The sequence below is a fragment of the Dechloromonas aromatica RCB genome, from assembly GCF_000012425.1.
In genome coordinates this window covers 3407341-3465011 of record NC_007298.1, presented here as the reverse complement: position 1 = coordinate 3465011, position 57671 = coordinate 3407341, and the positions used below count along the sequence as shown (strand labels likewise).

The following is a 57671-nucleotide window of genomic DNA, read 5'->3' as shown; positions in this document are numbered from 1 at the left end:
GCCGGCAACTCGACCTGGATCTTGAAAATCTGCTGGTAGCGGTTTTCGGGATCGACGATATTGTTCTGCGACAGGCGGATATGCTCGGTCGGAATGTTGCGCGTGTCGCAGTACAACTTCACGAAGTAAGCCGCACACAAGGCCGACGAAGCCAGAAAGTAATCGAACGGCCCCGGCGCCGAGCCATCGCCCTTGTAGCGGATGGGCTGGTCGGCGATGACCGTGAAGTCATCGAACTTGGCCTCAAGACGCAGCTTGTCGAGAAAATTGACCTTGATTTCCATGCGGGAATTCCAAAAATAGCGTTCAAAACGGATTGGCCACCATTATCCGGTTTTCCCGGGTGTAAAACCGTGTTTCTCGGCAGTTCGAGGGTACGGCGGATGGTGACGCTTGGCGGACTGTGTCTTTCACCCGGAGATATTGATGCGTACGCGCCACCCCTGATTGACAGGCAGTCATCGCTGTCAGGATAATCAAAACATCTGCAGGAGAGAGAGTCGTGGATTTACACACTCCGCCGAAGGCGCAAACTCCCATAATCGCTCAGGCATACCGAACTGCAGAAATGATTCGCCGGCTGGAGAGAAGTTGAGAGCGTCTTGGCGCTCGGCAACTCACCGAAGGGGCAGGCTCTTGTTGAGCCGAAACTCTCAGGTAAAAGGACAGGGGGAGAGGCGTCACGGAAGCACTCAATTCGAGTCTTCCGATTTTTGACGGAGTCTCTCCTGATGTTCGATAGTCTCGCCCACGTTTTTCAGCCTCTCGCTATCAAGCAATTCAACTTGTTACTGGTCATTTATCTGGTTGCCATCACCGCCGAAGCGATGTCCGGTGCCCTGGCAGCAGGACGTCGCAACATGGATTTCTTCGGGGTGGCCGTGATCGCCTTTGTCACCGCTCTGGGAGGCGGAACCATCAGGGATGTCGTTCTTGGCAATTACCCGATTGGTTGGACGCAGCATCCCGAATACGTGTATCTGGTGACCCTGGCTGGTTTGGCCACGACCTTGCTTGCCAAGTTCATGCACCACCTGAAAAACGTCTTTCTGATGCTGGATGCACTCGGGTTGGTCGCCTTCTCGCTGATTGGTTGCAATGTGGCCCTGCAACTTGAATACCCGACGGTAGTAGTCATCATGGCCGGCATGCTGACGGGGATATGCGGAGGCGTTTTGCGCGATGTGCTGTGCAACCAGGTGCCCGTCGTATTTTGCCGGGAGCTTTATGCCAGCGTGTCACTCTTTGTTTGCGCCCTATTTCTCGCGTTGAGGTCGCTGGACTTGGATGCCAACCTCAATACGATGATGTGCTTCATTCTCGGCTTCGGATTTCGCATGCTGGCGCTACGTTTGAGCTGGAAGCTTCCGACCTTCTCCTATCAGCAGCGATGGGATTAGTGCTGAGCGCGCTATTTTTAATCACTCGACGGCTACTCATGTTTACCAGCAGCCATTTTTGATTGCGGGACCTGACAGTCCGCAATGATCGATTGATTGTCCGTCCGGATGAATCTGCGTCCATGAAAAAGGGAGCTGCTAGCTCCCTTTTTGTCCTGAAATAACAGCAGCAGGAATCAGGCGAAGTTGGCTTCGACGAAGGACCAGTTGACCAGCGAGGCCAGGAAGGTTTCGACAAACTTCGGACGCATGTTGCGGTAGTCGATGTAGTAGGCGTGTTCCCAGACGTCGACGCAGAGCAGGGCCTTGTCGCCGGTGGTCAGCGGGGTGCCGGCGGCGCCCATGTTGACGATGTCGAGGGAGCCGTCGGCCTTCTTGACCAGCCAGGTCCAGCCGGAACCGAAGTTGCCGACCGCAGAGGTCTGGAAGGCAGTCTTGAAGGCATCCAGCGAGCCCCACTTGGCATTGATGGCAGCAGCCAGCGTGCCAGCCGGAGCGCCGCCGCCGTTCGGCTTCATGCAGTTCCAGAAGAAGCTGTGGTTCCAGACCTGGGCTGCGTTGTTATAAACGCCACCAGCCGGTGCCTTCTTGACGATGGCTTCGAGGTCGAGGTTTTCGTACTCGGTACCCTTGATCAGGTTGTTCAGGTTGGTGACATAAGCCTGATGGTGCTTGCTGTAGTGGTAATCGAAGGTCTCGGCCGACATGTGCGGGGCGAGGGCATCCTTGGCGTACGGCAGCTGGGGCAGTTGATGTTCCATGTATATTCTCCGTTGTATTTAAGGGGTGAAACGAAAATTCTAGTCAGCTTCGGGCATCGCCACAACCTGATTGACGGTCGCGGTCGCCGTGCCTTGAGCAAAGCTGAGTTTGAGGGCGTCGCCGGGCGTTAGTGCTGAGGCATTGCGGATGGCTCGGCCATCAGGGCCAATCGCCAGCGCATAACCCCGGGTCAGTACCGCATGCGGATCCAGTTGCTTGAGACTGCTGGACAGCGAATTAAGTTTCCCGGAATGTTGAGAAAGTGCCCATTGGGTCTGTTTGCCCAGTCGATGGCGCAAGTGTTCCAATGTTCTGGCCAGCAACTCAGGGCGCGGCCGTGCCGTCGCCTGGCGCTGGCCGAGGGTGGTCAGCTGCAGACGGGCGTGATCCATCTGGCGGAGCAGGGCGCGTTGCAGGCGCTGGCTGAGCGCCTCGTTTTCCTGCTGGCGCAGGCGAATCCGTTCAGCCGGGTGAACCAGCCGGCTACCCAGCCAGTCAATACGCTGTTGCTGATCGGCCAGCCCACGCTCCACCCGTCGCTGGAGTTGGCCTTCAAGTTGGCTGAGGCGGGTGAGCAGGCTATCGCGGTCGGGACTGACCAGCTCGGCGGCAGCCGTTGGTGTCGGGGCGCGCAAATCGGCAGCGAAATCAGCAATCGTAAAGTCGGTTTCGTGACCAACGCCGGCAATCACTGGAATGGCTGAAGCGCGAATGGCGCGGGCAACACACTCTTCGTTGAAAGCCCACAGATCTTCGATGCTGCCGCCGCCACGGCACAGGATGATCGTATCGCAGTCGCTGGCACTGGCCTGGCCGAGGGCTTCGGCTATTTTTTGACTGGCGCCTTCGCCCTGGACGAGGCTGGGGAAGATGGTGATCCGCAGGTGGGGCGCCCGTCGATGCAGGGTGGTCAATACATCGCGCAACGCGGCGGCCTGCAGGCTGCTGACAATCGCAATGTGCCGGGGAAACGGGGCAATCGGGCGTTTGCTTTCGGGGGCGAACAGGCCCTCTGCTTCGAGCTGTGCCTTCAGGCGCAGGAAGCGCTCGAAAAGATCGCCCTGGCCGGCCCGGCGGACGGCTTCGATGTTGAGCTGGAATTCGCCGCGCGGTTCGTAAAAAGAAACCAGCGCCCGTGCTTCAATCTTCTGGCCATTTTCCAGGCGCCAGCCCAGCAACTGGGCTCTACTCCGCCATATCACGCAGCGGACTTGGGCGCTGCTGTCCTTCAGCGAAAAATAGACGTGTCCGGACGAGGCATAGGTCAGGTTGGAAATCTCGCCACCGACCCAGGTCAGTGGAAAAGCCGATTCCAGACAGTCCCTTACCAGGCGGTTGAGACTGGCGACGCTGAGGACTGTGTTACTGACAGGTGAGGTGGGCGCTGGCATGGTCGGATTGTAACCTGCAGCCGAAAAGATATGTCCCTTGTTGACAGGGTGAAATTTTCTTAAGTATATGATTTTAAAAGGCGCAAACTAAGTGCCTTGTATTTTGGCAGAGCAGGAAAAGTCCTTTGAGGGGTAGGGTTTAGCATCGTTAATGACAACTGATTCACAGACTTATCCACAGCTTTTGGGGATAAGCCGCGGCAAGGGCGCTATTTCGTCGCTTGCTCTGTGGCGGAGGGCAGGGCAAAATTGCGGGCTAAATTTCCACCAAGGAATCTGACAAGTGATTGAAATCGTAAAGGCGGCCGGTTGGCCCATCTGGCCCTTGTTACTGGCTTCGATTATTTCCGTGGCGCTGATTATTGAGCGCGTGGTTGCCTTGCGCCGCTCCAAAGTGGTGCCGCACGGTCTGCTGCAGCGTGCGGTTGGCGAGTTCAAGCGTGGCGCCAATAACGACAAGCTACTGGAAGAGCTCGAAGGCCACTCACCGCTCGGTCGTGTCCTTTCTGCCGGTTTGCGCAACGTCAATTCGACCCGCGAGATCATGAAGGAGTCGATCGAGGAAGCCGGTTCCGCAGTTTCCCATGAGCTGAATCGTTATCTGACGACACTCGGTACCATCGCCTCGATCAGCCCGCTGATGGGTCTGTTCGGCACCGTGGTCGGGATGATCGAGATTTTCGGTTCGCAGTCGCCGAGCGGCGCTAACCCGATGCAACTGGCCCACGGTATTTCCGTTGCGCTGTACAACACCGGCTTCGGTCTGGTCATCGCCATTCCCAGCCTGATTGCCTGGCGGCATTTCCGGGCGCTGGCCGACGGCTTTGTGGTCGAGATGGAGCAGCAAGCCGTTCGCCTCGTCGAGTACATGCACGGCGACCGGAAGTAAGTCATGAATTTTCAGCGCGGCCGTAGCCGGGAAGAGCCGGAAATCAACCTGATCCCGATGATCGACGTGTTACTGGTCATCATCATCTTCCTGATGCTGACCACCACTTACGCCAAGTTCTCCGGGCTGGAAATCAACCTGCCGACGGCCGATGCCAGCAAGCAGGCCGAGCAGCCGAACGAGGTCGATGTCGCCGTGACCGCCAGTGGTCAGGTCCTGGTCAATAAATCGCCTTTGGCCACCACCGACGTCAAGAGCATCGCTGATGGCTTGCGCCGGGCTGCCGGTAGCCGTGAGGATCCGCTGATCGTCATCAATGCCGACGCCAAGGCCACGCATCAAAGCGTGGTCGACGTGATGCAGGCGGCGCAGACGGCCGGTTATCCACATATTTCCTTCGCCACCCAGAATCGCTGATGCTGGCGCGCTGGCTACAGCGACAGTGGTTCGATCAACGCCGGCGTCAGCCGGCGTTGTGGCTTTTGCTGCCGCTTGCCTGGCTGTATGCCGGCTTGAGTGCGCTCAATCGCCTGTTGGCCAAACCCAAACACTTGCCGGTGCCGGTCATCGTGGTGGGCAACATCATCGTCGGTGGGGCGGGCAAGACACCGCTGACCCTGTGGCTGGCTCGTCAGTTGCGCGATCGTGGCTGGCGACCGGGCATTGTCAGCCGTGGCTATGGCCGTTCCGGGGATGAGGTCAGGACGGTTTCCGCACAATCGCGACCGGAGGAAGTTGGCGACGAGCCCTTGTTGCTCGCCCGGCGCAGCGGGGTTCCCGTCTGGGTTGGACGCCATCGGGCAGTTGCCGGCGAGGCCTTGCTGGCTGCCCACCCGGAAGTGAATGTCTTGCTCTGCGACGACGGTTTGCAGCATTACGCCCTGGCGCGGGACGTCGAACTTGTCGTCTTTGATGTCCGTGGTGCCGGCAATGGCTGGCGGCTGCCGGTCGGGCCATTGCGTGAGCCGGTGTCGCGGCTGGCGAGCGCCGATGCAGTCATTTGCAACGGCCAGCCGGAAACCCTCCTGCCGACTGCGACGCCGAGCTTTGAGATGAGTCTCAAGCCCGGCTTGTTCTATCGCGTCGATGTTGCTGGCCAGTCAGCTTCTGCCGAGAGTCTGCGTGACCGGGGGCGGCTTTATGCGCTGGCCGGTATTGGCAATCCGGAGCGCTTCTTCCGGACGCTGGAATCCTTGGGGTTGTCGTGCGAAACCCGTCCGTTTCCGGATCATCATCGCTATGTTGCGGCCGATCTGGCATTTGCCAAAGACGGCATCCTGCTGATGACCGAGAAGGATGCAGTAAAATGTGCAGGAATGACGGCGGGTGAAACCTGGGTTTTGCCTGTCCAGGCCGAGCTTTCGCCGGCCCTGATTGATTTAATCGTGGAGAAACTTCGTGGACGCCAGGTTGCTTGATATTCTCGTCTGCCCGATTTGCAAGGGCAATCTCGAACACCGCAAGGCTGAGAAGGAGCTGGTCTGCAAGCCTTGCAAGCTGGCTTTCCCGATCCGTGACGATATTCCCATCATGCTCGAGGATGAAGCGCGCCAGCTGACGGCGGACGGGCAGTAATGTCCGGTCTGGCTTTCAAGGTCGTCATTCCGGCGCGTTACGCATCGACCCGTTTGCCGGCCAAGCCGTTGCTCGATCTCGGCGGTAAGCCGATGGTTGTCCGGGTGGCTGAGCGGGCGCGACTGTCGGGGGCGGACGAAATCTGGGTGGCGACTGATCACCTGGAGGTTCGTGCCGCAGCAGAAGCGCACGAAGTTGCCGCCCTGATGACGCGCAGCGACCACGCCACGGGGACCGACCGTCTGGCTGAAGTGGTCGAGCAGCGTGGCTGGGCCGGTGACACCATCATCGTCAATGTGCAGGGCGACGAGCCGCTGATCGAGCCGGAAGTGATCATCCAGACGGCGCGCCAGCTGGCGGCCAGCGGTGCCGATATCGCGACGGTGGCCCACCCGATTACCGATGCGGCGGATTTTTTCAATCCGAACGTCGTCAAGGTGGTTTGCCGGGCGGATGGCGATGCGGCCTACTTTTCCCGGGCGCCGATTCCCTATGCCCGCGATCATTTTGCCAAAGAGGACGGCGGCGAAACCCTGCCGGCCAACTTCCCGGCTTATCGCCACGTTGGCTTGTATGCCTATCGGGCCAGTTTTTTGAAGGCCTATGCCGGATTGATGCCGGCACCCACCGAGCATTTTGAGTCGCTGGAACAACTGCGTGCGTTGTGGCATGGCTACCGGATCAGCGTGACGCTGATCGACGCTGCCCCGGCGCCCGGCGTCGATACGCCCGAAGACGCAGAGCGGATGCGCAAACTGTTTGACCGTGCCAATAATTGCGAGTAATTTTCCGCTTCTAGAGAGCGGCCAGCATTGAAGCCGATAACAAGAATTTCTTAGACAAAACCGAGGGACTTTTCATGAAATTGATTCTGTTGGGCGCACCTGGCGCCGGCAAGGGAACGCAAGCCACTTTCATTTCCAAGCAGTTTGGCATTCCGCAGATTTCCACCGGCGACATGTTGCGTGCCCAGGTCAAGGCTGGCACCGCGCTGGGTCTCGAAGCCAAGAAGCACATGGATGCAGGCGGCCTGGTGCCGGATGCCGTGATCATCGGTATGGTCAAGGATCGCCTGACCCAGGACGATTGCAAGAACGGTTACCTGTTCGACGGCTTCCCGCGCACCATTCCCCAGGCTCAGGCGATGAAGGATGCTGGTGTGCCGATCGAGTTCGTCCTCGAAATCGACGTGCCGGACAGCGACATCGTCGAGCGCATGGCTGGTCGCCGTGCCCACCTGGCTTCGGGGCGCACCTATCACGTCAAGTTCAACCCGCCGAAGGTTGAAGGCATCGACGACGTGACCGGCGAACCGCTCGTGCAACGTGACGACGATAAGGAAGAAACCGTCAAAAAACGTCTGGAAATCTACCATTCGCAAACCAAGCCGCTGGTCGATTTCTACGGCAAGTGGGCGGCCGAAGGCGATGCCAAGGCCCCCAAGGTGCGCAAGGTGGCCGGCGTCGGTAGCGTCGACAACATCACCAAGAGCGTTTTTGAAGCGCTGAAATAAGGAGCTAAAGATGGCGGCGAAAAATGCCTTCTACGCGCAGTCGGGGGGCGTAACCGCCGTCATCAACGCCACGGCGTGCGGCCTGATCCAGGAAGCACGCCGGCATCCCGAGAAAATCGGGAAAGTCTACGCCGGGCGCGATGGCATCATCGGGGCGCTGACGGAAGACCTGATTGATACCAGCCTCGAATCCGACGAGGACATCGCCCGCCTGCGGCACACGCCGGGCGGCGCATTCGGATCCTGTCGATACAAGCTGAAAAGCCTGGAGCAGCATCGGGCGCAATACGAACGCCTGATCGAGGTCTTCAAGGCGCATGACATCGGCTATTTCTTCTACAACGGCGGCAACGACTCCATGGATACCGCCTGGAAGGTGTCGCAGATCGCCGAGAAAATGGGTTACCCGGTCGTCTGCGTCGGCGTACCGAAAACGGTCGATAACGACCTGCCGCATACCGACTGTTGCCCCGGCTTCGGTTCGGTCGCCAAGTACGTGGCGACTTCGATTCGCGAGGCCGGCTACGATGTGGCCTCGATGGCACGAACCTCGACCAAGATTTTTGTCCTGGAAGTCATGGGCCGCCATGCCGGCTGGATCACTGCCGCTTGCGGCCTGGCGTCCGAAAATGCCGGCGAACCGCCGCATATCCTGCTCTTCCCGGAGGTGCCGTTCGATCCGGAGCGTTTCCTGGTTCGCGTCGATGAGTGCGTCAAGCAATACGGTTACTGCACCGTTGCGGTTTCGGAAGGCTTGTCCGATGCGGCCGGCAATCTGATCGCCGAGTCCGGGACCAAGGATGCTTTCGGGCACTCGCAACTGGGTGGCGTCGGCCAGATGGTGGCCCAATTGATCAAGGACAAACTGGGTTACAAGTATCACTGGGCGCTGGCCGATTACCTGCAGCGCTCGGCCCGTCATCTGGCCTCGAAAACCGATCTGGATCAGGCGCATGCCCTGGGTGTTGCCGCCGTTGATCTGGCCTTGCAGGGCAAGAATGCGGTGATGGCAACGATCGAGCGTCTGGCCGATGCGCCGTATCGCTGGCAAATCGGCGATGCGCCGCTGGCCGAGATCGCCAACGTCGAGCGCAAGATGCCGCCCGAGTTCATCTCGCCGGATGGCTTCCATATCACCGATGCGTGTCGGACCTACCTGCAGCCATTGATTGATGGCGAGGAGCCGCCGCCGTATCGCAACGGTCTGCCGGATTACATCCGCTTGAAGAATATTTCCGTCGCCAAAAAGCTGGAGATTTTCACCATTTGATTTCGTTGTTAACCAAGGAGGGGGAGTAATGAGTACAGCGTTGTTGCTGGCGCTTGGTTGCGCCGTGTTGGCAGTCCTGTATGGCTGGATTTCCAGTCGTCAGATCCTCGCGTTGCCCGCTGGCAACGAGCGTATGCAGGAGATCGCCAAAGCCATCCAGCAGGGGGCGGAAGCGTATCTCAGCCGCCAGTACAAGACCATCGCGATGGTCGGCGTCATTCTCTTCCTGGTGATCGGGCTCATTCCCAAGCTCGGTTGGCTGACGGCTTTCGGCTTCCTGATTGGTGCCGTGCTGTCCGGCGCGGCAGGCTTCATCGGCATGAATGTCTCCGTGCGCGCCAATGTCCGGACGGCTGAAGCTGCCCGCAGTGGCATCGCTGCGGCGCTGGATGTGGCTTTCAAGGGGGGCGCCATTACCGGTATGCTGGTGGTTGGCCTTGGCCTGCTCGGCGTGGCCGGCTACTTTGCTTTCCTGAAGTCGACCGCTGCGCCGGGGGCTGACCTGCACCACATCATCGAGCCGCTGGTTGGTCTGGCCTTTGGTTCCTCGCTGATCTCCATTTTTGCCCGACTCGGTGGCGGTATCTTCACCAAGGGCGCCGACGTCGGTGCCGACCTGGTCGGTAAGGTCGAAGCCGGCATTCCTGAGGACGACCCGCGCAATCCGGCCGTTATCGCCGATAACGTCGGCGACAACGTCGGTGACTGCGCCGGTATGGCGGCCGACCTGTTCGAAACCTATGCAGTGACCGTGGTTGCCACGATGGTGCTGGCCGCGCTGACCATCAAGTCTGTCCCTGGTCTGGGTGAAAACCTGGTGCTCTATCCGCTGGCCTTGGGCGGCGTCTCAATCATCGCTTCCATCGTCGGCTGCTATTTCGTCAAGGCGACCGAAGGCGGCAAGATCATGGCGGCCCTCTATCGCGGCTTGATTGTTGCCGGGGTGCTGGCGCTGGCAGCCTATTACCCGATTACCTCATGGTTGATCGGGGCTGGTGCCACGCTGCCCGATGGCACTACGATCAATACCATGACGATGTTCGGCTGCTCGGTCGTCGGTCTGGTGCTGACCGCTGCGTTGGTCTGGATTACCGAGTACTACACCGGCACCGACTACGCACCTGTGAAGCATGTGGCTTCGTCCTGCCAGACTGGTCACGCGACCAACATCATCGCCGGTATCGGCGTCTCGATGAAGGCTTGTGCCTGGCCGGTACTCTCTGTCTGCGCCGCAATCTATGCGGCCTTCGCGATGGGTGGTCTGTTCGGTATCGCCATTGCCGCAACGTCCATGCTGTCGATGGCGGGTATCGTCGTGGCGCTTGATGCCTACGGTCCGATCACCGACAACGCCGGTGGTATCGCCGAAATGGCCGAATTGCCGAAGGAAGTGCGCAACGTGACCGATCCGCTCGATGCAGTTGGCAACACGACCAAGGCCGTGACCAAGGGCTATGCCATCGGTTCCGCCGGTCTGGCTGCGCTGGTGCTGTTCGCCGATTACACGCACGGTCTGGAGGCTGCATCCGGCAAGGTCTTCACCTTCGATCTGTCGAACCATCTGGTGATCATCGGCCTCTTCATTGGTGGCCTGATTCCTTACCTGTTCGGTGCGATGGCGATGGAGGCAGTGGGTCGTTCGGCCAGCGCCGTGGTCATGGAAGTGCGCCGCCAGTTCAAGGAAATCCCCGGCATCATGGAAGGGACGGCCAAGCCGGACTATTCCCGTGCCGTCGATATGCTGACCGTTGCGGCCATCAAGGAAATGATGATTCCGTCCATCCTGCCGGTGGCCGTGCCGATCGTTGTTGGTCTCGTGCTTGGACCTCAGGCGCTGGGTGGTCTGCTGGTTGGTACTATCGTCACCGGTTTGTTCGTCGCCATTTCGATGACCACCGGCGGTGGTGCGTGGGATAACGCCAAGAAGTACATCGAGGACGGTCATTTTGGTGGCAAGGGATCGGAAGCCCACAAGGCAGCCGTGACCGGGGATACCGTCGGCGATCCGTATAAGGATACGGCTGGTCCGGCCGTTAATCCGCTGATCAAGATCATCAATCTGGTGGCCCTGCTGATCGTTCCGCTGATCGCTTGATCGGCCGGGCGCTTTCCTGAAAAAGGCGGTCTCGGCCGCCTTTTTACATTTCTTTGAACTGCAATTATCAAGCCAAGCTAGAATCGCCAAAAATCAGGGAGTGGCATGAGCGAAGTTTCGAGTGGGTCTGTGGGCGTCGGTGTCTCCGGGGTGCGGGAAGATATCCTGCATCATGACCCTCTGTTGGATTGCCTGGTCGAACTGACGCGCATTCACGGGCGGCCGAGTACCCGGGCGGCGCTGATTTCGGGATTGCCCCTGGAGAAAGGCGTCTTGTCGCCTTCTCTCTTTGCGCGTTCGGCCAGTCGTGCCGGGCTTTCGGCAAAGGTTGTCCGGCGCTCGCTGGATCGTATTGATGACGCGCTTCTGCCGGCGGTTTTGCTGCTGAAAAACGAGGAGGCCTGCGTTCTTCTCGGGTGGGATGCTTCCGGGCAGATGGCCCGCTTGCTGTTTCCCGAGACGGGCCAAGGGACGGTCCTGTTGTCGCGAGAGATGTTGGCCGACCGCTATCTGGGCATCGCCATATTTGCCCGGCCGCATTTCAGATTTGACAGTCGTACGCCTCAGGTCGGCGACGTCAAACTTCGTCACTGGTTCTGGGGTGCGCTGGCCGATCAGTGGCCAGTCTATCGTGATGTTCTCGGCGCAGCCATGCTGATCAATCTGGTGGCCCTGGCCATGCCGCTCTTCACGATGAATGTGTATGACCGGGTGGTTCCCAATCGGGCATTTGAAACGCTCTGGGTGCTGTCGCTCGGAATCATGCTGGTCATCGGGATCGATATGGTCCTGCGCTCCTTGCGCGGCTATTTCATCGACCTGGCCAGCGCACGGATCGATATGCAGCTTTCCGCCAAGATCATGGAGCGCGTGCTTGGTGTCCGGATGGAGGCCAGGCCGGCTGCCGTCGGTGCCTTTTCATCCAATTTGCGTTCTTTCGAGTCGGTACGGGATTTCATTACCTCGGCTTCGGTTACCGCCTTCATCGATCTGCCTTTCGCCTTGTTGTTCGTGCTGGTGATTGCGATCATTGCTTGGCAGTTGATCATTCCCGTATTGCTGGCCATCGTGTTCGTGGTTATCTACGCCTACGTGCTGCAGCACAAGATGCATGCCTTGTCGGAGACGACTTACCGGGCGTCCGCCCAGCGGAACGCCACGCTGATCGAAAGTCTGACGGCGCTGGAAACGATCAAGACCCAAGGCGCCGAAGGTGTGATGCAGGCGAAGTGGGAAAAGACGGTGGCCTTCGTGGCCAGGGTCAATAACCAGATGCGTTTCCTTTCGGCGGCCGCCACCAATGGCGCCATGGAGATTCAACAAATTGTTAACGTCGTTGTCGTCATTGCCGGCGTCTATCTGATTGGTGATGGCAAGCTGAGCATGGGCGGCCTGATTGCCTGCACGATGCTCACTTCGCGGGCCGTGGCGCCACTGGGGCAGATGGTTGGCTTGCTGATGCAGTATCACAATGCCAAAGTGGCGCTGACCTCGCTTGAGCAGATCATGAAAAACCCGGTCGAAAGGCCGGCCGACGCCAACTTTGTTCATCGCCCGGAGCTGAAGGGGGAAATCGAGTTTCGCGATGTCGAGTTCAGCTATCCTAATTCCCAGATTGCCGCGTTGCGAGGCCTCAGTTGCCGGATCAACGCCGGCGACAAGGTGGTCGTCATCGGTCGTGTCGGGTCTGGCAAGACGACCTTGCAGAAGCTGCTGCTGGGCTTGTATCAGCCGACCGCTGGGGCGGTCAGTATCGATGGCGTCGACCTTCGCCAACTGGACCCGGCTGACCTGCGGCGCAACATCGGCTACGTTGCCCAGGATTTGACGTTGTTCTATGGCACCTTGCGCGAAAACATTGCCATCGGGGCGCCCTATGCCGACGACGCCGCCATCGTGGCCGCTGCCGAGGCCGGTGGCTTGACCGAATTCGTCAATCGTCATCCGGATGGTTTCGACATGATGATCGGCGAGCGGGGCGACTCGCTTTCCGGTGGTCAGCGGCAGGGTGTGGCGATTGCCCGGGCTTTCCTGATGGACCCGCCGATTTTGCTGCTCGACGAGCCGACCAGCGCGATGGATTTCTCCTCAGAGCAGCAGTTCAAGGAGCGACTCCGGCTGATGGCGGCTCACAAGACCGTCGTGATCGTTACCCATCGCAACAGCCTGCTCGATCTGGCGACGCGTGTGATGGTCGTTGATGATGGCCGCATCGTTGCCGATGGTCCGCGTGATCAGGTCATTCAGGCGCTGCAGAGTGGTCGTGTCGGGAGAGCATCATGAGTCGCCTTAAAACAGCGCTTCATGCCACCCATGCCTGGTTGGAAAGTGTGGCCCTGCGCGCGGCGCCGCATGTCGAAAAGGTTCTCGGGAGATTGCCGAACCGGGAAGAGGTCGAAGTGGTTGATTTCGCGACGGATGCCGATCTGGCGATGCTGCGTCAGGAGCCGTTGCGCGCACGCGTCCTTTTGCGCTCGATCAGCGTCGTATTCATCATGTTTGTGCTTTGGGCCGCCATTGCCCAGCTCGACGAGGTGACCCGGGGTGAAGGCCGGGTGATTCCGTCGCGCCAGATCCAGATTCTTCAGAGCATCGACGGCGGGCTGGTTTCAGAAATTCTGGTCAAGGAAGGCGAGGTCGTTCAGCCCAACCAGTTGCTGATCAAGATCGATGAAACGCGTTTCGTCTCCTCGGTGAAGGAAAATCAGGCTCAGTATCTGGGTTTGGTTGCCAAAGCGGCTCGCCTGCGGGCGATTTCTGAAGGCAAGCCGTTTGTGCCGCCGCCGGAAGTGCTCAAGGCTGATCCTTCGATCGTCCAGCAGGAACGTCAGTTTTACGAGGCGAGAAACGACGAGCTGAATGCCACGGTGTCCATAGCCCGCCAGCAACTCGCCCAGCGCCAGCAGGAACTCAACGAAGCCCAGGCCAAGAGATCGCAGGCTTCACAAGGCTATGACCTGACCTCCAGGGAACTGGCGGTGACCAAGCCCTTGATCAACTCCGGAGCCGTCTCCGAGGTCGAGTTGCTGCGTCTTGAGCGCGACGTTTCGCGCTACCGCGGTGAGCGTGACATGGCCTCGGCCCAGATTTCCAGGGTTCAGGCCTCGATTCATGAAGCCCAGCGCAAGATCGAGGAGGTCGAGCTGACCTTCCGCAACGATGCCAGCAAGGAACTTTCCGAAACAATGGCCAAGCTGAACAGCCTGGCAGAAGGCAGCGTCGCGCTGTCAGATCGGGTCAAGCAGTCGTCGATTCGTTCGCCGGTCAAGGGCACGGTCAAGCGCCTGCTGGTCAATACCGTCGGTGGCGTCGTTCAGCCGGGCAAGGACATGATCGAAATCGTTCCATTGGAAGACACGCTATTGCTGGAAGCCAGGGTGTTGCCGCGCGATATCGCCTTCCTGCGGCCCGGGCAGCCGGCCATGGTCAAGTTCACAGCCTACGATTTCTCCATTTATGGCGGGCTGGATGGAACGCTCGAACACATCGGCGCCGACAGCGTCATTGACGAAAAGGGCAATGCCTTCTATACCGTGCGGGTTCGGACCAACAAACCCGGTTTTGGCAATGCCAACCTGCCGATTATTCCTGGCATGGTGGCAGAGGTCGATATTCTGACGGGCAAGAAGAGTGTCCTGGCCTATCTGATCAAGCCAGTCCTCAGGGCCAAGAGCGTGGCTTTGACGGAACGCTGATGAATCATTACTTTGTTGATCGCGAAGCGGTGCCTTTGCCGAGCTGGCTGGCCGCTTTTCCTCAAGCCCGGACAATGCGCCGGGAAGACGTTTTTGGCTTTCCTGCTGGTGAGTCCGCAATTCTTTGGTATCGATGCCGGTCCAGTGAATCTGTGGCGTCGGTATTGCGCTTTCCTTGTCTTGAAACCGGGCAGCGTGTGGTTCTGTTGGCCGATGAACCCGACGAGTCGGTCGTTGAGGAGGCCTTGGCCCTGGGGGCGTCGGGCTGCTGCAATACCAATGCAGCGCCCGAAGTTCTGCGTCAGGTTGCGCTGGTTGTCGAGAACGGGGGCTTGTGGGTTGGCCAGTCCTTGTTGCTGCGTTTGGTCGGTGGGGCATCGCGGGCTCTGGCGACGAAATCCGAAAGGCCGCCGCGGGTGGACTGGGCGATGCTGCTCTCCGAGCGGGAGGTCCAGGTAGCGCGACTGGTTGCCGGTGGCGCCAGCAACCGCGAGGTTGCCGAGCAGCTTTCGATTACCGAGCGGACGGTCAAGGCCCATATGTCGGCCATCTTCGAGAAGCTCGGTCTGCGTGATCGGTTGCAACTCTCACTACATATCAATGGCGTGAATTTTTAACTCGCCAGCGTGGGTTTATTCACGCTTTTTTACAACAACTGTACTTTGGTTCAATAGCTTGCCGGTATTGATACATTTACACTTTTAGCATTGCTAATAGTGTCTGGAGTATCACCATGGCTCAAGCCCAAGTCGTCGCTAAAATTTCCGAACTGTCTGGCCAGGCGTTTGCGCGAGATAGTGCAGGAAACACGCGCCGTCTCAAGCTTGGCGACGTGATTCGCGAAGGCGAGAGCGTGGTGGCAGCTGATGGTGCCAAGGTCGTGCTGGTCTTGGCTGATGGCCGCGAGATGACCGTCCGTCCGGGCGAAACGGCCAGGATTGATGCTGAAGTAGCGGCAGCGGTCATGCCGGATGCCTCCGACAGTGCAGTCGTCAATGATCAAAACAGCTTTCAGAAAATCGCCAAGGCCCTGCAGTCGGGTAGCGATCTCGATGCCCTGCTCGAAGAAGATGCGCCGGCAGCGGGCTTGGCCGGCCAAGGCGGCAACGAAGGGCATACCTTTGTCGAACTCCTGCGTATTGTTGAAACAGTCGATCCGTTGGCGTATCAGTTTGGTACCAATCGTGGCAGTCCGACTGAGACCATCGAAGGTGCGCCAGTCACGGTGACCGTCGCTAGCGAGCCGGAGCAGGTGCTCTTTGCTCGCGATGATGCGAATGCGGTGAGCGAGCGCGTCGATAGCACCGCTGCCAGCACCATCAGTGGGAATGTCGTGGCTGCGGGTGCTGCAAGCGATGTTGCTGATTCTGGTTTGCCTGGTGCCGTGCTTACGGTGACCCAGATAGCTTTTGGTACAACGGTCGCAGCTCCGGGGACGGTGATTGCCCTGGCGCACGGTACGCTCACCATTGCTGCCGACGGCAGCTATACATACACCGTCAATAACGCTGATCCAGTCGTCAATGCCCTTAATGTCGGCAATCAACTGACTGAGCTGGTGACCTACACAATTACCGATGGCCAGGGGCATACCGCCCAGGCGACGCTGACGCTGACCATCAATGGTGTGAACGACAGCCCGACCGCTACTGTTGGCGCGGCGATAGCCTCTGCGGAAGATACTTCGATCGTTGTTCCGCTTTCCGGAACCGATCCAGATAGCCCGATCGCATTCGTGACGGTTACTACCTTGCCGACGGACGGTTCCCTGCTTAAGGCTGACGGTACGCCAGTCGTTGCCGGTGAGCAAATCGCCGTCGATCCCGCTACGCATCAGGCGCTACTGACTTTTGTGCCCAATGCGAATTTCAATGGAATGGTTTCCTTCCAGTTCACGGTGACCGACACCGGTGGCCTGAGTTCGGCGCCGGCAACCCAGCAAATCACCATCAACCCGATCAACGATGCCCCGATTGCTGTCGTTGCCCCGGTCTCGGGTGACGAAGACAGCACGATTGCGGTCCCGCTGAGCGGGACCGATGTCGATGGCAGCATTCAGTACGTCACCGTCACGGCCTTGCCGCCGGCGGCCCAAGGCATCCTGACCCTGGCCGACGGCACTACCGCCGTCGTTGCCGGCGACCACCTGAGCCCGGCCCAAGCCGCCGGCCTGCTCTTCAAGCCGGTCGCTGACTACAACGGCACGGTCGACATTGCCTTCACCGTCACCGACAACGCCAACGCCACCTCGGTCCCGGCCACCCAGCAAATCACGATCAATCCGGTCGCCGACATTGCGAACAACACCGTCAGCACCGACGAAGACACCGCGATCACCGTCAATGTGCTGGGCAACGACACCTTCGAAGGCAGCCCGAACGTCACCGGCGTTGGCCCGGCGGCCCACGGCAGCGTCGTGATCAATCCCGACAACACCGTCACCTACACCCCGTCGGCCAACTACAACGGCAGCGACAGCTTCACCTACACCGTCACCAGCCCGACCGGCATCACCGAAACGGCGACGGTCAATGTCACCATCAACCCGATCAACGATGCCCCGATTGCTGTCGTTGCCCCGGTCTCGGGTGACGAAGACAGCACGATTGCGGTCCCGCTGAGCGGGACCGATGTCGATGGCAGCCTCCAGTACGTCACCGTGACGGCCTTGCCGCCGGCGGCGCAAGGCATCCTGACCCTGGCCGACGGCACCACCCCGGTCGTTGCCGGCGACCACCTGAGCCCGGCCCAAGCCGCCGGCCTGCTCTTCAAGCCGGTCGCTGACTACAACGGCACGGTCGACATTGCCTTCACCGTCACCGACAACGCCAACGCCACCTCGGTCCCGGCCACCCAGCAAATCACGATCAATCCGGTCGCCGACATTGCGAACAACACCGTCAGCACCGACGAAGACACCGCGATCACCGTCAATGTGCTGGGCAACGACACCTTCGAAGGCAGCCCGAACGTCACCGGCGTTGGCCCGGCGGCCCACGGCAGCGTCGTGATCAATCCCGACAACACCGTCACCTACACCCCGTCGGCCAACTACAACGGCAGCGACAGCTTCACCTACACCGTCACCAGCCCGACCGGCATCACCGAAACGGCGACGGTCAATGTCACCATCAACCCGATCAACGATGCCCCGATTGCTGTCGTTGCCCCGGTCTCGGGTGACGAAGACAGCACGATTGCGGTCCCGCTGAGCGGGACCGATGTCGATGGCAGCCTCCAGTACGTCACCGTGACGGCCTTGCCGCCGGCGGCGCAAGGCATCCTGACCCTGGCCGACGGCACCACCCCGGTCGTTGCCGGCGACCACCTGAGCCCGGCCCAAGCCGCCGGCCTGCTCTTCAAGCCGGTCGCTGACTACAACGGCACGGTCGACATTGCCTTCACCGTCACCGACAACGCCAACGCCACCTCGGTCCCGGCCACCCAGCAAATCACGATCAATCCGGTCGCCGACATTGCGAACAACACCGTCAGCACCGACGAAGACACCGCGATCACCGTCAATGTGCTGGGCAACGACACCTTCGAAGGCAGCCCGAACGTCACCGGCGTTGGCCCGGCGGCCCACGGCAGCGTCGTGATCAATCCCGACAACACCGTCACCTACACCCCGTCGGCCAACTACAACGGCAGCGACAGCTTCACCTACACCGTCACCAGCCCGACCGGCATCACCGAAACGGCGACGGTCAATGTCACCATCAACCCGGTCAACCATATCCCGGTAATTGCTGGCAACAGCACCGGCACGGCGGTTGAAGCCGGCGGCGTGGCCAACGCCCTCGTTGGCAGCCCGAACGCCTCGGGCACGCTGACCATCACCGACGCGGACCAGAACCAATCCAGCTTCCAGACCCCGGCCAGCCTGTCGGGCACCTACGGCAACTTCAGCTTCGACGCCGCCACCGGCGCCTGGACCTACGCTTTGGACAACGCCAAGGCGGCGACCCAAGGGCTGACCGCCGGTCAAGTCGTGCACGACACCCTGACCGTGACCAGCCTGGACGGCACGGCCAGCCGAGCCCTCGACATCACCATCACCGGCGCCAATGACAACGCCGCGATCACCGGCACGGCGACCGGCAACCTGACCGAAGACACCAACGTCACGGCCGGCAACCTGACCGCCAGCGGCACGCTGACGGTGGCCGACGTCGACAGCGGCGAAGCCGTGTTCCAGACCCCGGCCAGCCTGGCCGGCACCTACGGCACCTTCACCTTCAATCCGACGACCGGTGCCTGGACCTACGCCGCCAACAACAGCCAGGCCGCGATCCAGTCGCTCGGTGCCGGGGATAGCCTGACCGACAGCCTGACCGTGGTCAGCCAGGACGGCACGGCCAGCCAGGCCATCACGGTGACCATCCACGGCACCAACGACGTACCGACCATCGGCAGCGGTGCCGGCAACAGCACCGGCACGGCGGTTGAAGCCGGCGGCGTGGCCAACGCCCTCGTTGGCAGCCCGAACGCCTCGGGCACGCTGACCATCACCGACGCGGACCAGAACCAATCCAGCTTCCAGACCCCGGCCAGCCTGTCGGGCACCTACGGCAACTTCAGCTTCGACGCCGCCACCGGCGCCTGGACCTACGCTTTGGACAACGCCAAGGCGGCGACCCAAGGGCTGACCGCCGGTCAAGTCGTGCACGACACCCTGACCGTGACCAGCCTGGACGGCACGGCCAGCCGAGCCCTCGACATCACCATCACCGGCGCCAATGACAACGCCGCGATCACCGGCACGGCGACCGGCAACCTGACCGAAGACACCAACGTCACGGCCGGCAACCTGACCGCCAGCGGCACGCTGACGGTGGCCGACGTCGACAGCGGCGAAGCCGTGTTCCAGACCCCGGCCAGCCTGGCCGGCACCTACGGCACCTTCACCTTCGACCCGACGACCGGTGCCTGGACCTACGCCGCCAACAACAGCCAGGCCGCGATCCAGTCGCTCGGTGCCGGGGATAGCCTGACCGACAGCCTGACCGTGGTCAGCCAGGACGGCACGGCCAGCCAGGCCATCACGGTGACCATCCACGGCACCAACGACGTACCGACCATCGGCAGCGGTGCCGGCAACAGCACCGGCACGGCGGTTGAAGCCGGCGGCGTGGCCAACGCCCTCGTTGGCAGCCCGAACGCCTCGGGCACGCTGAGCATCACCGACGCGGACCAGAACCAATCCAGCTTCCAGACCCCGGCCAGCCTGTCGGGCACCTACGGCAACTTCAGCTTCGACGCCGCCACCGGCGCCTGGACCTACGCTTTGGACAACGCCAAGGCGGCGACCCAAGGGCTGACCGCCGGTCAAGTCGTGCACGACACCCTGACCGTGACCAGCCTGGACGGCACGGCCAGCCGAGCCCTCGACATCACCATCACCGGCGCCAATGACAACGCCGCGATCACCGGCACGGCGACCGGCAACCTGACCGAAGACACCAACGTCACGGCCGGCAACCTGACCGCCAGCGGCACGCTGACGGTGGCCGACGTCGACAGCGGCGAAGCCGTGTTCCAGACCCCGGCCAGCCTGGCCGGCACCTACGGCACCTTCACCTTCAATCCGACGACCGGTGCCTGGACCTACGCCGCCAACAACAGCCAGGCCGCGATCCAGTCGCTCGGTGCCGGGGATAGCCTGACCGACAGCCTGACCGTGGTCAGCCAGGACGGCACGGCCAGCCAGGCCATCACGGTGACCATCCACGGCACCAACGACGTACCGACCATCGGCAGCGGTGCCGGCAACAGCACCGGCACGGCGGTTGAAGCCGGCGGCGTGGCCAACGCCCTCGTTGGCAGCCCGAACGCCTCGGGCACGCTGAGCATCACCGACGCGGACCAGAACCAATCCAGCTTCCAGACCCCGGCCAGCCTGTCGGGCACCTACGGCAACTTCAGCTTCGACGCCGCCACCGGCGCCTGGACCTACGCTTTGGACAACGCCAAGGCGGCGACCCAAGGGCTGACCGCCGGTCAAGTCGTGCACGACACCCTGACCGTGACCAGCCTGGACGGCACGGCCAGCCGAGCCCTCGACATCACCATCACCGGCGCCAATGACAACGCCGCGATCACCGGCACGGCGACCGGCAACCTGACCGAAGACACCAACGTCACGGCCGGCAACCTGACCGCCAGCGGCACGCTGACGGTGGCCGACGTCGACAGCGGCGAAGCCGTGTTCCAGACCCCGGCCAGCCTGGCCGGCACCTACGGCACCTTCACCTTCAATCCGACGACCGGTGCCTGGACCTACGCCGCCAACAACAGCCAGGCCGCGATCCAGTCGCTCGGTGCCGGGGATAGCCTGACCGACAGCCTGACCGTGGTCAGCCAGGACGGCACGGCCAGCCAGGCCATCACGGTGACCATCCACGGCACCAACGACGTACCGACCATCGGCAGCGGTGCCGGCAACAGCACCGGCACGGCGGTTGAAGCCGGCGGCGTGGCCAACGCCCTCGTTGGCAGCCCGAACGCCTCGGGCACGCTGAGCATCACCGACGCGGACCAGAACCAATCCAGCTTCCAGACCCCGGCCAGCCTGTCGGGCACCTACGGCAACTTCAGCTTCGACGCCGCCACCGGCGCCTGGACCTACGCTTTGGACAACGCCAAGGCGGCGACCCAAGGGCTGACCGCCGGTCAAGTCGTGCACGACACCCTGACCGTGACCAGCCTGGACGGCACGGCCAGCCGAGCCCTCGACATCACCATCACCGGCGCCAATGACAACGCCGCGATCACCGGCACGGCGACCGGCAACCTGACCGAAGACACCAACGTCACGGCCGGCAACCTGACCGCCAGCGGCACGCTGACGGTGGCCGACGTCGACAGCGGCGAAGCCGTGTTCCAGACCCCGGCCAGCCTGGCCGGCACCTACGGCACCTTCACCTTCAATCCGACGACCGGTGCCTGGACCTACGCCGCCAACAACAGCCAGGCCGCGATCCAGTCGCTCGGTGCCGGGCAGAGCCTGACCGACAGCCTGACCGTGGTCAGCCAGGACGGCACGGCCAGCCAGGCCATCACGGTGACCATCCACGGCACCAACGACGTACCGACCATCGGCAGCGGTGCCGGCAACAGCACCGGCACGGCGGTTGAAGCCGGCGGCGTGGCCAACGCCCTCGTTGGCAGCCCGAACGCCTCGGGCACGCTGAGCATCACCGACGCGGACCAGAACCAATCCAGCTTCCAGACCCCGGCCAGCCTGTCGGGCACCTACGGCAACTTCAGCTTCGACGCCGCCACCGGCGCCTGGACCTACGCTTTGGACAACGCCAAGGCGGCGACCCAAGGGCTGACCGCCGGTCAAGTCGTGCACGACACCCTGACCGTGACCAGCCTGGACGGCACGGCCAGCCGAGCCCTCGACATCACCATCACCGGCGCCAATGACAACGCCGCGATCACCGGCACGGCGACCGGCAACCTGACCGAAGACACCAACGTCACGGCCGGCAACCTGACCGCCAGCGGCACGCTGACGGTGGCCGACGTCGACAGCGGCGAAGCCGTGTTCCAGACCCCGGCCAGCCTGGCCGGCACCTACGGCACCTTCACCTTCGACCCGACGACCGGTGCCTGGACCTACGCCGCCAACAACAGCCAGGCCGCGATCCAGTCGCTCGGTGCCGGGGATAGCCTGACCGACAGCCTGACCGTGGTCAGCCAGGACGGCACGGCCAGCCAGGCCATCACGGTGACCATCCACGGCACCAACGACGTACCGACCATCGGCAGCGGTGCCGGCAACAGCACCGGCACGGCGGTTGAAGCCGGCGGCGTGGCCAACGCCCTCGTTGGCAGCCCGAACGCCTCGGGCACGCTGAGCATCACCGACGCGGACCAGAACCAATCCAGCTTCCAGACCCCGGCCAGCCTGTCGGGCACCTACGGCAACTTCAGCTTCGACGCCGCCACCGGCGCCTGGACCTACGCTTTGGACAACGCCAAGGCGGCGACCCAAGGGCTGACCGCCGGTCAAGTCGTGCACGACACCCTGACCGTGACCAGCCTGGACGGCACGGCCAGCCGAGCCCTCGACATCACCATCACCGGCGCCAATGACAACGCCGCGATCACCGGCACGGCGACCGGCAACCTGACCGAAGACACCAACGTCACGGCCGGCAACCTGACCGCCAGCGGCACGCTGACGGTGGCCGACGTCGACAGCGGCGAAGCCGTGTTCCAGACCCCGGCCAGCCTGGCCGGCACCTACGGCACCTTCACCTTCAATCCGACGACCGGTGCCTGGACCTACGCCGCCAACAACAGCCAGGCCGCGATCCAGTCGCTCGGTGCCGGGGATAGCCTGACCGACAGCCTGACCGTGGTCAGCCAGGACGGCACGGCCAGCCAGGCCATCACGGTGACCATCCACGGCACCAACGACGTACCGACCATCGGCAGCGGTGCCGGCAACAGCACCGGCACGGCGGTTGAAGCCGGCGGCGTGGCCAACGCCCTCGTTGGCAGCCCGAACGCCTCGGGCACGCTGACCATCACCGACGCGGACCAGAACCAATCCAGCTTCCAGACCCCGGCCAGCCTGTCGGGCACCTACGGCAACTTCAGCTTCGACGCCGCCACCGGCGCCTGGACCTACGCTTTGGACAACGCCAAGGCGGCGACCCAAGGGCTGACCGCCGGTCAAGTCGTGCACGACACCCTGACCGTGACCAGCCTGGACGGCACGGCCAGCCGAGCCCTCGACATCACCATCACCGGCGCCAATGACAACGCCGCGATCACCGGCACGGCGACCGGCAACCTGACCGAAGACACCAACGTCACGGCCGGCAACCTGACCGCCAGCGGCACGCTGACGGTGGCCGACGTCGACAGCGGCGAAGCCGTGTTCCAGACCCCGGCCAGCCTGGCCGGCACCTACGGCACCTTCACCTTCAATCCGACGACCGGTGCCTGGACCTACGCCGCCAACAACAGCCAGGCCGCGATCCAGTCGCTCGGTGCCGGGGATAGCCTGACCGACAGCCTGACCGTGGTCAGCCAGGACGGCACGGCCAGCCAGGCCATCACGGTGACCATCCACGGCACCAACGACGTACCGACCATCGGCAGCGGTGCCGGCAACAGCACCGGCACGGCGGTTGAAGCCGGCGGCGTGGCCAACGCCCTCGTTGGCAGCCCGAACGCCTCGGGCACGCTGAGCATCACCGACGCGGACCAGAACCAATCCAGCTTCCAGACCCCGGCCAGCCTGTCGGGCACCTACGGCAACTTCAGCTTCGACGCCGCCACCGGCGCCTGGACCTACGCTTTGGACAACGCCAAGGCGGCGACCCAAGGGCTGACCGCCGGTCAAGTCGTGCACGACACCCTGACCGTGACCAGCCTGGACGGCACGGCCAGCCGAGCCCTCGACATCACCATCACCGGCGCCAATGACAACGCCGCGATCACCGGCACGGCGACCGGCAACCTGACCGAAGACACCAACGTCACGGCCGGCAACCTGACCGCCAGCGGCACGCTGACGGTGGCCGACGTCGACAGCGGCGAAGCCGTGTTCCAGACCCCGGCCAGCCTGGCCGGCACCTACGGCACCTTCACCTTCGACCCGACGACCGGTGCCTGGACCTACGCCGCCAACAACAGCCAGGCCGCGATCCAGTCGCTCGGTGCCGGGCAGAGCCTGACCGACAGCCTGACCGTGGTCAGCCAGGACGGCACGGCCAGCCAGGCCATCACGGTGACCATCCACGGCACCAACGACGTACCGACCATCGGCAGCGGTGCCGGCAACAGCACCGGCACGGCGGTTGAAGCCGGCGGCGTGGCCAACGCCCTCGTTGGCAGCCCGAACGCCTCGGGCACGCTGAGCATCACCGACGCGGACCAGAACCAATCCAGCTTCCAGACCCCGGCCAGCCTGTCGGGCACCTACGGCAACTTCAGCTTCGACGCCGCCACCGGCGCCTGGACCTACGCTTTGGACAACGCCAAGGCGGCGACCCAAGGGCTGACCGCCGGTCAAGTCGTGCACGACACCCTGACCGTGACCAGCCTGGACGGCACGGCCAGCCGAGCCCTCGACATCACCATCACCGGCGCCAATGACAACGCCGCGATCACCGGCACGGCGACCGGCAACCTGACCGAAGACACCAACGTCACGGCCGGCAACCTGACCGCCAGCGGCACGCTGACGGTGGCCGACGTCGACAGCGGCGAAGCCGTGTTCCAGACCCCGGCCAGCCTGGCCGGCACCTACGGCACCTTCACCTTCAATCCGACGACCGGTGCCTGGACCTACGCCGCCAACAACAGCCAGGCCGCGATCCAGTCGCTCGGTGCCGGGGATAGCCTGACCGACAGCCTGACCGTGGTCAGCCAGGACGGCACGGCCAGCCAGGCCATCACGGTGACCATCCACGGCACCAACGACGTACCGACCATCGGCAGCGGTGCCGGCAACAGCACCGGCACGGCGGTTGAAGCCGGCGGCGTGGCCAACGCCCTCGTTGGCAGCCCGAACGCCTCGGGCACGCTGAGCATCACCGACGCGGACCAGAACCAATCCAGCTTCCAGACCCCGGCCAGCCTGTCGGGCACCTACGGCAACTTCAGCTTCGACGCCGCCACCGGCGCCTGGACCTACGCTTTGGACAACGCCAAGGCGGCGACCCAAGGGCTGACCGCCGGTCAAGTCGTGCACGACACCCTGACCGTGACCAGCCTGGACGGCACGGCCAGCCGAGCCCTCGACATCACCATCACCGGCGCCAATGACAACGCCGCGATCACCGGCACGGCGACCGGCAACCTGACCGAAGACACCAACGTCACGGCCGGCAACCTGACCGCCAGCGGCACGCTGACGGTGGCCGACGTCGACAGCGGCGAAGCCGTGTTCCAGACCCCGGCCAGCCTGGCCGGCACCTACGGCACCTTCACCTTCAATCCGACGACCGGTGCCTGGACCTACGCCGCCAACAACAGCCAGGCCGCGATCCAGTCGCTCGGTGCCGGGCAGAGCCTGACCGACAGCCTGACCGTGGTCAGCCAGGACGGCACGGCCAGCCAGGCCATCACGGTGACCATCCACGGCACCAACGACGTACCGGTTGCCAATAATGCCAGCGCGACGGGGAATGAAGACACGCTGATTCCGATTACCCTGACGGGAACTGATATCGATGGAACGGTAGCCAGTTTCACGCTTTCCTCCCTGCCGGCTAATGGCCGCCTGTATCTGGATGCAGCCATGACGCAACTGGCTCCAACGGGAACGGCGCTTACGGCAAGCGGCAATGCGCTGACCTTGTACTTCAAGCCGAATGCCGACTGGAACAGCCATATCGTCAATACCACGGCCAGTTTGCCGACATTCAACTACACGGCGACCGACAACTCCGGTGGTGTGTCCAATGTGGCCACCGCAACGATTGACGTGCTGGCCGTCAATGATGGTGCCCCGGTTGCGGTGAATGATTCGTTCAATGCCTTGCTGGGTACTCCGATCATCATCAGCAAGGCTGCGTTGCTCGGCAATGACACGTTGCCTGACCACGCCACGATTGTGTCCGTTGGCTCTCCTTCCAGCGGGGCGCTGGTTGATAACGGTGACGGAACCTATACCTATACGCCGAGCGCGACCGGGACGGCAAGTTTTACCTATTTGTTGCGGGATGATGACTCCCAAACCAGTACCGGTACGGTCTCAATCAATACCTACAACAGCCGGGATGACCTGGCCACAGTTAATGAGTCGGCGTTGGCAACTGGTTCAGGTGGTGGCTCGACGGTAGCGACCGGTAACCTGATGACCAACGACGTGACCAATACCAGCATTACCAGCGTAACGTTCAATGGTGTGACCTACACGGCTTCCGGGGGAGTAATTACCGTTCCGGATACTGCTGCCGGGGCGCATGGCACCTTGGTGGTCACGGCTGCAACGGGAGCCTATACCTACACCCTGACCCATGCCGCCACCAATGGTGCCGCGAATTCGGCGACCGACACGTCGCTGGTCGATAGCTACAGCTATGCCGGCAATAGCGTCTCGGCCAACCTGAAGGTGACGATCGTCGATGACAAGCCGGTGGTGGTCAATCAGGTGGTGGAAGTACCGCAGAGCGTCCTGCCGAAATACACGATTGCCGTGGTGCTGGATATTTCCGGCAGTATGGCTGCAGCTGTCTCGGCCGATGGTCTGACAACGCGTCTGGACATGGCCAAGGCTGCCTTGGCCTCTCTGATCAGCGAGTACTACACCCAAGCCTCCGATGTCGTCGTCAAGTTCATCGATTTCAGTAGCGGTGCCACCCTGATTGGCTCTTATACGACGGAAGGGACTGCAATCTCCGCGCTGACTTCACCGACGATCGTGGCCGGGGGAGCTACCAACTATCAGGCGGCGCTCGATCTGGTCCGTAGCGCCAGTGGCCTCGGGACGACAGCGGATGCGTCGCGTCAGAACATCGTCTACTTCCTGTCGGATGGCGTGCCGACCACAGGGACGACGGCGACCGGCCTGAGCAATTTCCAGACTTACCTCGCGGCGAATCCGTCGGTCCAGTCCTATGCGGTGGGGATCGGGACCGGCATCGTTGATTTCACCAGCCTGAATGCCATTCACAATGTTGATGCGCTGGGCGATGGCGTCAAGGATCCGGCCATTGTTGTTCCGGATCTCAGCCAGCTTTCCAGCACGCTGTTGTCGACCGTGCCGAACGCCTTTGGCGGCAATATCATGGCCTCGGCCAACATGCGGGGTCTCGTGTTTGGTGCGGATGGCGGCTATATCAGTTCGATCAGTCTGATGCTGGATAGTGACGGAAATGGTACGGCCGACCAGAAGGTGACCTTCACCTACAATCACCTGACCGACACGATTACCCAGAATAGTACGTTCCTGACCGGCTTCCCGCTTTCCGGCCACCTGTTGTCGCTGAGCAGTACTTCCGGGTTCATCTACGGTGATTTGCGTTTCGACTTCTCCACCGGTGATTACAAGTACTATACCAAGGGGCTGGCTACGCTGGGAACGCAATTCGACATCGGCTTTACCGCCAGCGACAACGATCAGGATGTGGCCTCTGCGGTGCAGACAATCTCCATCATCGATGGCAAGCCGATTGCCCGTAACGACACTGATACACTCTTTGCCAAGGATACTTTCCTCGAAGGCAATGTCGTCACCGGACTCGGAACGGATGGCGGCGTTGGCGCAGCGCAGATCACCTCCTTCACGACGCAAGGGGGAGGGGTGGATACGATCGTCGATAACGCCAAGGTAACGGCGGTCGATTTCGATGGCTTACACATTGTGCTCGGTACCTGGGCCGGCGGCGTTTATACCGCAGCCAACAGCAGCGGCAGTGGTACTGGCTACTCCTATAACGTCGTCAATGGCACATTGACCTGGACGGCGACCAGTGGTGGACAGAAACTGGTCTTCGACGACAGTGGTTATTACAAATACACGCCACCGACGGCGGATATTCCGACCAATGTTCTGGGTGCGCCGGTCACGGTCAACATGACCAGTGCTGCAAATGTGACGACCGGCGGCCTGACCGTGACGGCCGAAAACTGGACAAGCACCACGGTTTCCCTGACCAGTGCAGCTAATGCGGCAACTGGTAACCATCTGACGGTTTCCGGTCTGACGGCAAGCGGGCTGGTCGCCGGTGCTCCGGTTTACAACGCCACTAACGGTGTCGGCGTTAACACTGGCGGCGAAACGGCGGCCAATCAGGCCAGCATCAATGGCAAAGAGACCTTGATTCTCGATTTCTCTGCGGCGACGCATCCGAACGGCGTTTCGAATATCAGCCTGACGATTGCCGGAGCCAGCAGCCTGGCAAATACTGCAGGTGGTACGCCATCGCTGACCTACACGCTGTACGATGCCAGCGGCAACCTTTTGGGCAGCCTGACCAGTGGTCTGGAAAATACGGTGACGATGTTGCCCTATTCCGGTGTGGCTTCGATTCATGTCACCGGTAGCGCTACGGCAACGGCCATGGTGCACGATGTCAGCTTCTACGATACGCCCTCCGCCTCGACCGTCACCTATAACGCCAATGGCGTTAATGTCACTGGCGGAACCTCGACTAATACCTACCTGGATCACCTGGAGGCGCTCACCATCAGCTTCAACCATGCGACCTATGCCAACGGTGTTCAGGATGTCAGCATCAACGTCAACGCTGGCCGGAGCAACCTCGCCAGCTCGGGTAGTGATTCGTATGCCTTGACCTATACGGTTTATGGCATTGATGGTCACCTGCTGGGGCAGTTCAGCAGCGTTACCGAAGGCACCGTCAATCTCAATACCGATAACGGTAACGGCGGCGTGCTGGCGACCGCGAGAACCTTCAGCAACATTGGCTCGGTGGTCGTGACGGCCAGTGATTCCTTTGCTGGCATTACCATTGCCGATATCACCGGGGTTACCTTCACGCCGGACCTGCTCAACAGTTCGGCTACTGCCGTTGCCCCGGAACATGTGACCTACACCCTGACCGACAGCAACGGTGACCAATCCAGCGCTGGCCTGACGCTCAACGTGATGGCCAACACCATCGTCGGCACGTCGGGTGACGACGGCAGTCTGGTCGGTACATCTGCCAACGACTATATGGATGGCTTGGCCGGCAACGATACCCTGAGCGGCGGCGCCGGGCATGACATCCTGCAGGGCGGCTTGGGCAACGACATCCTGAGCGGTGATAGCGGTGATGACGTGCTGGATGGCGGTGACGGCAGCGACACCTTGTCTGGCGGCACTGGTAACGACTACCTCAAGGGGAGTGCCGGCAATGACACCCTGGATGGTGGTGACGGCAACGACGTCTTGGTGGGCGGGGCTGGCAACGATATGTTGACCGGTGGCCTCGGGGCCGACACCTTCCGCTGGGAGCTGGGCGATGCCGGTGCGAAGGGTAATCCGGCAGTGGATACGGTGATGGATTTCGACATTGCTACAAATTCCAGCCTGATGACCCCGACGGCCGACATGCTCGACCTGAGAGATTTGCTGATCGGCGAAAACCACAGCACCGGCATCACCGGGAACCTGACCAATTTCCTGCATTTTGAATTGTCAGGTGGCGATACCAAGGTTCACGTCAGCACGACGGGTGCTTTTGCTGCCGGCTTCCAGAACTCGCTTGACGACCAAGTGATCGTCATGAAGGGGGTTGATCTGGTGACTGCGTTTAACGGCAACGATCAACAGATCATTCTGGATCTGCTGTCCAAGAACAAGCTGAATGTCGATTGATCGGTCAGTGTCATGAAAAAAGGGGGCCTTGGCCCCCTTTTTTATTTCCGCAAATTTGGCTGATTTTTACTCAGCCCTCGTGTTTTCTCAACTTGGCTGCACTGGGAATATGGATCTTTCGCCCTTCGACCACGATCAGGCCGAGTTCGGTCAATTCATGCAAAATGCGTGAAAAATGCTCCTGGGTCAGATTCAGACGGGAGGCGATGATGCCCTTGTTGGTCGGCAGGGTCACGGCAACATTGGTGCCATCCTGATCAGCTTCGGGTAATTCGCGCAGCAGGTAGCCGATGATGCGCTGCTTACCGGAATGCAGCGAATAGGATTCGACATCATTCATCAGTTGGTGCAGGCGCATGGCCATGCCGGCCAGCATCTTGCGGCAGAGATTGTGGTCGCGCTGCAGTTCCTCGAAAACGGCAGCCTTGGAGATGTGCAACAGCAGCGAGTCGCTGAGCGCCTGGGCGAAGACGATGTAGGGCTTTTCCATGAACATCACGGCTTCGCCAAAGCTTTGTCCCTGGCTGACGATCTCGACCACTTTCTCGCTGCCCTGTGAGGAAGTGAAGGCCAGCTTCATCTGCCCGTAAACCAGCAAATGAAATCCGTTGCATGGGTCGCCCTTGTGAAAAAGGATTTCCCCCTTGGCCGCGTGCATTTCGCGTGTTCCTCGGGCGATGCGGGAAATCTCTTCCGGGGCCAGTCCGTTGAACAACGGAATGTGGGTCAGTAGTGCTTCTACGTTAACTGGAGTGTTGCCGTGCATATTCGTTGAGGCCTAAGCGAGGACGGCCGATGTTGGCACTCGGATAGTTCCGATGCAATACGACTTTATGACTACTTACTGTCGAGTCAGCTGTACGTAAAGGAGGGGCAGGCGCCGCGGTAACTCCTCCGGTTTGCGGATTACGCAGAAACCGGCCGGACCAAAAAGATAGGGCAGGTAGGCTCCGGCTTCGTGGTCAATCGTGACGCAAAATGGCGTCAGGCCGAGCCGGCGGGCTTCGTGCACGGCCATTCGGGTATCCTCGATGCCATAGCGGGAATCGTATTGATCGAGATCGTTCGGCTTGCCGTCGGTGATGATCAGCAGCAGTTTGTGCCCGGCCGCCTGTTCGGCCAGAATTTTGGCCGATTGGCGGATGGCCGCGCCCATACGTGTGTAGTAACCGGGCTTGATGGCCAGGATGCGGCCACGAGCGGCAGCGTCGTAGCGCCCGGAAAAATCCTTGAGCAGGTGAAAGCGGATGTTCTGGCGGCGCAGCGACGAAAAGCCGTAGATGCCGAAGCGGTCGCCGGTGGCGGTCAGTGCCTCCGAGAAGAGCAGCAGCGAATCGCGAATGACGTCGATGATGCGGTGCGAATCGGAAATCGGGGCATCGGTGGACATCGACAGATCGGCCAGCAGCAGGCAGGCCAGATCGCGCTCGCAGCGTGCCTGGGCAAGATAGCCGCCAGTTTCCGGCGTGTGGCCCGAAGCCCGGTCGGCATGATTGCGGACGCAGGAATCGACATCGAGTTCAGGGCCATCGGGTTGCGCCTTCAGCCAGCGGCGCTGTGGCGCCAGGGCAGCGAACTGGCCGCGCAATTTCTTGGCCGTGGCGGCCAGTTCGGGCGGCAGGGCAGCGGGCTCGGCATCGCTGGCAACCATTGGCTGGAGCAGGCAATGCCGCTCTTGCATCAACTCCTTGCGGTAATCCCATTCCGGTAGCGCAATGCCGGGGCCGATTGGTGTGTCGTCTTCAGCGGCGGAGGGCAGGTCAAGATCGAACTTGACCCGCGATTTCGCCGTCTGGCCGTCCCGGGTCAGCGACAGCTGATTCAGATCATTTGCGGCATCGCGGGCGTTCGGATCTTCGTCTTCGTCAAAAGCCCGATTGACCCGTACATACTCGGCCCAGGTCGGCAGGCTTTCAGCGCGGAACATGGCCAGCATCGGGTTCTTGTTGTCCGGGGTCTCGACCTGCTCGGCTTTGTGCGCTTCCTTGGTCGTTGCGCTGTTGCCGGTGCCTTCCGGCGCCAGCTCCTCGTCAGGGTCGGCAACGCGCTTCGCTGTGGCGACTTCGGTGACAATCAGCCAGAGCAGGACCGGTTGCGGCGGACGCGATTTTTTCGAATTCAGTGGTGGCAGGCCATCGACCGATCCCGGCTGGCGCATCGCTTGGCGAAGCGCTTCTTCCTGTGCCGCCTCATCCGGGAGCAACTGTGAGGCGGGAATGCGGCCGCTGATGTGAGCTTCGACCAGCCGTTCGTAGCGCGGGCGCAGCCCCGGGTAGCGTTCCAGCGCCGCCAGGCTGGCTCGCTGGTTGCGGATGAACCAGGCTTGCTCAGGCGCTACGTCGCTGGCCGCCAGCGCCGCCAGCCACAGATAGAGGTCGCGGTTCAGGCTTTTTTCGGGGAAAGCGGCGATTTCCGGTGGCAGGCGTAGTGTTTCGTCATCGCGTCGGGCCTGAGCCACTTTTTCGTTGCTACCGGCAAGCCGCTGCAGCCAGCTGCGCCGGGCGCCATGCTGTTCGGCCGTGGCTGACGCCACTTTCAGGCCAGGATCGCCGCCAAAGGCACGGAACAGGATGCCTGCCGTCTTCTCGATCTCGGCCAGTTTGACCACGGCTTCAGGGTAGTGGCCACCGGAGGTCTTGGTGACCCAGTTGTGCCAGAGTTTGCCGACGTATTCTTCCATGGTTAGCGGTCTGCTTTGTAATGGATGGAACTGAATGAAAGCGCGGGATTTGCGCTGTTGGCTAGGCGCGAACCGGAGCGATAGCCAGCGCTACCGCGAGGATGAGCAACGACGCCAGCGGCGTAAAGACAAGCTTTCATGTTTCAATCATTGCGAAGCAGATCGCTCAATTTTCCCACCGGCGTCTTCGTCGGTATTTGATAAGGCTGAAAAACCAGCCTCGTTGCGTTTGGCCGCATCGTTGCTGACCCAGCGCAATAATTGACCATTCGGGTTGTCGCGGTTGACCGTTGCGCAGGCTGAGATGCACTGGCCGCACTGAGTGCAGGCGAACATCCAGCGTTTGACGTTGCGCGGCTTCAGGCGCATCGGGCAGACGGCGTCGCAGGCGCTGCCGGCCGGCGAGGCGAATTCGTTACCGCTGTCGCGCAGGGCTTGTCGGGCGAGAACGGTGTGGCCCGCGCTGCCGGCGCCTTGCTGGCAACTGGCGCAGTCGGTCAGGCGTTTGCGGTCGAAGCCGACGACCATTGCCTTCTTGTTCATGATCCAGGCGAAGCTCTGGAAGATGCCGATGGCGCAGCCGTAGCGGCAGAACAGGTGACGGGCGAAGAGAAATTCGAGACCGAGTACCGTGGTGGCTGCCGTCAGGAAAATCACTTCCTTGGGATAGAGCGTGAAGGTGAGCAGCCCGTGGTAAACCTGAAATGGCGGCATCAGGTAGGTCAGGCCGACCACCGCCCAGGCGAAAGCGAAGCCGATGGCGGCGGGGACGACGAGCAGCCAGTAACGCTTGTCGCGCTTGGCTGGCGTGCCATCCGGTTCCCACGGTGGCGTTTGCTTCTTGTCCCAGACCGAATGCTTGCCGTTGGCGATCAGCATCAGGCGGTTGATCGTTTCAACCACGGAGAAATGCGGGCACAGCCAGCCGCAATAGAGGCGGCCCCATTTCCAGGCAACGCCGATGATCAGCGTCCCTGCACCGAGTACCGGCAAGAACAGGTAAAGAATGATGTTGGCCGCAGCATTGCTGGGGTCGCCGGTGCCGGCAATCAGTTCATCAATGCCGAGATGCCACGGGTAGGTCAGGAAGTAGGCATGCTTCTCGGTCAGATCGTAGCGGAAGAGGTCGAAGAGCGGGGTGACGGTGAACAGCGTGAAAAAGCCCATCTGCGCCAGCAGGCGGTAACGCTGCAAAGCTGGCTTTTTCATGCTTTTTTGTCATCGATCGCTGGGCCGATCAGCGGGAAGCGCCAGGTTTGCCCGTTCATCGCCTTGATCAGCGCGTACATGCCGAAGAGCACCAGCGTCGAGTGAATGCAGGTGAAGTACAAAATGAGTATCACCCAGGTCCATTCCCAGGCGAGGCCGCCAAGGGCGAGGATGAGACTGGATAGCGTGACTATCAGCAGGCCGCCGACCAGGCTGACGAAGGTGGTTTGCTTCAGGTGCTGGCGGGCCAGCGGCGGGGCGCTGTCCTTGTGTTTCAGCCACAGGCCGAGCAGCAGCACGAAGGCGATGCCCGGCAGGACCAGTAGGTTGATCAGGTACAGTGCTTCGGCGAGGACGGCCAGATTCTGGCCGGCCTTTTCTTCCTCAAAGCCGAAATCATCGTCCGAATGTGGCATTGACAATTTCCATCAGCGCCTCGACGGTTTCCTCGTCGTCAGTCAGGCTTTCGACCAGCGCAGCGCGACAGGCGGCCGATACATCGAAGCCGGACTTGATCAGCGTCGCGGCATAGACCAGCAGGCGGGTACTGGCGACTTCTTCGAGATCGCGATCCTTGAGGGCACGGAAGGCCTTGCCGATGCCGACCAGACGCTTGGCGAGATCGACATCGCAGCCGGTTTCGCCGAGCAGGATGGAAATTTCGCGTTCGGCGCCGGGGAAGTCGAAGCGCATCGAGACGAAACGTTGGCGGGTGGAGGGTTTCAGGCCTTTGAGCAGGTTCTGGTAGCCGGGGTTGTAGGAAACAACCAGCATGAAGTTGTCCGGCGCCTGCAGCATTTCGCCAGTACGGTCGATGGGCAGGATGCGGCGGTCGTCAGCCAGCGGGTGCAGGACGACGGTGGTGTCCTTGCGCGCTTCAACGACTTCATCGAGGTAGCAGATGCCGCCTTCGCGCACGGCGCGGGTCAGCGGACCATCGCTCCAGTAAGTACCCTTGTCGGAAATCAGATGGCGCCCGACGAGATCGGCCGCAGTCAGGTCGTCATGGCAGGCCACGGTATACAGCGGAAGTTTCAGGCGAGCTGCCATGTGCGACACGAAGCGAGTCTTGCCGCAACCGGTCGGCCCCTTGATCAGCAGCGGCAGGCGCTGCTGGTAGGCGTGTTCGAACAGGGCAATTTCGTTGCCGGACGCTTCGTAGAAGGGCAGATCGGTCATTTAAGAGAAATCCAGTAAGCAAGCAGAATCAGGCTGGAAACGAGTATAAGCCAGCCTTCGAGCAGGATACGCCAGAGTCTTGGCGCTTCACGCAGTTCCATGAAGTCGAGAATGACCAGGCGGCCCTTGACGAAGGCGATGGCCAGCATGGCCACGATGGCCGATGTGCCTGCCGCCCCGACTTCACCGAGATACCAGGTGATCGTGGTGGCGACGACAAGGACAATCCAGGCGCGATGGGCGGAGTTTTTCAGGGGGTTCATCAGCGCATCACATAAACGAGGGGGAAAAGCACGATCCACAGCAGATCGACCATGTGCCAGTAGGCGGCGCCACTTTCCAGTCCGTGTGCGTTGTGGCTCCCGTAAGCCCCGTTTCGTGACTGGAGCCAAAGCACGGTCAGGATGACCATACCGAGAATGACGTGCATGAAATGGAAGAAGGTCAGCGAGATGTAGAACATGTAGAACGTGTTGGTCGACATCGAAATGCCGGCGCCAAACTTGGCCGAGTATTCGATGACCTTGACGACCAGAAAGCCACCGCCGCAGAGCCAGCCGAGCAGGATATTCCGCGAAATGGCCGGGCGGTTGTCGTGATGAGCGGCCTGGACGGCGAGCACGACGAACCATGAGCCGGTGATCAGCAGAAATGTATTCAAGGCGCCGAGGTTGCGGTCCAGCGTCTGCTGGTAGAGATTGAACATCTCGACGTTCTTGGCCCGGGCGAACGCGTAGGTGGCGAAGAAAACCGCAAACACCAGCATTTCGGCCAGGATGAAGAACCAGATGGCAAGGTCGCCGGGTAGGCGGCGGCTTGTCACTGCTTCCGTGGGTTGTGTACTCGGAGAATTCATCATGGTCGTCATCGTATCGGTCGCCTGGATGGCAAACCTTGATTTGACCCAAATAAAAAAGGCGCGGTCCGAAGAACCGCGCCTTGAGTGCTACTTGGAGGAATCAAGCTTTAGGCAGCTTCTTTCTCGCTACCACCAACGAAGAAGCTGGTGATGTAGACAATGAGGCCGATCAGGAAGACCACGCCAGCCCATTCACGCATCCAGTAGAACAGCGCGATCTTTTCCTGCGCCACCATGAACGGCAGCGGAGCATCGGAAACGCGTTGCAGCCAGACTTGCAGGATACCTGCGGCGGTCAGGAACAGCGTGATGAACACGATAGCGACGGTCATCAACCAGAACGACCACATTTCCAGCACTTGCGACTTGTTGCTGTTGGCAGCACGGCCGCGCAGGATGGGCATGGCGTAGGAGATCATCATCAGGTTAACCATGGCGTAGGCGCCATAGAAAGCCATGTGACCGTGCGCCGCGGTGATCTGCGTACCGTGGGTGTAGTAATTGACCGGAGCCAGGGTGTGCAGGAAGCCCCACACGCCAGCGCCCAGGAAAGCCATCACACCGGTACCGAGCGCCCACAGCACAGCAGCCTTGTTCGGATGCTCGCGACGACGACGGTTCACCATGTTGAAGGCAAACACGGTCATGCCAAAGAACGGAATCGGTTCCAGAGCGGAGAAGATGGAACCCCACCACTGCCAGTATTCCGGCGTACCGATCCAGAAGTAGTGGTGACCCGTACCGATGATGCCCGAGATCAGCGTCAGGGTGACGATGACGTACAGCCACTTTTCGATCACTTCACGGTCAACACCGGTCGTCTTGATCAGCACGAAAGCCAAGAAGGAGCCGAGGATCAGTTCCCATACGCCTTCCACCCAGAGGTGCACCGTCCACCACCAGAAGAACTTGTCGAGAACGACGTTCGTCGGGTTGTAGAAAGAGAACAGGAAGAAGACAGCGAGGCCCCACAAACCGAGCAGCAGAACGATCGAGATCGCCGTCTTCTTGCCCTTCAGCACCGTCATGGTGATGTTGAACAGGAAAACCAGCGCAACGACCACGATACCAAGCTTGGTTGGCAGCGGCTGTTCGAGGAACTCGCGGCCCATGGTTTCGAGGATGTTGTTACCGGTCAGCTCGGCCAGCGTGGCGTAAGGAACGGCCAGATAGCCAACGATGGTCAACGCACCAGCGACCAGGAAGATCCAGAACATGAGCAGCGCCAGTTTCGGGCTGAACAGCTCGGTTTCTGCTTCTTCCGGGATCATGTAGTACGCGCCGCCCATGAAGCCAAAGAGCAGCCACACGATCAGCAGGTTGGTGTGGACCATGCGGGCCACGTTGAACGGAATGGCGGGGAAAAGGAAGTCGCCGAGCACATACTGCAGGCCAAGAATCAGGCCGAACAGAATCTGACCGACAAACAGACCGATTGCCGCGATGAAGTAGGGTTTTGCAACCGCTTGGGATTTGAATTGCATTATCAGTTCTCCTCTCGATCAGCCCTGGCTGTTAGGCGGCCAGTTGTTGGTGTTGATCGAATTGACGTGCTTCAGGAAGGCCACGATGGCGTTCAGTTGCTCGTCGGTGAAGTTGAACTGCGGCATGCTGCGGCGACCCGGGATACCCTCTTTCGGGCGAGCCTGGATGAATGCCTTGGTGCCTTCTTCGCCGTAACGGACAATGACATTGCCCAGTTCCGGTGCGAAGTAAGCGCCTTCACCCAACAGGGTGTGGCAACCGATGCAATCGTTGGTTTCCCAGAGCTTCTTGCCTTCGGCGATCTGCGGCGTGATGTTGGCCCGCATGTCGCGTTTAGGTAGTTGCGAATGGGTGTCGAATGACAGCGCAAGGAACAACAGGAAGAAGAAGACCGTCCCCCCGTAAAATATGTTCCGCGCCATCGATTTGGTGAAAGCGCCACTCATTGTTTTTCCCCCTTTCGGAAATTGTTTGGCCGGCCGATGGTATTTGCAGGGTCGAGGTCAGGGCTTTGATGTTCGCTAAAAAAGCGGAAATACATGAGCGGTCAAGGCGATGCGTCGGCGGTATACTCCAGCCTCCTGACATTGAAAGAATTTCATGGCCGCAGCCAACGACAACGCCAGCATGGCGCTCTTTTGCGACTTCGAGAATATCGCTCTCGGCGTGCGCGATGCCCAGTATGAAAAATTCGATATTCGTCCGGTGCTTGAGCGTCTGCTCGCCAAGGGCAGCATCGTCGTCAAGAAGGCGTATTGCGACTGGGATCGCTACAAGGCTTTCAAGGCGGCCATGCACGAAGCCAATTTCGAGCTGATCGAAATTCCGCATGTCCGCCAGTCCGGCAAGAACTCAGCCGACATCCGCATGGTCGTCGATGCGCTCGACCTCTGCTACACCAAAGCCCATGTCGATACCTTCGTGATCATTTCCGGCGACTCCGATTTTTCCCCGCTGGTCTCCAAGCTGCGTGAAAACGCCAAGCGAGTGATCGGCGTTGGCGTCAAGCAAAGCTGCTCCGACTTGCTGGTGACCAATTGCGACGAATTCATCTATTACGATGATCTGGTTCGCGATCGCGAGGCCGGGCGCGGGCCACAACAACGCCGCGAGCGGGAAAAGCGTTCGCCGGAAGAAGAGGCCAAGCGCCGCGACAAGCAGGAAGAGCGCAAGAGCAAGGCAATCGATATCGTTTCCGCTACCTTTGTCGACCTGATGGCCGACCGGGGCGAAAGCGAGCGCATCTGGGCTTCGGTGCTCAAGGAGGTCGTCAAGCGGCGTAATCCGGGCTTCAATGAGAGCTATTACGGCTTCCGGACCTTTGGTAACCTGCTGGAAGAGGCGGCTGGTCGTGGCCTTATTGGCTTTGGCCGCGATGACAAGGGAGCTTTCGTTTTCCGTGCCCCGCCGAAATCCACGGCGACTCAAGAGGCCGAGATTGTCGGCCAGGCACTCGTCGTCAATGCAGCGGCGGTAGAAGTCACTGCCGAAGTCGAAAGCAAACCGGAAGCGCCGATGCTTGAGCCGGAATCGAGCGCCAATCCACGGCGACGTGGTGGGCGCCGTAGCCGTAACGGGCGTGATAAGGAGCGCTCACCGTCTGTCGAGGCGTTTGTCGATTCAACTCCCCCGGTCGAAATTGCGCCTGTTGTGGAGGCTCCTGTAGTGCTTGAGCCGGCGGCTCCTGCCGACACCAAGCCTCGTCGCGGTGCCCGTCGTCCACGTAATACCGAGGCGCTTGCGCCTGCCTCGGCTGATGTCGAGGCCTCTTTGCCAGAAGTTCCTGTCGTCGAGTCGAAGCCGGCCAAGCCCAAACGGCCGGCGCGGCCGCGCAAACCGAAGGTCGTGGAGCCTTCGGACGCTTGATCAAACGGAAAGGGGCAGCCAAGGCTGCCCTTTTTTATCGGACTGGTGCGATCAGATGACGTTGAGCAGCTTGCCGCGTAGCGATTCGGCCTCGCGCTTGCCATCGCGTGACATCACGATGGCGTGATACCAGTCGTCGTAGAGCACCCGCAGGTCACTGTGCCCGGCGGCATTTTCCAGGCGATCGAGCAGCGAACTGGTGCCAAGCGAACCGACAAAGGCGTTCAACGTGTTGATCATGAAATTGCGCGCCTGCTGCAGGCGAACCGGGTCCAGCGTGCTCGGCAGCTCGCTGAAAGCGGTTATCGAGGGCAGCGTCGTCGGCGTGGCGGCTCCGGGAGGAATGCCCGCGATGTCATGGAACTCGATATAGCCTTCTTCTTCGAGCATCCCCAGGGTGTGCTGTAGATCATCGGCCGGCAGCATGCTGCGCAGTTCCTCGACCGATCGTTTGCCGTCAACGAAGATGAGTAGTCGTCGCACGCGTGGCGACAGCCCTCCGGACTTCGTGGCGATTTCGTCATGCCCCTTCGGGGTCTTTGCGAAAACAACGCCCATTGTTTGTCTCCAACTTGGTGTGTGAAATTTCGTAATGGATTGTACTAAAAAGAAAAACCCGCCAAAAGGCGGGTTTCTCATGAATGTGAATTAGTTCTCGGTCAGGCAGCGGCTTGTACTGGAATCTTGTGGCCGCGACGGACGATGCGATTTTGCGTATCGACATAGATCAGATCCGGCTCATGTTTGGCCAGTTCCACCTCGTTATAGACGGCGAAGGTGGCGATGATCAGGATATCGCCCGGGGCGGCACGACGGGCCGCCGAGCCATTGACGGAAATGACACCCGAGCCACGTTCGGCGCGGATGGCGTAGGTCGTGAAACGCTCGCCGTTATTTACGTTCCAGATGTCGATCTGTTCGTATTCCTTGATGTTTGCCGCTTCGAGCAGGTCTTCATCAATGGCGCAGGAACCCTCGTAGTGCAGGTCGGCATGGGTCGCCGTAACACGGTGCAACTTGGATTTCAGCATTGTTCTCTGCATGGTTTCACTCATCCAGATAGTTAGGGGAAGCGCATTGTAGCGACAATAGTCCCTCTGTCAACGGGCGTAATTATGGATATTTCAGCCGCGTCAAATCTCGATGTTGTCGATCAGGCGCGTGCTTCCCAGGCGGCTGGCGGCAAGCGCCACCAGTGGGGCGTTTACGCCTTTCGGCATAGACAGGTCGGACTGTTGTCGCACCGCAACATAATCGTTTTTCCAACCAGCGGCAGTCAGCGCCGCGATGGCTTCATTTTCCAGTTTGACGGTATCGGTTTCGCCGGCGCGGATGGCGGCGCGGATTTCGTTGAGCAGTCGATACAGGCGCGGTGCCTCGGTGCGCTCGGCTGCGCTCAGGTAGCCGTTGCGTGACGAGAGGGCCAGGCCATCTTCCGCGCGCACGGTTTCGCCGCCGATGATATCGATGGGCAGCGCGAGCTGGCGGGTCATGTTGCGAATGACCATCAACTGCTGGTAATCCTTCTTGCCGAACATGGCGGCCTGCGGCTGGACGCAGTTGAATAGCTTGAGGACCACGGTGGCGACACCACGGAAATGGCCGGGGCGGAATTCGCCATCCAGGATGTTCTGAATGGCCGGTGGTTCGACGGTGTATTCCTGCGGTTCCGGGTAGAGATCGGCTTCGGTCGGCGCGAACAGGACATCGACGCCGGCGGCAGCGAGTTTGTCGCAGTCAGCCTGGAAGGTGCGCGGATATTTGTCGAAATCCTCGTTCGGACCGAATTGCAGTCGGTTGACGAAGATTGACGCGACGACGGTGTCGCCGTGGGCACGGGCCTGTGTCATCAGGCTGATGTGACCGGCGTGCAGGTTGCCCATGGTCGGTACAAAAACGACGCGGCCACGGTTCTTCAGCGCCGAGCGCAAGTCGGCGATGCTGGAATGGATTTGCATGGTTTTAAGCGGAATAGGTGTGTTCGGGGCCAGGGTAGCTGCCGTCCTTGACGGCGGCGATGGCGCGGCAGGCGGCGTCGTGAATGCTGCTGGCGCCTTCCATGAAATTCTTGACGAACTTGGCTTTCTTGCCGGGCGGGATATCAAAGGCATCGTGCAACACCATGACCTGGCCGGAGCAATCCTTGCCGGCGCCGATACCGATGGTGATGACGCCGGTCATCGCCGTGACTTCGGCTGCCAACGTGGCCGGAATGGCCTCGAGCAGCAGCATGGTGGCACCGGCCGCCTTGAGCGCCATGGCATCGTCCTTCAGGCGCTGCGCCGCAGCTTCGCCCTTGCCTTGCACCTTGTAGCCGCCCAGCACATGCACGGATTGTGGTGTCAGGCCGATATGGCCGCAGACCGGAATGCCGCGGCTGACCATGAAACGTACGGTCGGTGCCATGTCGGCACCGCCTTCAAGCTTGACCATCTGGGCGCCGGCGGCCATCAGTGTCGCGGCGTTACGGAAGGCCTGTTCCGGCGATTCCTGATAACTGCCGAAAGGCATGTCGGCAACAATGAAGGCGCGGTCGCAGCCGCGTTTGACGGCGGCGGTGTGATAGGCGATGTCGGCGACGGTGACCGGCAGCGTGGTGTCGTGGCCCTGGATGACGTTACCCAGCGAATCGCCGATCAGGATCGAATCGACCCCGGCGCCGTCGAGCAGACGGGCAAAGCTGGCGTCATAGCAGGTGAACTGGGCGATTTTCTCACCAGCTTGGTAGAGCTTGGCGAGATCGGCCTGGGTCAGGCGGCGGGTTGCGACTTGAGCAGACATTTATGTCCTGAAAACGAAATAGACGGCGCCTAGGATACACAGAGCAGCCCACAAGTAGTCAAGCTTCAGTGGCTGGTCCATGTAGAAAACGACGAAAGGCACGAAGACGGCCAGCGTGATCACTTCCTGCAGGATCTTGAGCTGGCCGAGGTTGAGCTCGGTGTTGCCGATGCGGTTGGCCGGTACCTGCAGCAGGTATTCGAACAGCGCAATGCCCCAGGAAATCAGTGCGGCGATCCACCATGGCTTGTCGTTGAGGTGCTTGAGGTGTGAATACCAGGCGAAAGTCATGAAGACATTCGACAGGGCCAGCAGCGTCACCGTCTGCCAGAGCACGGGGATGTGCAGGCCGAAAATGCTCACAACTTGACGATACCCTGATTGGCGACGGCCGGCAGCCAGGCGGAAATGCTGCCGCGTCCGGGAATGACCAGACCAGGGGCGATTTCAGCCAGCGGATAGAGGACGAAGGCGCGCAGGTGGAGGCGCGGATGCGGTAAGGTCAGACGTGGCAGGTCGATGCACTGGTCGTTGTAGAGCAGGATGTCGAGATCCAGCGTACGCGGGCCGTTGCGTTCGGCCCGGACGCGGCCGAAACGCTGCTCGATGTCGAGCAGGGCGTCGAGCAGGGCTTCCGGGGCCAAGCTGGTTTCCAGTTGGGCGACGGCATTGACGAATTCCGGTTGCTCGGTGATCCCGACCGGTGCGGTACGGTACAGCGAAGAGCTATGAACAACACGGCTTTCCGGCAGGTTGGCCAGCGCCCCGAAGGCAGCGCGCACGGTGGCCGCCGGATCGCCGAGGTTGGCCCCCAGCGCAATGTAGGCAGTGTTCATTCTGCGGTGCTGTCGGTGCCGCCAGAGGCAGCCGGCTTTTTCTTGCGGCGCCGGCGTTTTTTGTCGCCACCTTGGTCGGGGACTAGCATGGCTGCGCGTTCATCGCCTTCGACACTCTGGAAGCGGGTCCACCAGTCGGCCAGTTCCATGTCGATTTCGCCAGCCTGGGCACGCAGCACCAGGAAGTCGTAACCGGCGCGGAAGCGCGGTTGTTCGAGCAGGGCATAGGGGCGCTTGCCGGCACGGGCTTCGAAGCGCGGCTGCAGGGCCCAGATGTCCTTGATGTCGCCGGCGATGCGGCGGGTGATGGCGAGTTTTTCGCCCTGCACGTCGAGGACGGTATCCATCGCTGTGTAGAGCGCCGGAATTTTCGGCTCGCCCTTGGCTTTCAGCTTTTCCCAGTGGGCCAGCACTTCGTGCCAGAGCAGGGTAGCGAACAGGAAGCCGGGCGAAGTGCCCTTGTTGCGGCGGACCCGCTCGTCGGTATTGGCCAGCGACAGCATGACGAATTTTTCGCCCATCGGCTGTTCGAGGATGACGTCGAGCAGCGGCAGCAGGCCGTGGTGCAGGCCTTCGTCACGCAACTGGGTGATGCATTTGACCGAGTGGCCCGAAGTCAGCAACTTGAGCATTTCGTCGAACAGGCGGGCGGCCGGGACGTTTTCCAGCAGGTCGGCCATTTCGCGGATCGGCTTCTTGGCTTCCGGGTCGATCATCAGGCCGAGCTTGGCAGCGAGGCGAACGGCGCGCAGCATGCGGACCGGGTCTTCGCGATAGCGGGCACGCGGCTCGCCAATCATGCGCAGGGTTTTCTGCTTGAGATCGCCGACACCGTGGTGATAGTCGATCACCGCCTCGGTAGCCGGGTCGTAATACAGCGCATTGGCCGTGAAGTCGCGGCGGGCGGCGTCGTCGGCATGGCTGCCGAAGACGTTGTCGTGCAGCACGCGGCCGTGTTCGTCGGTCTTGGTCTTTTCGTCCAGCATGCCGCGGAAGGTAGTTACTTCCAAGGTTTCCGAACCCATCATGACATGGACGATCTGGAAGCGGCGGCCGATGATGCGCGAGCGGCGGAAGGCGCGGCGGACTTCTTCCGGCGTGGCATCGGTGGCAATGTCGAAATCCTTCGGCTCGGCGCCGATCAGCAGGTCGCGCACGGCACCGCCGACGACGTAGGCCTTGAAACCATGGCCCTGCAGGGTTTCGCAGACCCGGCGGCTGCCGCTGCTGATGCGGTCGCGGGTGATGCCGTGGCTGGAGACGGGAATGACGGCCGGCTCATGGCGGCTGGCCTTGGGTTTCTTGCCGCTGAAAACGCGGGAGATAAGTTTGCGAATCACTTGTACCGATCGAAAAGCGTTTGGGGCGCTGCGGAAAAAGCGAAATTCTACCGCAATGTAATGATTTTCCAGCCCATTTCACTGGCATGGGCGCGCAGCTTGTCATCCGGATCCACCACCACCGGTGTCTTCACCTTCTGCATCAGCGGCAGGTCGTTGTGCGAATCGCTGTAGAAGAAGCTGTTGTCGAAGCTGCCCCACCACAGGCCAAGCGATTCCAGCCAGCTATCGACACGGGTGATCTTGCCGGCCTGGAAGGACGGCGTGCCGCGCGGGCCGCCGGAGAAGGCGCCTTGTTCGGTATCGACCGCAGGCACCGTGCCGATCAGGTGCGGAATGCCGAATTCGCGGGCAATCGGGCCGGTGACGAAGCTGTTGGTGGCGGTGACGATGGCGCACAGGTCACCCGCCGCCAGGTGTTGTGCGACAAGTGCTTTGGCCTGCGCGGTCATGATCGGCCGGATGTGGCGATCCATGTATTCGCGATGCCAGGCGTCGAGTTCGGCGCGGGGGTGGCGGGTTAGCGGTGCCAGCTGGAAGATCAGGAATTCGTAAATATCGAGTGTGCCGGCTTTGTATTGCTCGTAGAACTGGATGTTCTTGGCTTCCTGCAGTTCGCGATCGACGACGCCCTTGCTGATCAGGAATTGTGCCCACTCGAAATCCGAGTCGCCGGCGAGGAGGGTGTTGTCGAGATCGAAGAGGGCGAGATTCATGATGAAGCTTCCATGTTGAGCAGCTCGCGCAGCAGTGGCAGGGTCACCGGGCGCTTTTGTTCGAGGGTGTATTCGTCGAGGGCGACGATGATGGTCGATAGCGTGCGCATGTCGCGCGGGGCGTGGCGCATCAGGTAATCGATCAGTTCCGGTGTCAGCTTCAGGGCGCGTTCTTTCGCCTGGGCGCCCAGCGCGGCGGCTTTTTCGGCATCGGACAGCGGTTGCAGCCGGCAGATCAGGCCAGACCCCAAGCGGGTGCGCAAGTCTTCGCGCAATGCCAGGTGGGCCGGCGGCTGGTCAGCGGCGGTCAAGAGCATGCCAGAGGCCATCTTGAGGCGGTTGAAATGGTTGAACAGTGCGATCTGGCCGGTTTCGTCCAGCGCTTCGACGTGGTCGACGGCCAGTTGCTCGGCCGCTGGGGCCGTCTTCAGTGCCGGGTCGAGCGCTGCGTCGACATAGGTAAAGCCGCTCGCCTGCAGCAAGTGCGAGCGTCCCGATCCAGCTTCGCCCCACAGGCAGAACGAGGTGTCGGTGCGCGTGCCGGCCAGCCATTCGGTCAGTAGGGCGAGCGTTTCCGCGTTGCCCCCGGCGACGAAGTTATCCAGCGTGGGCGGGCTTTCGGGCAGCAAGTCGAGAATTAGCTGGCGCATCGGGAGATCGGAATGAAACAGGGGCCGCGATTTTAACATTTGTCCTGAATTCGGCCCGGGTTTCAGCCATCGGGATGAAGTCGGCGCGGCGCTGCTCGCTTTGCTGCAACCGGGAAAGGGGGATTTTGCCCCGCTCCAGAGCCTCACCGGCGACGCGGCCAACGCCCAGATCGTAGACCGCGCCCATGGTGAGGTCGTCGGTAATCAGTACCCTGTCGTAGTTCCACTTGGCACGCAAAAGGCCGTCGAGTGCGAGGCGGTGCGCTGTGGATCGATGGGGGTCAGCGTGACATGGCGGCGCAGCAACAGAGGAAAGAGCAAGGGAAGCTGGTGCGGCAAAAGGCCGGCGGCCCTGCCGGCCGGCCTGATGCTCAGAGACAGTTTCATGGCTCGCTGGCTTCGCTGTCTGGGTTGAGCTGGGCGCCGAGGCGATACCAGTTAAGGCGGCGGGTGGCGAGCATGGTGGTGCCGAGGGCAAGGAAGAGCAGCACGCTGCCCATCAGCAAGGCGTTGTCCTCGGACAGCAGCACGCCGTAGAGCACGCCGTAAAGGCCGGTCAGTCCCGCGCCGAAGGCCAGGCCTTGCCGCATGCCGCCAAGCGCGCCGGCCAGATAGGTGGCGATCAGTCCGATACAGGCGACGGCCGACAAGCCATAAGCGGCATAGAAGGGCAGGTGCTCGGAGAAGGCGATCAGCAACAGGAAGAAGATGGCCAGCGCCAGACCGACCAACAGATATTGCATGGGGTGGATCGGCGAGCGGCGCAGGATTTCGGTCAGGAAGAAACCGGCAAAGGTCAGCACGATGAACAGCACGCCGTATTTGACGGCCCGCTCGGATTGCAGATAGACATTGACCGGATCGACGAAATCGATGCTCAGCACTTCGCCGCGCGCCGGATTCAGCGTTGCCTCGAAATTACGCGCCAGATGCGAGATTTCCCAGCGGGCGCCAAAGCCATCCTTGGTCACCGTGCGGCTGTTGGGCAGGAAGCGGCCGCCGAAATTGGGGTGTGGCCAGGCCGATTTCAGCTCGATTTCATTCGATTCGCCAGTCGGGGCGATGGCCAGTCGGGCGGTGCCGGTCAGCTGCAGCGGAAAGCTGAAGTCGAAACGGCTTTCGCGCTGGAGGTCGAGTCGGCCAAGATCGATACTCAGTCGGCGGATGGCCAATTCCTGATCGCCCTTGCCCTTGCTGCCCGGCGAGGCAAAACGATGCGCCTTGCCGTTGATCACCACCTCGGGGTCGTTATTGACGCCGCGCGGATCGGCAATGCCAAGCACCAGCCGGGCGTTCGCTTCCAGAATGCGCCCGCCGCTGGCTGCCTCGCTCAGGGGTTTGACGACGAAATGGCCGCTGGTAGCGAGACCGAGGCGGAAAAGCCGGGCTTGGTAAATGCCCCGGTTGCGCGTCTCGACCACCGTTTCGCCAGCCATGACCAGTTTTTCCGGCGGCAGCATCAGGGTCCGCTCGACCACCTGCTGCCGGGTTTTCCCTGCCTGTCCGGCCTCGCCCTCGGGAATCAGCACCTCGACCTGTTCGCGATAACGTAGCTCGATCACCGGGCCGACCAGCGTCTGTTCGCCGGCCGCGCTGTTGGCAATGCTGGCTTGCACCTCGTTCTGGCGCTGGCTGCGGTCGCGAATCTGGCCCTCGATCAGGACCAGCGGTACCAGCAGCAACAGCGACATGAAGCAGATCGCGGCAATCTTGAAGAGCAGTTTCTTGTCCATTTGTGGCTCCCTTGTTTGAAAGTGAGCCCAGTGTCGGCGCGCTGCGTGAATGCCTGTCGAAGTGACGGTGAAGCGATGTGAAGCGGGGGTGAAGTAGGGTCGGGGCCGGCATCCGTCGGCCAAACCGGCGAATTCGGCGCGAATCGCGCTACCATCGGGAGCGACACCTTGGTCTGCTGGGCGCTGGCTGCGGTGTCACGCAGCACATCGCCTTCCCTATTTTGTCCGGCCGTCAGGTCGTTGAATCAATGAACATTATCCCTTTCCTGGCCCTGGCCTGCCCTCTGGACGGCGCTCCCTTATCCCGTAACGGCGCGGCATGGTGCTGTGCTGCCGGCCACAGTTTCGACATTGCCAGCCAGGGCTATACCCATCTGCTGCCGGTGCAGAAAAAGCGCTCGCATGATCCGGGCGACAGCAAGGAGATGGTGGCGGCCCGCCGGCGTTTTCTCAATGCCGGTTACTACCAGCCGATTGCCGCAGCAGTCAGCCGGGCCGTGCTGGCCGATTTGCCGCCCGATGCAATGCTCACGTGTCTTGATGCCGGCAGCGGCGAGGGCTACTACCTGCGTCAGCTGGCCGCAGCGACTGGCGACGGGCAAACACTGGCTGTACTCGGGCTGGATATCTCGAAGTGGGCTGTCCTTTCCGCAGCGAAACAGGACAAGCGGCCGAACTGGGTGGTCGGCAGCAATGCCAATCTACCCGTGCTGTCGGGGACGCTGGACCGGGTACTGTGCATGTTCGGCTTCCCGGTCTATGCCGAATTTGCCCGGGTGCTCAAACCGGGCGGCCTGTTGCTGCAAGTCGATGCCGGGCCGGATCATCTGCGGGAACTGCGCGAAATCATCTACCCGAGCCTGAAGCCTGAGCGGGTCGGCGAGGTTCAGGTGCCGGCCGGCTTCACTCGCCAGCCGGGCGAAAGCGTCCGTTTTTCCGTGGATGTCTCCGGGGCGGAACAGATCGCCGATTTGCTGGCGATGACTCCGCATCTCTTCCGGGCCAGTGCCGAGGGCAAGGCCCGGGCGGCCGCGCTGACCTCGCTGTCGCTGACCGTCGATGTCCGTCTGACTCATTTTCGGCGGGATGCGACCGGCTGATCAGTTCGGCAGGCGAATCCGCGCTAACCCGCCGCCTTCCGGGTGATTCTCGAAGCTCGCCTCGCCGCCGTGCAGGCGGGCCACTTCGCGGACCAGCGCCAGCCCGAGACCGGTACTTTTGCGGCCAGTCGCCGGGCAAGGCAGGGAGTAGAAGCGGTCGAAGATCTGCGGCAGGGCAAAGTCCGGGGCGCCGGCACCGTGGTCGCGGATGCTGATTTCGGCCTGTTCGTCGGTGGTCTGCAGGCTGATTTCGATGCGGCTGCCTTCCGGGGCGAACTCAATGGCGTTGTCGAGCAGGTTGAGGACGGCCTGTTGTAGCAGGAAGGCGTCGCCGCGGACATTGGTGGCGGCGTCGGCATCCAACCGGCAATCGAGGTGGCGGGCATCGAGTTGCTGGCGGCGCAGGGTGATGCAGGTCTTGAGCAGCGTTTCCAGGTCAAGCTCGGTAATGCCTTCCGGCGACTGCAGTTGCTCGACACGGGCCAGCATCAGCATGCGGTCGATGATCGCCTGCAGCCGGCGGGCCTGTTCGCTGATGCTGTCGGCGAAGCGACGGCGGTCATCGGCGGGCGGGTCGCCTTCGAGGATTTCGGCGGCGCCGATCACCGCGGTGAGCGGGCTTTTCATTTCGTGCGCCAGGTTCTGCACGTATTTTTCGACGTATTGCTTGCCTTCGAGGCGTTCGCGCATCTGGGCCAGGGCGCGGGCCAGCTCGGAAAACTGGTGGCCGCCGCCGGTCGGCGGTTCGACCTTGCGGCCCTCGGCCACATCGCGGGCATAGGCGCGCAGACGGTTGATCGACCAGGTCAGCCAGCCGGAGAAAAAGAGGCCGATGGCGGCCGTGGCGGCGAGCAGCAGCAGGCCGGATTGCTTGACGCGCTCGGCGGCCCGGTTAACGTAAGGGGCGACCGAGGACATTGGCTTGGCCAGCGACAGAACGCCGATCAGCTCGCCCTGCCAGAAGATGGGCGCGGCGACGTGCATGACCGACGAGGTCGGGTCGTAAGGGTCTTCACGGGTCTGGCGAGCGCCGTATTCGCCGCGCAGGACGCGGGCGATGTCGCGCCAGTGCGAAAAATCCTCGCCAAGCGCCGCCTGTTTGGAGTCGTAGAGGACGATGCCGTGGGCATCGGTAACGTAGATGCGGAAATCGATGCTTTCCTTGTGCACACCGGCAATGTCGGCTTGCGGGCTGCGCCGGATGGCGGCCCGCACTGCATCGGCGAAGGGCCCCTGGCCGATGCGCCCGGCCGAGAGTTCCAGCGCGGCCATTTCGGCCAGGACGTGGGCAGTGTCGACCAGCGTTTCTTCGGTAGCCTGGCGGATGCCGGGTTCGGTTTCGCGGGTGAAGGTGTTGAGGACAAACCAGGCGGCCAGGCCGACGACCAGGAAATAGCCGAAAAAGAGGCGGACGGAAATATTCACGGCAGGATTACCCGGCGATGCTGTAGCCGAGGCCGCGATGGGTGACGATGACATCCTCGTCGGGTCGCAGTCCGCGCAGTTTGCCGCGCAGCGTCTTGATATGCGTGTCGACCGTGCGTTCCAGGCTTTCGCCGCCGTCCTGCCAGACGCTTTCCATGATCTGGGTGCGGCTCAGGATGCGGCCGGGGCGTTCGAGCAGCAGCGCCAGCAACAGGTATTCGTAGCGTGTCAGGTTGAGCCAGTGGCCGTGGTAGGCAATTCGCAGGCCGTCGCGATCAACGGCGAAGCGGCTTGGCGTGGGCGGCGGCGCTGCGGCGAGGCGCGGTTCGGGATTGAGCCGGCGCAGGATGGCCCGGATGCGCGAAACCACTTCACGCGGGCTGAACGGCTTGGCGACGTAGTCATCACCGCCGAGTTCAAGGCCGACAATACGATCCACTTCGTCGGAACGGGCGGTCAGGAACAGCACCGGCACATCGGAGTACCGGCGCAGGGCGCGGCAGACATCAAAACCGCTCATGTCGGGCAGGCCGACGTCGAGTACGACCAGGTCGTGGCCGCCGGCCGCGAGCAGCGTCAGCGCCTGGGCGCCGAGGGTGCAGCTTTCGGTGGTGAACCCGTCGCTGCGCAGCGCATAGGCCAGCGTTTCGGAGATGGCGGGCTCGTCATCGACGATGAGGATTTTCATGGGCGTGATGATAATTCATCCCGTTGCCATGGCGGAGGCCGGATCTCTCTTGCTGGCGATCAGGTCAAGGGCACACGGACGCCTCTCCCCGCACGCAATAAAAACCCCTGGTCTGCATCCGCAGCCAGGGGTTTTTCTTTTCTGCCCACAGTGAGGCGGCGAGTGCTTACTGCCAGCTGATCAGGCCGTAGTTCTTCTTGCCGCGCCGCAGGATGGTGAAACGGCCGTAGAGCAGTTCATCGCCACCAATGGCATGGTCCAGCGCCTCCGCTTTGTTGCCATTGATGGCGACGCTGCCGCTCTGGATGAAAGTGCGGGCTTCCGATTTCGACTTGGCCAGACCGCTTGCAACAAGGGCGTCGATCAGACCGGTGTTGGATTTTTCCAGCTGCACGCCGGGCATGCCGTCCTGGGCCAGTTGTTCGAGGTCGTTTTCGGTCAGGTCGGCGAGCTGGCCGCTGAACAGGCATTCTGTGATGCGGCGGGCGGCCATCAGCGCGACTTCGCCGTGCACCAGGCGAGTGGCTTCCTCGGCCAGGATGCGCTGGGCTTCCGGCTTGGTGCCGCTGGCCTTGTCGGCCGCTTCGATCTCGGCGATGCGGGCGACCGGCAGGAAGGTGAAGAAGTTCATGAACTTGTAGACGTCGGCGTCGCTGGTGTTCAGCCAGAACTGGTAGAAGGCGTACGGCGAGGTCTTTTTCGGGTCGAGCCAGATGGCGCCGGATTCGGTCTTGCCGAACTTGGTGCCGTCGGCCTTGGTGATCAGCGGCAGGGTCAGGCCGAAGACATGTTTCTGATGCAGTCGGCGCGTCAGGTCGGTGCCGGCGACGATGTTGCCCCACTGGTCGGAGCCGCCGATCTGCAGCACGCAGCCGTAGCGCTTGTTGAGTTCGGCGAAGTCGTAGCCCTGGAGCAGGCTGTACGAGAACTCGGTGTAGGAAATGCCCTGGTCTTCGCGGGTCAGGCGCTGCTGCACGGATTCCTTCTTGATCATGGCGTTGACCGAGAAATGCTTGCCGATGTCGCGCATGAATTCGAGGCAGTTCATGCCGCCGAACCAGTCGTAGTTGTTGGCCATGATGGCGGCGTTGGCGCCGTCGAACTTGAGGAAGGGCTCGACCTGGCCCCGAATCTTGCCAACCCAGCTGGCGATCACATCCGGCGTGTTGAGCTTGCGCTCGGTGGCCTTGAAACTCGGGTCGCCGATCATGCCGGTGGCGCCGCCAACCAGCGCGATGGGCTTGTGGCCGGCTTCCTGGAAGCGCTTGAGGATGAGCACCGGCACCAGATGGCCGAGGTGCAGGCTGTCCGCCGTCGGGTCGAAGCCGCAATAGAGCGTTACCGATTCCTCAGTCAGCAGTTTGTCGAGCGCCGCAGCGTCGGTGATCTGGGCGATCAGGCCGCGATCGTGCAGATCCTGGATGAGGGGGGACTGATACATTGCGTTTTCTCCACGGAACAGCGCCGCCGGCGCCGGAAATTCGAACCGGCGATTTTAGCAGAGCGGCCGGCGGTCTTTTCGGGCGTGGCACGCGATTTGAACTTTGGCCGATTTTTTCGGTTGAGCGTGGCGACGCGTTTTTTCGCCAAATCGCCGGAATGACGGGGTTGGCCGGGCGGTTAGGGGAGCTTGGCGGTTTCGGGTAAAATCACCTTTTTTTCCAGCAGCATTTGCTGCCCCTTGGCGCCAAATTGACCATGACCCAGAACACTTCCCTCTCCTACCGTGATGCCGGCGTCGATATCGATGCGGGCGATGCCCTTGTCGAACGTATCAAGCCTTTGGCCAAGAAGACCCTGCGCGAAGGCGTGCTCGGCGGCATCGGCGGCTTCGGCGCGCTGTTCGAAGTGCCGAAGCGCTACAAGGAGCCGGTGCTGGTCTCCGGTACCGATGGTGTCGGCACCAAGCTGCGCCTGGCTTTCGACCTGAACCGCCACGATACCGTTGGCCAGGATCTGGTCGCCATGAGCGTCAATGACATTCTGGTGCTCGGCGCCGAGTCGCTGTTCTTCCTCGATTACTTTGCCTGCGGCAAGCTGGATGTCGATACCGCGGCAGCAGTCGTCGGCGGCATCGCCAAGGGTTGCGAACTGGCCGGCTGCGCGCTGATCGGTGGCGAAACCGCCGAAATGCCGGGCATGTACCCGGCTGGTGAATACGATCTGGCCGGCTTTGCGGTCGGTGTCGTTGAAAAATCCAAGGCCATCGACGGCAAGGCCTCGATTACCCCGGGCGATGTCGTGCTCGGTCTGGCTTCCTCTGGCGCCCACTCGAACGGTTACTCGCTGGTCCGCAAGATCATCGAGCGTTCCAAGCCGGACATGAATGCCAAGTTCGACGGTGAGCGCACGCTGGCCGACGTCGTCATGGCGCCGACCCGCATCTACGTCAAGCAGGTGCTGGCGACGATGCAGAAGGTCACGATCAAGGGCATGGCCCACATTACCGGTGGCGGCCTGCTTGAAAACGTGCCGCGCGTGTTGCCGGAAAACACCGTGGCCGAGCTGGAAAAGGCTGCCTGGCCGCGTCCGAAGCTGTTCGACTGGATGCAGGCCGAAGGCAATGTCGCCGAAAACGAAATGCATCGCGTCTTCAACTGCGGTATCGGTCTGGTCATCGTGGTTGCTGCGGCCGATGCCGATGCCGCCATGGCCGAACTGAAGGCGCAGGGCGAAGCGGTTTATCGCATTGGCAAGATCCGGGCGCGTTCGGGTGACGAAGCGCAGACCCTGGTGGTCTAAATGGCAGCGGCAGGTCGCGGCAATTGCCTGCGGCCTGTTGTTGCTGAATGCCGTGTCGCCGGCCTGGGCGGCGGGCAAGAAGAAATCGGCCAAGCCGGCCATCGCCAGGCATGCGAAGAAGGCGGCCCACCGCGTGGTGCGCCCGGCCTCACCGGCATCGGAGTTTGGGCCGGCTGATCTGATCGGTGACGATTCGCCCAGCCTGCATGGGTTGGCCAGCTTCTACGGCAGGGGCTTTCAGGGGCGGAAGACATCGACCGGCGAACGTTTTGACATCAATCAGTTCACCGCCGCCAGCAATCATTTTCCGCTCGGTACCATGCTTGCCGTTCGGCGCGTCGATAATGATCGCTGCGCCATCGTCAAGGTTAATGACCGGATGCACGCCAAGCATCGAAAACGCGTGATCGACGTTTCCCGTAGTGTGGCGGAGTATCTCGAGATGATTCACGCCGGTGTGGTGTTTGTGCGGATCGCCCCAGTGAAAAAGGGTGAGCGGGGTGAGCGGGGTGAGGGGGCGGGGGCTTGTCGCGCCGCTTTTGAACCGGAACTGCCCTGTACCACCTGTACCCAGCCGGCAAAGTTGCCGGAATTCCTGCCCGGAAGCGACGGCTAGGATTTTTCGCTTGAGGCCCCTTGCGTCGTGCCGCGCAGGTGTACGCGGGGCGGTCTGTTGAGGAAAAGCCAGGTGCCTGCGATCTAATTGCTTGCTGTCGTTCACCAAAAACTTCAGAATGAAAAAAACAGAATCAGAGGGTCATGGGCATGGATAGCTTGCGTGTTTTTGTCGTCGATGATGACCCGGTCATCCTTGAGATTCTGAACGGGACCTTGGACGGCGTTTGCCAGCTTGAAACCTTCTCCTCTGCCGAGTCCTGCCTGAGCCGCCTGGCAGCGTTGAAGCCGGATTTGTTCCTGCTGGACGTCTCGATGCCGGTCATGGATGGCTACGAATTGTGTCGTCGCCTGAAGGACGACTGGGAGACGCAGGATATTCCGGTCCTTTTCGTCTCTTCACACGACGATAGTGATACCCGCCTGCTTTGCTACGAAGCAGGGGGCGATGACTTTATCCAGAAACCCTTCGAGCATGCCGAACTGCTCTGCAAACTTGAAGTTGCCGCGCGTATCCTGGTCGACAAGAAGGCGTTGCGCGAGCAGGCCGGCTATGCCCAGCGTACGGCCATGGCGGCCATGGTCAGCATGGGGGAACTGGGCGTTGTCCTGCAATTCCTGAGCAAGTCTTTCGCCTGCACGAATGTCGATGAACTGGCCTCGGCGGTGATTGAGGCCATGCAGCAGTACGATCTGCAGGCGGCCGTCCAGATGCGGCTCGGTGATGACGCTTTTTCGTTGAGTCATAACGGGCGAAATGTGCCGCTCGAAGTTTCGGTGCTTAATCACGTCCGTGAAAGCGGGCGGATTTTTCAATTCAAATCCCGCTGCGTGTTCAACTACGGTCGGGTGACCCTGATGGTCAACAACATGCCGCTCGAAGACCCCGATCGTTGTGGGCGGATTCGGGACAATGGCGCATTGCTGGCCGAAGGGGCCGATGCCCGGCTGCGGGCCATCGAAGCCGAATTGCTGGCCAGCCAGCGGCGGGCCGGCATCGAAGCCGCCTTGCCGCGTCTCTATTCAACGCTGGATGATGTGCAGGCTAATTACCGGCGCAATTGTTTCGAGTTGACGCAGGTGATGGTCGATTTCCAGGAATCCCTGACCAAGGCGTTCATTCACCTTGGCCTGATGGAAAGTCAGGAAGAGGAACTGAGCAACATGGCCAACGAATTCATGATGCGCATGGTGGGTACTCAGGATGCTTCACTGGAGATCGTCCACCGGCTTGAATCGCTGGCCAACGACCTGAAAACACACCTCAAGAGCTGAGAAAAGCCTCGGTGCGTGCGGCAATCCGCTCGACCAGCGCCGGATCGAGGCAGTCGTAATTTTCGGCCGCGAAAGAATTGGTCAGCCAGGTGATCTGCCGCTTGGCCAGTTGGCGCGTTGCGAATACACCGCGATCACGCCACTCCCGTTTCGGAATCAAGCCTTCCTGCATCTCCCAGGTCTGCCGGTAGCCGACGCAGCGCATTGAGGGCAGGTTGAGATTCAGCTCGTATTTCTGGCGCAACTGCCGCACTTCCTCATCCAGGCCGGCCAGCAGCATTTCGTCGAAGCGGCGGGCAATGCGTTGATGCAGCACGGCACGGTCGGAAGGCAGCAGACCGATCTGCAGGAGATCGTAGGGCGGCTTCTGTTTTTCGCTTTCGGCCAGCAGTTCCGACATCGGGCGTCCAGTTAGCCGACAGATTTCCAGAGCGCGCTGCAGGCGCTGGCTGTCGGTCGGATGCAGGCGGGCTGCAGTCGCCGGATCGACAAGCGCCAGCTTGGCATGCATGGCCGGCCAGCCCTCGGCGGCAGCTTCGGCATCGATTTCGGCCCGCAGTTCGGCATCGGCCTGCGGCAAATCGGCCAGCCCGTGCAGCAGGGCGCGGTAATACATCATCGTGCCGCCAACCAGTACCGGCACCTTGCCGGCTGCCGTGATCTCGGCCATGGCCGTCAATGCATCAGCGCGGAAGCGGGCCGCCGAATAGCTTTCCTCGGGCGTGATCAGGTCGATCAGGCGATGCGGATAACGGTCCAGCGTGGCGCGGTCCGGCTTGGCGGTACCGACGTCCATGTCGATGAATACCTGCGCTGAATCGACGCTGATCAGCTCGACCGGGAAACGGTCGGCCAGTGCCATGGCCACCGCCGTCTTGCCCGAAGCAGTCGGGCCCATGATCAGGATGGCGGGAGGCAGGCGGGGCGGATTCATGGCGGCGAATGCTATCACGCGCCCCGCCCGTCGTGGCTCACAGCGAAATCAGCAGGTCGCTCTGTGACTCTTCCAGCACGTGGCGTGCCACGCTGCCGAGCAGAAGGTCTTCGGCCAGGCTTTCGCCGTGCTTGCCGATGACGATCAGGTCGCAATCGAATTCCTGCTCGTATTGCAGGATGCTTTGCGACGGGTCGCCTTGCCGAACTTCCAGGCGGATGCCGGATACGCCGGGGGCGGCGCGTGCCTGCAGGGCGGCCAGCGACCGCCTTGCTTCGACCATCGCCGCGGCCTGGTAACGGGCGATGATGTCGTCGTCGATGCCGGCGTATCTGAGCTTGCCTTCGAAGGGCAGGGCGGCGACGTGGAGCAGGATGATTTCGGCACGGGGCGCGATGGCCTGGGCCAGGGCCAGGGCGCGGCGCGAAGAGGGCGAGAAATCGACCGGTACGAGCAGGGTTTTATAGGCCTCGTGGGCGGCCTGCTTGACGACCAGCATGGGCAGCGTGCTGCGGGTGAGTAGGCGCTCGGCCGTCGAGCCGAGGAGCAGATGGCGCATGAAACTGCTGCCATGCGAGCCAAAGACCAGCAACTCGGCCGCCAGACTGCCTGCGTGCCGGGTGATTTCATCGAGCAGCGAGCCGCACACTACCTGGCCGTTGGCTGTAATGCCGTGGTGCGAATGGAGCAGGGCCACCAGTTGCTGCAATTCGTCGCGGCTGGCGTCGAGCAGGCGTTGTTCGATTTCCGGCGGCAGGTCGCCGATCAGCTGGCGCAGTTTCACCATTGGCGCCAGGGTCACGACGTGGATCAGGTCGAGCTGGGCCCCGGTGCTGTGGGCCACCAGCGCCGCTCTTTCAGCGGCATGACGCGCCGGGGCCGAGAAATCGGTGGCGGCAAGCAGGTGATTCAACGAGGCCATGTTCGTTCTCCTCTCGATCGGTGTCACTCAGTGGCAGGGGGAGGCGCAAAGCGCTGCAGGATACGCCGGCTCATCCCGACGGCGAGTTCTTCATCGCCAAAGAAGACGGCGCCGATGCCATCCTTGCGCAGCAGTTCGGAGTCATCGTCACTGTGGGTGCGCAGAACGATTTCGACCGCAGGGTTCAGGGTGCGGGCGCAATCGGCCATCTGGCGGATATTGATCGCATCCGGCGCCGCGATGACCAGCATCGCGGCGTGGGCGATGTGCGCCTGGATAAGAACGGCCGGCTCGGCAGCATTGCCCGAGACTGCCGCGATCCCCTGCCGGCGCAGGTCTTCGACCTGCTCACGGTTCTGTTCGACAACGACATAAGGAATGCCCTGTGCCTTCATGCTGCTGGCGATGCGTTGCCCGACCCGGCCATAGCCGACCAGCACGACCTGGCCTTCCAGATATTTGCGATCGGTGCTGAGCGGCAATTGCGAATATGGCTCGTCGCGGTCTTCAAGGTGCCGGGCCTGTTCGGAGTGGCGCAGCGTCCAGCGGCGCAGTGGCTCGACGGCGGCGAAGACCAGGGGGTTGAGGGCGATGGAAATCAGCGCACCGGCCAGTACCAGACTCATTCCCTCTGTCGAAAACAGGCCGAGCGACTGGCCAAGACCGGCCAGGATGAACGAAAACTCGCCGATCTGAGCCAGGCTGGCGGCCACCGTCAGTGCCGTATTCAGCGGGTAACGCAGGGCTA

At 61.5% G+C, this 57671-nt stretch carries 46 protein-coding genes and 1 riboswitch (2 of these 47 only partly in view); of the genes, 18 read left to right on the top strand and 28 right to left on the bottom strand.

Features of this window, described 5'->3' with window-relative positions:
• A protein-coding gene (locus DARO_RS16435; RefSeq protein ID WP_011288940.1) for an OsmC domain/YcaO domain-containing protein crosses the window boundary here: on the bottom strand, positions 1-284 show its 5' portion. 1921 nt of this gene lie to the left of the window's left edge; the window shows 284 of its 2205 coding nt (coding positions 1-284); it begins with the start codon at positions 282-284; its stop codon lies off the left edge, out of view.
• A gap of 194 nt (positions 285-478) precedes the next feature.
• Positions 479-573, top strand: a riboswitch (glycine riboswitch).
• Between the two features lie 29 nt (positions 574-602).
• Here DARO_RS16435 and DARO_RS16430 point away from each other — a divergent pair.
• Positions 603-1400 carry a trimeric intracellular cation channel family protein gene (locus tag DARO_RS16430; protein ID WP_497462989.1) on the top strand — a complete coding sequence of 266 codons (798 nt, stop codon included), beginning with the start codon at positions 603-605 and terminating at the stop codon, positions 1398-1400.
• A gap of 176 nt (positions 1401-1576) precedes the next feature.
• Here DARO_RS16430 and DARO_RS16425 read toward each other — a convergent pair whose 3' ends face one another.
• Both DARO_RS16425 and xseA read right to left on the bottom strand, forming a co-directional pair.
• The gene (locus DARO_RS16425; protein ID WP_011288938.1) at positions 1577-2161 is read right to left on the bottom strand and encodes a Fe-Mn family superoxide dismutase; all 585 of its coding nucleotides are present in this window, start codon (positions 2159-2161) and stop codon (positions 1577-1579) included.
• Between the two features lie 39 nt (positions 2162-2200).
• On the bottom strand, positions 2201-3553 hold the full coding sequence (gene xseA / locus DARO_RS16420) for an exodeoxyribonuclease VII large subunit (RefSeq protein WP_011288937.1): 1353 nt from the start codon (positions 3551-3553) through the stop codon (positions 2201-2203).
• 283 nt (positions 3554-3836) lie between these two features.
• Between xseA and DARO_RS16415 the strand changes: the two genes are divergently transcribed.
• The 12 genes from DARO_RS16415 to DARO_RS22925 all read left to right on the top strand — a co-directional run bounded on the left by DARO_RS16415 (position 3837) and on the right by DARO_RS22925 (position 29888).
• Positions 3837-4442, top strand: coding sequence for a MotA/TolQ/ExbB proton channel family protein (locus tag DARO_RS16415; RefSeq protein WP_011288936.1), 606 nt, complete (start codon positions 3837-3839; stop codon positions 4440-4442).
• A 3-nt stretch (positions 4443-4445) separates the two neighbouring features.
• A complete protein-coding gene (locus tag DARO_RS16410; protein ID WP_011288935.1) occupies positions 4446-4859 on the top strand; it encodes an ExbD/TolR family protein in 414 nt (137 codons plus the stop codon).
• Positions 4859-5860: a tetraacyldisaccharide 4'-kinase gene (gene lpxK / locus DARO_RS16405; RefSeq protein WP_011288934.1), complete on the top strand. Its 1002-nt coding sequence runs from the start codon at positions 4859-4861 to the stop codon at positions 5858-5860. Before DARO_RS16410 ends, lpxK begins: the two co-directional genes overlap by 1 nt.
• Positions 5841-6017: a Trm112 family protein gene (locus tag DARO_RS16400; protein ID WP_011288933.1), complete on the top strand. Its 177-nt coding sequence runs from the start codon at positions 5841-5843 to the stop codon at positions 6015-6017. The genes lpxK and DARO_RS16400 overlap by 20 nt, the downstream gene beginning before the upstream one ends.
• Positions 6017-6802, top strand: a complete 786-nt coding sequence (gene kdsB / locus DARO_RS16395) for a 3-deoxy-manno-octulosonate cytidylyltransferase (RefSeq protein WP_011288932.1) — start codon at positions 6017-6019, stop codon at positions 6800-6802. Before DARO_RS16400 ends, kdsB begins: the two co-directional genes overlap by 1 nt.
• Before the next feature lie 74 nt (positions 6803-6876).
• Entirely contained in the window at positions 6877-7530 is a 654-nt protein-coding gene (gene adk / locus DARO_RS16390; RefSeq protein WP_011288931.1) for an adenylate kinase, read from the top strand.
• Between the two features lie 10 nt (positions 7531-7540).
• Positions 7541-8800 (top strand): 6-phosphofructokinase, encoded by a 1260-nt coding sequence (locus DARO_RS16385; RefSeq protein ID WP_011288930.1) that lies wholly within the window; start codon positions 7541-7543, stop codon positions 8798-8800.
• Positions 8801-8828: 28 nt separating this feature from the next.
• Positions 8829-10895: a sodium-translocating pyrophosphatase gene (locus DARO_RS16380; RefSeq protein ID WP_011288929.1), complete on the top strand. Its 2067-nt coding sequence runs from the start codon at positions 8829-8831 to the stop codon at positions 10893-10895.
• Between the two features lie 105 nt (positions 10896-11000).
• Positions 11001-13178, top strand: a complete 2178-nt coding sequence (locus DARO_RS16375) for a type I secretion system permease/ATPase (RefSeq protein ID WP_011288928.1) — start codon at positions 11001-11003, stop codon at positions 13176-13178.
• Positions 13175-14590 (top strand): HlyD family type I secretion periplasmic adaptor subunit, encoded by a 1416-nt coding sequence (locus DARO_RS16370; RefSeq protein ID WP_011288927.1) that lies wholly within the window; start codon positions 13175-13177, stop codon positions 14588-14590. Before DARO_RS16375 ends, DARO_RS16370 begins: the two co-directional genes overlap by 4 nt.
• A complete protein-coding gene (locus DARO_RS16365; RefSeq protein WP_011288926.1) occupies positions 14590-15207 on the top strand; it encodes a response regulator transcription factor in 618 nt (205 codons plus the stop codon). The genes DARO_RS16370 and DARO_RS16365 overlap by 1 nt, the downstream gene beginning before the upstream one ends.
• 116 nt (positions 15208-15323) lie before the next feature.
• Positions 15324-29888: a VCBS domain-containing protein gene (locus tag DARO_RS22925; RefSeq protein WP_011288925.1), complete on the top strand. Its 14565-nt coding sequence runs from the start codon at positions 15324-15326 to the stop codon at positions 29886-29888.
• Positions 29889-29958: 70 nt separating this feature from the next.
• On the opposite strand, the gene DARO_RS16355 is transcribed toward DARO_RS22925, so the two are convergent.
• From DARO_RS16355 to DARO_RS16315, 9 genes are all read right to left on the bottom strand, one after another.
• Entirely contained in the window at positions 29959-30654 is a 696-nt protein-coding gene (locus DARO_RS16355) for a Crp/Fnr family transcriptional regulator (protein WP_011288924.1), read from the bottom strand.
• A 75-nt stretch (positions 30655-30729) separates the two neighbouring features.
• Entirely contained in the window at positions 30730-32568 is a 1839-nt protein-coding gene (locus DARO_RS16350) for a VWA domain-containing protein (protein ID WP_011288923.1), read from the bottom strand.
• 147 nt (positions 32569-32715) lie between these two features.
• Complete coding sequence (locus DARO_RS16345; protein ID WP_011288922.1) at positions 32716-33777, bottom strand: 4Fe-4S binding protein; 1062 nt, start codon at positions 33775-33777, stop codon at positions 32716-32718.
• Positions 33774-34193, bottom strand: a complete 420-nt coding sequence (locus DARO_RS16340; protein ID WP_011288921.1) for a magnetosome magnetite crystal formation protein family — start codon at positions 34191-34193, stop codon at positions 33774-33776. The genes DARO_RS16345 and DARO_RS16340 overlap by 4 nt, the downstream gene beginning before the upstream one ends.
• Entirely contained in the window at positions 34174-34956 is a 783-nt protein-coding gene (locus DARO_RS16335) for a CbbQ/NirQ/NorQ/GpvN family protein (RefSeq protein WP_011288920.1), read from the bottom strand. Before DARO_RS16335 ends, DARO_RS16340 begins: the two co-directional genes overlap by 20 nt.
• The gene (locus DARO_RS16330) at positions 34953-35219 is read right to left on the bottom strand and encodes a cytochrome C oxidase subunit IV family protein (protein ID WP_011288919.1); all 267 of its coding nucleotides are present in this window, start codon (positions 35217-35219) and stop codon (positions 34953-34955) included. Before DARO_RS16330 ends, DARO_RS16335 begins: the two co-directional genes overlap by 4 nt.
• Positions 35219-35824 (bottom strand): cytochrome c oxidase subunit 3 family protein, encoded by a 606-nt coding sequence (locus DARO_RS16325; protein ID WP_011288918.1) that lies wholly within the window; start codon positions 35822-35824, stop codon positions 35219-35221. The genes DARO_RS16330 and DARO_RS16325 overlap by 1 nt, the downstream gene beginning before the upstream one ends.
• Positions 35825-35922: 98 nt before the next feature.
• Positions 35923-37299: a cbb3-type cytochrome c oxidase subunit I gene (locus tag DARO_RS16320; RefSeq protein WP_011288917.1), complete on the bottom strand. Its 1377-nt coding sequence runs from the start codon at positions 37297-37299 to the stop codon at positions 35923-35925.
• A gap of 18 nt (positions 37300-37317) precedes the next feature.
• Positions 37318-37746 (bottom strand): c-type cytochrome, encoded by a 429-nt coding sequence (locus DARO_RS16315; RefSeq protein ID WP_011288916.1) that lies wholly within the window; start codon positions 37744-37746, stop codon positions 37318-37320.
• A gap of 154 nt (positions 37747-37900) precedes the next feature.
• Here DARO_RS16315 and DARO_RS16310 point away from each other — a divergent pair, with 154 nt between their 5' ends.
• Entirely contained in the window at positions 37901-39166 is a 1266-nt protein-coding gene (locus tag DARO_RS16310; RefSeq protein ID WP_011288915.1) for an NYN domain-containing protein, read from the top strand.
• A 51-nt stretch (positions 39167-39217) separates the two neighbouring features.
• Here the strand turns inward: DARO_RS16310 and DARO_RS16305 are convergent, their stop codons facing one another.
• The 10 genes from DARO_RS16305 to creD all read right to left on the bottom strand — a co-directional run bounded on the left by DARO_RS16305 (position 39218) and on the right by creD (position 47222).
• Positions 39218-39724 carry a hypothetical protein gene (locus DARO_RS16305; protein ID WP_011288914.1) on the bottom strand — a complete coding sequence of 169 codons (507 nt, stop codon included), beginning with the start codon at positions 39722-39724 and terminating at the stop codon, positions 39218-39220.
• Between the two features lie 101 nt (positions 39725-39825).
• Positions 39826-40209, bottom strand: coding sequence for an aspartate 1-decarboxylase (panD, locus tag DARO_RS16300; protein WP_011288913.1), 384 nt, complete (start codon positions 40207-40209; stop codon positions 39826-39828).
• 90 nt (positions 40210-40299) lie between these two features.
• Positions 40300-41124, bottom strand: a complete 825-nt coding sequence (panC, locus tag DARO_RS16295) for a pantoate--beta-alanine ligase (RefSeq protein ID WP_011288912.1) — start codon at positions 41122-41124, stop codon at positions 40300-40302.
• Positions 41125-41128: 4 nt separating this feature from the next.
• The gene (gene panB, locus DARO_RS16290) at positions 41129-41947 is read right to left on the bottom strand and encodes a 3-methyl-2-oxobutanoate hydroxymethyltransferase (RefSeq protein ID WP_011288911.1); all 819 of its coding nucleotides are present in this window, start codon (positions 41945-41947) and stop codon (positions 41129-41131) included.
• Complete coding sequence (locus DARO_RS16285; protein ID WP_011288910.1) at positions 41948-42310, bottom strand: DMT family protein; 363 nt, start codon at positions 42308-42310, stop codon at positions 41948-41950. It lies immediately after the preceding gene.
• A complete protein-coding gene (gene folK, locus DARO_RS16280; protein WP_011288909.1) occupies positions 42307-42783 on the bottom strand; it encodes a 2-amino-4-hydroxy-6-hydroxymethyldihydropteridine diphosphokinase in 477 nt (158 codons plus the stop codon). The genes DARO_RS16285 and folK overlap by 4 nt, the downstream gene beginning before the upstream one ends.
• Positions 42780-44123, bottom strand: coding sequence for a polynucleotide adenylyltransferase PcnB (gene pcnB / locus DARO_RS16275; protein WP_011288908.1), 1344 nt, complete (start codon positions 44121-44123; stop codon positions 42780-42782). Before pcnB ends, folK begins: the two co-directional genes overlap by 4 nt.
• Positions 44124-44170: 47 nt before the next feature.
• Positions 44171-44839 (bottom strand): histidinol-phosphatase, encoded by a 669-nt coding sequence (locus tag DARO_RS16270; protein WP_011288907.1) that lies wholly within the window; start codon positions 44837-44839, stop codon positions 44171-44173.
• Positions 44836-45489, bottom strand: a complete 654-nt coding sequence (gene hda / locus DARO_RS16265) for a DnaA regulatory inactivator Hda (protein ID WP_041224461.1) — start codon at positions 45487-45489, stop codon at positions 44836-44838. The genes DARO_RS16270 and hda overlap by 4 nt, the downstream gene beginning before the upstream one ends.
• Before the next feature lie 383 nt (positions 45490-45872).
• Positions 45873-47222: a cell envelope integrity protein CreD gene (creD, locus tag DARO_RS16260; RefSeq protein WP_011288905.1), complete on the bottom strand. Its 1350-nt coding sequence runs from the start codon at positions 47220-47222 to the stop codon at positions 45873-45875.
• Positions 47223-47470: 248 nt separating this feature from the next.
• Between creD and DARO_RS16255 the strand changes: the two genes are divergently transcribed.
• Positions 47471-48322, top strand: a complete 852-nt coding sequence (locus tag DARO_RS16255) for a putative RNA methyltransferase (protein WP_011288904.1) — start codon at positions 47471-47473, stop codon at positions 48320-48322.
• On the opposite strand, the gene creC is transcribed toward DARO_RS16255, so the two are convergent.
• The 3 genes from creC to tyrS all read right to left on the bottom strand — a co-directional run bounded on the left by creC (position 48323) and on the right by tyrS (position 51876).
• Positions 48323-49747, bottom strand: coding sequence for a two-component system sensor histidine kinase CreC (gene creC, locus DARO_RS16250; protein WP_011288903.1), 1425 nt, complete (start codon positions 49745-49747; stop codon positions 48323-48325).
• 7 nt (positions 49748-49754) lie between these two features.
• A complete protein-coding gene (creB, locus tag DARO_RS16245; RefSeq protein ID WP_011288902.1) occupies positions 49755-50435 on the bottom strand; it encodes a two-component system response regulator CreB in 681 nt (226 codons plus the stop codon).
• Positions 50436-50601: 166 nt separating this feature from the next.
• On the bottom strand, positions 50602-51876 hold the full coding sequence (gene tyrS, locus DARO_RS16240; protein ID WP_011288901.1) for a tyrosine--tRNA ligase: 1275 nt from the start codon (positions 51874-51876) through the stop codon (positions 50602-50604).
• Between the two features lie 257 nt (positions 51877-52133).
• Between tyrS and purM the strand changes: the two genes are divergently transcribed.
• The 3 genes from purM (at position 52134) to DARO_RS16225 (ending at position 55067) form a co-directional block, all read left to right on the top strand.
• The gene (gene purM, locus DARO_RS16235; protein ID WP_011288900.1) at positions 52134-53177 is read left to right on the top strand and encodes a phosphoribosylformylglycinamidine cyclo-ligase; all 1044 of its coding nucleotides are present in this window, start codon (positions 52134-52136) and stop codon (positions 53175-53177) included.
• Positions 53149-53793 (top strand): septal ring lytic transglycosylase RlpA family protein, encoded by a 645-nt coding sequence (locus tag DARO_RS21895; protein ID WP_011288899.1) that lies wholly within the window; start codon positions 53149-53151, stop codon positions 53791-53793. The genes purM and DARO_RS21895 overlap by 29 nt, the downstream gene beginning before the upstream one ends.
• 149 nt (positions 53794-53942) lie before the next feature.
• Positions 53943-55067 carry a response regulator gene (locus DARO_RS16225; protein WP_011288898.1) on the top strand — a complete coding sequence of 375 codons (1125 nt, stop codon included), beginning with the start codon at positions 53943-53945 and terminating at the stop codon, positions 55065-55067.
• Here the strand turns inward: DARO_RS16225 and miaA are convergent.
• The 3 genes in view from miaA to DARO_RS16210 are tightly spaced (at most 37 nt apart) and all read right to left on the bottom strand, a layout consistent with a single transcriptional unit that may run on beyond the window.
• Positions 55057-56001 (bottom strand): tRNA (adenosine(37)-N6)-dimethylallyltransferase MiaA, encoded by a 945-nt coding sequence (gene miaA, locus DARO_RS16220; RefSeq protein ID WP_011288897.1) that lies wholly within the window; start codon positions 55999-56001, stop codon positions 55057-55059. The genes DARO_RS16225 and miaA overlap by 11 nt on opposite strands.
• 37 nt (positions 56002-56038) lie before the next feature.
• On the bottom strand, positions 56039-56923 hold the full coding sequence (locus DARO_RS16215) for a universal stress protein (RefSeq protein ID WP_011288896.1): 885 nt from the start codon (positions 56921-56923) through the stop codon (positions 56039-56041).
• A 23-nt stretch (positions 56924-56946) separates the two neighbouring features.
• On the bottom strand, positions 56947-57671 hold the final stretch of the coding sequence (locus DARO_RS16210) for a cation:proton antiporter domain-containing protein (protein ID WP_011288895.1). 979 nt of this gene lie beyond the right edge of the window; only the last 725 of its 1704 coding nucleotides appear in the window; the start codon falls outside the window, past its right edge; the stop codon is at positions 56947-56949.

What these genes read in the sequence shown, in the direction of transcription:
- DARO_RS16225 (WP_011288898.1), top strand. Translation starts at nt 53,943, where the DNA reads ATGGATAGCTTGCGTGTTTTTGTCGTCGATGATGACCCGGTCATCCTT.
- DARO_RS16380 (WP_011288929.1), top strand. Translation starts at nt 8,829, where the DNA reads ATGAGTACAGCGTTGTTGCTGGCGCTTGGTTGCGCCGTGTTGGCAGTC.
- DARO_RS16330 (WP_011288919.1), bottom strand. Translation starts at nt 35,219, where the DNA reads ATGAACCCCCTGAAAAACTCCGCCCATCGCGCCTGGATTGTCCTTGTC.
- DARO_RS22925 (WP_011288925.1), top strand. Translation starts at nt 15,324, where the DNA reads ATGGCTCAAGCCCAAGTCGTCGCTAAAATTTCCGAACTGTCTGGCCAG.
- DARO_RS16370 (WP_011288927.1), top strand. Translation starts at nt 13,175, where the DNA reads ATGAGTCGCCTTAAAACAGCGCTTCATGCCACCCATGCCTGGTTGGAA.
- creB (WP_011288902.1), bottom strand. Translation starts at nt 50,435, where the DNA reads ATGAAAATCCTCATCGTCGATGACGAGCCCGCCATCTCCGAAACGCTG.
- kdsB (WP_011288932.1), top strand. Translation starts at nt 6,017, where the DNA reads ATGTCCGGTCTGGCTTTCAAGGTCGTCATTCCGGCGCGTTACGCATCG.
- DARO_RS16355 (WP_011288924.1), bottom strand. Translation starts at nt 30,654, where the DNA reads ATGCACGGCAACACTCCAGTTAACGTAGAAGCACTACTGACCCACATT.
- adk (WP_011288931.1), top strand. Translation starts at nt 6,877, where the DNA reads ATGAAATTGATTCTGTTGGGCGCACCTGGCGCCGGCAAGGGAACGCAA.
- DARO_RS16325 (WP_011288918.1), bottom strand. Translation starts at nt 35,824, where the DNA reads ATGACGACCATGATGAATTCTCCGAGTACACAACCCACGGAAGCAGTG.
- DARO_RS16255 (WP_011288904.1), top strand. Translation starts at nt 47,471, where the DNA reads ATGAACATTATCCCTTTCCTGGCCCTGGCCTGCCCTCTGGACGGCGCT.
- folK (WP_011288909.1), bottom strand. Translation starts at nt 42,783, where the DNA reads ATGAACACTGCCTACATTGCGCTGGGGGCCAACCTCGGCGATCCGGCG.
- tyrS (WP_011288901.1), bottom strand. Translation starts at nt 51,876, where the DNA reads ATGTATCAGTCCCCCCTCATCCAGGATCTGCACGATCGCGGCCTGATC.
- xseA (WP_011288937.1), bottom strand. Translation starts at nt 3,553, where the DNA reads ATGCCAGCGCCCACCTCACCTGTCAGTAACACAGTCCTCAGCGTCGCC.
- DARO_RS16425 (WP_011288938.1), bottom strand. Translation starts at nt 2,161, where the DNA reads ATGGAACATCAACTGCCCCAGCTGCCGTACGCCAAGGATGCCCTCGCC.
- DARO_RS16320 (WP_011288917.1), bottom strand. Translation starts at nt 37,299, where the DNA reads ATGCAATTCAAATCCCAAGCGGTTGCAAAACCCTACTTCATCGCGGCA.
- DARO_RS16410 (WP_011288935.1), top strand. Translation starts at nt 4,446, where the DNA reads ATGAATTTTCAGCGCGGCCGTAGCCGGGAAGAGCCGGAAATCAACCTG.
- DARO_RS16335 (WP_011288920.1), bottom strand. Translation starts at nt 34,956, where the DNA reads ATGACCGATCTGCCCTTCTACGAAGCGTCCGGCAACGAAATTGCCCTG.
- DARO_RS16365 (WP_011288926.1), top strand. Translation starts at nt 14,590, where the DNA reads ATGAATCATTACTTTGTTGATCGCGAAGCGGTGCCTTTGCCGAGCTGG.
- hda (WP_041224461.1), bottom strand. Translation starts at nt 45,489, where the DNA reads ATGCGCCAGCTAATTCTCGACTTGCTGCCCGAAAGCCCGCCCACGCTG.
- DARO_RS16340 (WP_011288921.1), bottom strand. Translation starts at nt 34,193, where the DNA reads ATGCCACATTCGGACGATGATTTCGGCTTTGAGGAAGAAAAGGCCGGC.
- DARO_RS16345 (WP_011288922.1), bottom strand. Translation starts at nt 33,777, where the DNA reads ATGAAAAAGCCAGCTTTGCAGCGTTACCGCCTGCTGGCGCAGATGGGC.
- panC (WP_011288912.1), bottom strand. Translation starts at nt 41,124, where the DNA reads ATGCAAATCCATTCCAGCATCGCCGACTTGCGCTCGGCGCTGAAGAAC.
- panD (WP_011288913.1), bottom strand. Translation starts at nt 40,209, where the DNA reads ATGCAGAGAACAATGCTGAAATCCAAGTTGCACCGTGTTACGGCGACC.
- DARO_RS16305 (WP_011288914.1), bottom strand. Translation starts at nt 39,724, where the DNA reads ATGGGCGTTGTTTTCGCAAAGACCCCGAAGGGGCATGACGAAATCGCC.
- lpxK (WP_011288934.1), top strand. Translation starts at nt 4,859, where the DNA reads ATGCTGGCGCGCTGGCTACAGCGACAGTGGTTCGATCAACGCCGGCGT.
- purM (WP_011288900.1), top strand. Translation starts at nt 52,134, where the DNA reads ATGACCCAGAACACTTCCCTCTCCTACCGTGATGCCGGCGTCGATATC.
- DARO_RS16315 (WP_011288916.1), bottom strand. Translation starts at nt 37,746, where the DNA reads ATGAGTGGCGCTTTCACCAAATCGATGGCGCGGAACATATTTTACGGG.
- DARO_RS16350 (WP_011288923.1), bottom strand. Translation starts at nt 32,568, where the DNA reads ATGGAAGAATACGTCGGCAAACTCTGGCACAACTGGGTCACCAAGACC.
- miaA (WP_011288897.1), bottom strand. Translation starts at nt 56,001, where the DNA reads ATGAATCCGCCCCGCCTGCCTCCCGCCATCCTGATCATGGGCCCGACT.
- creD (WP_011288905.1), bottom strand. Translation starts at nt 47,222, where the DNA reads ATGGACAAGAAACTGCTCTTCAAGATTGCCGCGATCTGCTTCATGTCG.
- DARO_RS16310 (WP_011288915.1), top strand. Translation starts at nt 37,901, where the DNA reads ATGGCCGCAGCCAACGACAACGCCAGCATGGCGCTCTTTTGCGACTTC.
- DARO_RS16385 (WP_011288930.1), top strand. Translation starts at nt 7,541, where the DNA reads ATGGCGGCGAAAAATGCCTTCTACGCGCAGTCGGGGGGCGTAACCGCC.
- DARO_RS16215 (WP_011288896.1), bottom strand. Translation starts at nt 56,923, where the DNA reads ATGGCCTCGTTGAATCACCTGCTTGCCGCCACCGATTTCTCGGCCCCG.
- panB (WP_011288911.1), bottom strand. Translation starts at nt 41,947, where the DNA reads ATGTCTGCTCAAGTCGCAACCCGCCGCCTGACCCAGGCCGATCTCGCC.
- DARO_RS16375 (WP_011288928.1), top strand. Translation starts at nt 11,001, where the DNA reads ATGAGCGAAGTTTCGAGTGGGTCTGTGGGCGTCGGTGTCTCCGGGGTG.
- DARO_RS16270 (WP_011288907.1), bottom strand. Translation starts at nt 44,839, where the DNA reads ATGAATCTCGCCCTCTTCGATCTCGACAACACCCTCCTCGCCGGCGAC.